This is a genomic window from Porphyromonas sp. COT-108 OH1349, from assembly GCF_000768755.1.
In the GTDB taxonomy this organism is placed as follows: domain Bacteria; phylum Bacteroidota; class Bacteroidia; order Bacteroidales; family Porphyromonadaceae; genus Porphyromonas_A; species Porphyromonas_A canoris.
The window spans coordinates 173,015-230,685 of record NZ_JRAH01000003.1; the positions used below are offsets into that span (position 1 = coordinate 173,015).

53 protein-coding genes and 1 pseudogene (2 of these 54 running past the window's edge) are annotated in these 57,671 nt (G+C 45.5%); 24 read left to right on the forward strand and 30 right to left on the reverse strand.

From position 1 onward, the window contains the following. The 9 genes from dnaG to nagB all read left to right on the forward strand — a co-directional run. On the forward strand, positions 1–764 hold the final stretch of the coding sequence (gene dnaG / locus JT26_RS00990; protein WP_036844818.1) for a DNA primase. 1,255 nt of this gene lie to the left of the window's left edge; 764 of the gene's 2,019 nt are visible here — the last part of the coding sequence; its start codon lies off the left edge, out of view; the stop codon is at positions 762–764. 23 nt (positions 765–787) lie between these two features. Beyond that, the gene (locus JT26_RS00995; RefSeq protein ID WP_036844821.1) at positions 788–1,729 is read left to right on the forward strand and encodes an ABC transporter ATP-binding protein; all 942 of its coding nucleotides are present in this window, start codon (positions 788–790) and stop codon (positions 1,727–1,729) included. After that, positions 1,726–3,039, forward strand: a complete 1,314-nt coding sequence (locus JT26_RS01000) for an ABC transporter permease (protein WP_036790036.1) — start codon at positions 1,726–1,728, stop codon at positions 3,037–3,039. Before JT26_RS00995 ends, JT26_RS01000 begins: the two co-directional genes overlap by 4 nt. A gap of 225 nt (positions 3,040–3,264) precedes the next feature. After that, positions 3,265–4,008 (forward strand): ThiF family adenylyltransferase, encoded by a 744-nt coding sequence (locus JT26_RS01005; protein ID WP_036844824.1) that lies wholly within the window; start codon positions 3,265–3,267, stop codon positions 4,006–4,008. After that, positions 4,005–4,667, forward strand: coding sequence for an ABC transporter ATP-binding protein (locus tag JT26_RS01010; RefSeq protein WP_036790042.1), 663 nt, complete (start codon positions 4,005–4,007; stop codon positions 4,665–4,667). The genes JT26_RS01005 and JT26_RS01010 overlap by 4 nt, the downstream gene beginning before the upstream one ends. Before the next feature lie 12 nt (positions 4,668–4,679). Next, positions 4,680–5,351: a helix-hairpin-helix domain-containing protein gene (locus JT26_RS01015; RefSeq protein ID WP_052110266.1), complete on the forward strand. Its 672-nt coding sequence runs from the start codon at positions 4,680–4,682 to the stop codon at positions 5,349–5,351. Between the two features lie 59 nt (positions 5,352–5,410). Continuing rightward, positions 5,411–6,244 (forward strand): prolipoprotein diacylglyceryl transferase, encoded by an 834-nt coding sequence (lgt, locus tag JT26_RS01020; RefSeq protein ID WP_036844827.1) that lies wholly within the window; start codon positions 5,411–5,413, stop codon positions 6,242–6,244. Positions 6,245–6,266: 22 nt separating this feature from the next. Continuing rightward, positions 6,267–7,463: an FprA family A-type flavoprotein gene (locus tag JT26_RS01025; protein ID WP_036844830.1), complete on the forward strand. Its 1,197-nt coding sequence runs from the start codon at positions 6,267–6,269 to the stop codon at positions 7,461–7,463. A gap of 36 nt (positions 7,464–7,499) precedes the next feature. After that, positions 7,500–8,291, forward strand: coding sequence for a glucosamine-6-phosphate deaminase (gene nagB / locus JT26_RS01030; RefSeq protein WP_036844832.1), 792 nt, complete (start codon positions 7,500–7,502; stop codon positions 8,289–8,291). Positions 8,292–8,514: 223 nt separating this feature from the next. Here the strand turns inward: nagB and JT26_RS01035 are convergent, their stop codons facing one another. Beyond that, entirely contained in the window at positions 8,515–9,033 is a 519-nt protein-coding gene (locus JT26_RS01035) for a hypothetical protein (RefSeq protein WP_036844835.1), read from the reverse strand. 617 nt (positions 9,034–9,650) lie between these two features. Here JT26_RS01035 and JT26_RS01040 point away from each other — a divergent pair. Then, positions 9,651–10,568 (forward strand): DUF5694 domain-containing protein, encoded by a 918-nt coding sequence (locus JT26_RS01040; RefSeq protein WP_036844838.1) that lies wholly within the window; start codon positions 9,651–9,653, stop codon positions 10,566–10,568. A 28-nt stretch (positions 10,569–10,596) separates the two neighbouring features. Here JT26_RS01040 and JT26_RS01045 read toward each other — a convergent pair whose 3' ends face one another. From JT26_RS01045 to JT26_RS01060, 4 genes are read right to left on the reverse strand one after another with little or no spacing between them, the layout of a single operon-like run. Continuing rightward, on the reverse strand, positions 10,597–13,305 hold the full coding sequence (locus JT26_RS01045) for a hypothetical protein (RefSeq protein WP_036844840.1): 2,709 nt from the start codon (positions 13,303–13,305) through the stop codon (positions 10,597–10,599). Beyond that, a complete protein-coding gene (locus tag JT26_RS10045; protein WP_052110267.1) occupies positions 13,302–14,135 on the reverse strand; it encodes a GLPGLI family protein in 834 nt (277 codons plus the stop codon). Before JT26_RS10045 ends, JT26_RS01045 begins: the two co-directional genes overlap by 4 nt. Then, positions 14,135–14,992, reverse strand: a complete 858-nt coding sequence (locus JT26_RS01055) for a GLPGLI family protein (RefSeq protein ID WP_235299993.1) — start codon at positions 14,990–14,992, stop codon at positions 14,135–14,137. Before JT26_RS01055 ends, JT26_RS10045 begins: the two co-directional genes overlap by 1 nt. A 4-nt stretch (positions 14,993–14,996) precedes the next feature. Further along, positions 14,997–15,851: a GLPGLI family protein gene (locus JT26_RS01060; RefSeq protein ID WP_036844846.1), complete on the reverse strand. Its 855-nt coding sequence runs from the start codon at positions 15,849–15,851 to the stop codon at positions 14,997–14,999. Between the two features lie 678 nt (positions 15,852–16,529). On the opposite strand from JT26_RS01060, the gene JT26_RS01065 reads away from it, so the two are divergent. After that, positions 16,530–17,564, forward strand: coding sequence for a YbjQ family protein (locus JT26_RS01065; protein WP_036844849.1), 1,035 nt, complete (start codon positions 16,530–16,532; stop codon positions 17,562–17,564). A 405-nt stretch (positions 17,565–17,969) separates the two neighbouring features. On the opposite strand, the gene JT26_RS01070 is transcribed toward JT26_RS01065, so the two are convergent. The 4 genes from JT26_RS01070 to lptB are packed head-to-tail and all read right to left on the reverse strand — an operon-like array spanning position 17,970 to position 20,957. After that, positions 17,970–18,176: an exodeoxyribonuclease VII small subunit gene (locus tag JT26_RS01070; protein ID WP_036790070.1), complete on the reverse strand. Its 207-nt coding sequence runs from the start codon at positions 18,174–18,176 to the stop codon at positions 17,970–17,972. Positions 18,177–18,188: 12 nt separating this feature from the next. Next, positions 18,189–19,568: an exodeoxyribonuclease VII large subunit gene (gene xseA / locus JT26_RS01075; protein WP_052110268.1), complete on the reverse strand. Its 1,380-nt coding sequence runs from the start codon at positions 19,566–19,568 to the stop codon at positions 18,189–18,191. Positions 19,569–19,587: 19 nt separating this feature from the next. Continuing rightward, positions 19,588–20,214 (reverse strand): recombination mediator RecR, encoded by a 627-nt coding sequence (gene recR, locus JT26_RS01080; protein WP_036844851.1) that lies wholly within the window; start codon positions 20,212–20,214, stop codon positions 19,588–19,590. Then, positions 20,211–20,957: an LPS export ABC transporter ATP-binding protein gene (gene lptB / locus JT26_RS01085; RefSeq protein WP_036844853.1), complete on the reverse strand. Its 747-nt coding sequence runs from the start codon at positions 20,955–20,957 to the stop codon at positions 20,211–20,213. The genes recR and lptB overlap by 4 nt, the downstream gene beginning before the upstream one ends. Before the next feature lie 219 nt (positions 20,958–21,176). Between lptB and JT26_RS01090 the strand changes: the two genes are divergently transcribed. Together JT26_RS01090 and JT26_RS01095 are read left to right on the forward strand one after the other, a co-directional pair. Continuing rightward, complete coding sequence (locus JT26_RS01090) at positions 21,177–22,154, forward strand: cation diffusion facilitator family transporter (RefSeq protein WP_052110269.1); 978 nt, start codon at positions 21,177–21,179, stop codon at positions 22,152–22,154. Between the two features lie 30 nt (positions 22,155–22,184). Then, positions 22,185–22,856, forward strand: coding sequence for a class I SAM-dependent methyltransferase (locus tag JT26_RS01095; RefSeq protein ID WP_036844855.1), 672 nt, complete (start codon positions 22,185–22,187; stop codon positions 22,854–22,856). A 71-nt stretch (positions 22,857–22,927) separates the two neighbouring features. Here JT26_RS01095 and JT26_RS01100 read toward each other — a convergent pair whose 3' ends face one another. From JT26_RS01100 to JT26_RS01175, 16 genes and pseudogenes are all read right to left on the reverse strand, one after another. Continuing rightward, positions 22,928–23,140: a hypothetical protein gene (locus tag JT26_RS01100; RefSeq protein WP_152566954.1), complete on the reverse strand. Its 213-nt coding sequence runs from the start codon at positions 23,138–23,140 to the stop codon at positions 22,928–22,930. 29 nt (positions 23,141–23,169) lie between these two features. Continuing rightward, positions 23,170–25,333, reverse strand: a pseudogene (feoB, locus tag JT26_RS01105) (ferrous iron transport protein B). Further along, positions 25,330–26,100, reverse strand: a complete 771-nt coding sequence (locus tag JT26_RS10050) for a metal-dependent transcriptional regulator (RefSeq protein WP_052110270.1) — start codon at positions 26,098–26,100, stop codon at positions 25,330–25,332. Before JT26_RS10050 ends, feoB begins: the two are co-directional and overlap by 4 nt. After that, the gene (locus tag JT26_RS01115) at positions 26,097–26,975 is read right to left on the reverse strand and encodes a hypothetical protein (RefSeq protein ID WP_036790092.1); all 879 of its coding nucleotides are present in this window, start codon (positions 26,973–26,975) and stop codon (positions 26,097–26,099) included. The genes JT26_RS10050 and JT26_RS01115 overlap by 4 nt, the downstream gene beginning before the upstream one ends. 2 nt (positions 26,976–26,977) lie before the next feature. Next, positions 26,978–27,739, reverse strand: coding sequence for a 16S rRNA (cytidine(1402)-2'-O)-methyltransferase (gene rsmI / locus JT26_RS01120; protein WP_052110271.1), 762 nt, complete (start codon positions 27,737–27,739; stop codon positions 26,978–26,980). A gap of 12 nt (positions 27,740–27,751) precedes the next feature. Beyond that, positions 27,752–28,210 (reverse strand): hypothetical protein, encoded by a 459-nt coding sequence (locus tag JT26_RS01125; RefSeq protein WP_036844859.1) that lies wholly within the window; start codon positions 28,208–28,210, stop codon positions 27,752–27,754. Continuing rightward, positions 28,211–29,149, reverse strand: coding sequence for a hypothetical protein (locus tag JT26_RS01130; protein ID WP_036844861.1), 939 nt, complete (start codon positions 29,147–29,149; stop codon positions 28,211–28,213). A gap of 43 nt (positions 29,150–29,192) precedes the next feature. After that, positions 29,193–29,657: a YkvA family protein gene (locus JT26_RS01135; RefSeq protein WP_052079515.1), complete on the reverse strand. Its 465-nt coding sequence runs from the start codon at positions 29,655–29,657 to the stop codon at positions 29,193–29,195. 43 nt (positions 29,658–29,700) lie between these two features. Beyond that, positions 29,701–30,495 carry a DNA repair protein RadC gene (gene radC, locus JT26_RS01140; protein ID WP_081966350.1) on the reverse strand — a complete coding sequence of 265 codons (795 nt, stop codon included), beginning with the start codon at positions 30,493–30,495 and terminating at the stop codon, positions 29,701–29,703. A 19-nt stretch (positions 30,496–30,514) separates the two neighbouring features. After that, positions 30,515–31,081 (reverse strand): elongation factor P, encoded by a 567-nt coding sequence (efp, locus tag JT26_RS01145; RefSeq protein WP_036790107.1) that lies wholly within the window; start codon positions 31,079–31,081, stop codon positions 30,515–30,517. A 33-nt stretch (positions 31,082–31,114) separates the two neighbouring features. Then, positions 31,115–33,199, reverse strand: coding sequence for an alpha-L-fucosidase (locus JT26_RS01150; protein WP_036844987.1), 2,085 nt, complete (start codon positions 33,197–33,199; stop codon positions 31,115–31,117). A gap of 46 nt (positions 33,200–33,245) precedes the next feature. Continuing rightward, a protein-coding gene (prfB, locus tag JT26_RS01155; protein ID WP_152565528.1) for a peptide chain release factor 2 occupies positions 33,246–34,362 on the reverse strand; the annotation gives its coding sequence in 2 pieces (ribosomal slippage) (positions 33,246–34,298 and positions 34,300–34,362; 1,116 coding nt in all). An 80-nt stretch (positions 34,363–34,442) separates the two neighbouring features. After that, a complete protein-coding gene (locus JT26_RS01160; protein ID WP_036844866.1) occupies positions 34,443–35,819 on the reverse strand; it encodes a zinc-dependent metalloproteinase lipoprotein in 1,377 nt (458 codons plus the stop codon). An 809-nt stretch (positions 35,820–36,628) separates the two neighbouring features. Beyond that, positions 36,629–38,173 (reverse strand): ribonuclease Y, encoded by a 1,545-nt coding sequence (gene rny / locus JT26_RS01165; protein ID WP_200879737.1) that lies wholly within the window; start codon positions 38,171–38,173, stop codon positions 36,629–36,631. 114 nt (positions 38,174–38,287) lie between these two features. Further along, positions 38,288–38,644 carry a cell division protein ZapA gene (locus tag JT26_RS01170; RefSeq protein ID WP_036790122.1) on the reverse strand — a complete coding sequence of 119 codons (357 nt, stop codon included), beginning with the start codon at positions 38,642–38,644 and terminating at the stop codon, positions 38,288–38,290. Positions 38,645–38,652: 8 nt separating this feature from the next. After that, a complete protein-coding gene (locus JT26_RS01175) occupies positions 38,653–38,961 on the reverse strand; it encodes a hypothetical protein (protein WP_036844869.1) in 309 nt (102 codons plus the stop codon). Between the two features lie 95 nt (positions 38,962–39,056). Between JT26_RS01175 and JT26_RS01180 the strand changes: the two genes are divergently transcribed. The 5 genes from JT26_RS01180 (at position 39,057) to JT26_RS01210 (ending at position 45,865) form a co-directional block, all read left to right on the forward strand. Continuing rightward, positions 39,057–39,272, forward strand: coding sequence for a hypothetical protein (locus tag JT26_RS01180; protein ID WP_152566955.1), 216 nt, complete (start codon positions 39,057–39,059; stop codon positions 39,270–39,272). A gap of 41 nt (positions 39,273–39,313) precedes the next feature. Continuing rightward, complete coding sequence (locus tag JT26_RS01185) at positions 39,314–40,960, forward strand: diphosphate--fructose-6-phosphate 1-phosphotransferase (RefSeq protein WP_036790212.1); 1,647 nt, start codon at positions 39,314–39,316, stop codon at positions 40,958–40,960. 960 nt (positions 40,961–41,920) lie between these two features. Then, complete coding sequence (locus JT26_RS01200; RefSeq protein WP_052110272.1) at positions 41,921–42,856, forward strand: DMT family transporter; 936 nt, start codon at positions 41,921–41,923, stop codon at positions 42,854–42,856. Positions 42,857–42,969: 113 nt separating this feature from the next. Then, positions 42,970–44,670 (forward strand): glycosyltransferase, encoded by a 1,701-nt coding sequence (locus tag JT26_RS01205; protein ID WP_036844884.1) that lies wholly within the window; start codon positions 42,970–42,972, stop codon positions 44,668–44,670. Positions 44,671–44,812: 142 nt separating this feature from the next. Next, positions 44,813–45,865, forward strand: a complete 1,053-nt coding sequence (locus JT26_RS01210; RefSeq protein WP_036844886.1) for an RHS repeat domain-containing protein — start codon at positions 44,813–44,815, stop codon at positions 45,863–45,865. A 296-nt stretch (positions 45,866–46,161) separates the two neighbouring features. Here JT26_RS01210 and nadA read toward each other — a convergent pair whose 3' ends face one another. Genes nadA through nadB form a run of 3 tightly spaced genes read right to left on the reverse strand, consistent with a single transcriptional unit; the run spans position 46,162 to position 49,583 of the window. Continuing rightward, the gene (nadA, locus tag JT26_RS01215; RefSeq protein ID WP_036844888.1) at positions 46,162–47,151 is read right to left on the reverse strand and encodes a quinolinate synthase NadA; all 990 of its coding nucleotides are present in this window, start codon (positions 47,149–47,151) and stop codon (positions 46,162–46,164) included. Positions 47,152–47,160: 9 nt separating this feature from the next. After that, the gene (gene nadC / locus JT26_RS01220; RefSeq protein WP_036844891.1) at positions 47,161–48,003 is read right to left on the reverse strand and encodes a carboxylating nicotinate-nucleotide diphosphorylase; all 843 of its coding nucleotides are present in this window, start codon (positions 48,001–48,003) and stop codon (positions 47,161–47,163) included. 2 nt (positions 48,004–48,005) lie between these two features. Continuing rightward, positions 48,006–49,583, reverse strand: coding sequence for an L-aspartate oxidase (gene nadB, locus JT26_RS01225; protein WP_036844894.1), 1,578 nt, complete (start codon positions 49,581–49,583; stop codon positions 48,006–48,008). 202 nt (positions 49,584–49,785) lie between these two features. On the opposite strand from nadB, the gene JT26_RS01230 reads away from it, so the two are divergent. After that, on the forward strand, positions 49,786–51,012 hold the full coding sequence (locus tag JT26_RS01230) for a hypothetical protein (protein WP_036844911.1): 1,227 nt from the start codon (positions 49,786–49,788) through the stop codon (positions 51,010–51,012). A gap of 470 nt (positions 51,013–51,482) precedes the next feature. On the opposite strand, the gene gcvT is transcribed toward JT26_RS01230, so the two are convergent. Both gcvT and pepT read right to left on the reverse strand, forming a co-directional pair. Continuing rightward, the gene (gene gcvT, locus JT26_RS01235; protein WP_036844914.1) at positions 51,483–52,571 is read right to left on the reverse strand and encodes a glycine cleavage system aminomethyltransferase GcvT; all 1,089 of its coding nucleotides are present in this window, start codon (positions 52,569–52,571) and stop codon (positions 51,483–51,485) included. Positions 52,572–52,610: 39 nt separating this feature from the next. After that, complete coding sequence (pepT, locus tag JT26_RS01240; protein WP_036790153.1) at positions 52,611–53,849, reverse strand: peptidase T; 1,239 nt, start codon at positions 53,847–53,849, stop codon at positions 52,611–52,613. A 126-nt stretch (positions 53,850–53,975) separates the two neighbouring features. Between pepT and JT26_RS01245 the strand changes: the two genes are divergently transcribed. The 5 genes from JT26_RS01245 to JT26_RS01265 form a co-directional block, all read left to right on the forward strand. Continuing rightward, positions 53,976–55,130 (forward strand): iron-containing alcohol dehydrogenase, encoded by a 1,155-nt coding sequence (locus JT26_RS01245; protein WP_036844918.1) that lies wholly within the window; start codon positions 53,976–53,978, stop codon positions 55,128–55,130. 335 nt (positions 55,131–55,465) lie between these two features. Beyond that, on the forward strand, positions 55,466–56,341 hold the full coding sequence (locus JT26_RS01250) for a helix-turn-helix transcriptional regulator (protein WP_052110273.1): 876 nt from the start codon (positions 55,466–55,468) through the stop codon (positions 56,339–56,341). A gap of 158 nt (positions 56,342–56,499) precedes the next feature. After that, the gene (gene rplU, locus JT26_RS01255) at positions 56,500–56,817 is read left to right on the forward strand and encodes a 50S ribosomal protein L21 (protein WP_036790157.1); all 318 of its coding nucleotides are present in this window, start codon (positions 56,500–56,502) and stop codon (positions 56,815–56,817) included. A gap of 43 nt (positions 56,818–56,860) precedes the next feature. Beyond that, entirely contained in the window at positions 56,861–57,112 is a 252-nt protein-coding gene (rpmA, locus tag JT26_RS01260) for a 50S ribosomal protein L27 (protein WP_036790158.1), read from the forward strand. Between the two features lie 185 nt (positions 57,113–57,297). Then, positions 57,298–57,671, forward strand: partial view of a C40 family peptidase gene (locus JT26_RS01265; RefSeq protein WP_052110274.1) — the 5' portion only. 205 nt of this gene lie beyond the right edge of the window; the window shows 374 of its 579 coding nt (coding positions 1–374); the start codon lies at positions 57,298–57,300; its stop codon lies beyond the right edge, outside the window.

The following is a 57,671-nucleotide window of genomic DNA, read 5'->3' on the forward strand; positions in this document are numbered from 1 at the left end:
AAGAAGCCGTTGCCCATACGGGAATATCGGAAGAAGTGGCATTCTCATCCATCAGCGAAAAGAGGAGCGAGAGGCAGAAACATTCCGAGCAATCTTTTTCACGGATAGAACAAGAGGCAGAGACTCCCTCGACGGAAGGGCAGACAGAGCGGCTTGTACAGACCCCGGCAAAAGATCACAATCTCAAGCCGGGAGAGTTTGCCTTGCTACACGCCCTGCTCAAAGATATTTTTACCGTCCTTGACCCCATAAAGTTTGAGACCGAGTCGGGCGAACTTTACTCTCCGGCAGTATTCGAGCTGGTGGAGGGAGAGCTGTCCGAACTGGAAGACACCGGCTTCTTCTCCGAAGCATTCACGCGTTTCTATCGCCTTCTCTACAAAGAGATGATCCCGAATATGGATAAGGAGCAGATTTACAAGCAGCTTCTCTCTCATCCGGAAGATGGTATCCGTCTGTTGGGTACTCGTATCATAACGGACGAGAGACCTTTGAGCGCCATTCATGGAGGAGAAAAAGATAAGACGGAAGAGGCTCACAAGCTGGTAACAGCTGTCTATAAGCTTATTCTGAACCTGAAGTTCAACTACGTCAGAGAGAAGATAGACCACCTTATGGAGAGCTTGAAGGAGCCAGATGAGGAGAATATCGAACGGCGTACAGAGATTCTGAAAGAGATACAACGCTGGACAGCCATTAGGAACAATATGGCAAACCGATTGGGAGAGCGTGTTCTCATCCCAAACAATATCATACTGAAATAATAATCCACACACATACGAACCAGATGATTTTTATAGAAACAAAAGAGATTGTAAAAGACTTTTCCGCTCATCGTGCATTGGATCATGTCAGCATAGAGGTGCAGCAAGGAAGAGTTTATGGTTTACTTGGTCCCAACGGAGCAGGTAAGACCACTCTTATACGCATACTTAACCGCATTGGTATATCCGATAGCGGAGAAGTGTTGTTTAAGGGAAGAAAAATGGTACAGGAGGATACGCAGAACATCGGATACCTTCCTGAAGAGAGAGGACTCTTCCGCAAGATGAAAGTAGGAGAGCAGGCCATCTATCTGGCAAGACTTAAAGGACTTTCCAGACAGGATGCCGTGAAGAAGCTGACAGAATGGTTCGAGAAGTTTGATATCATGCCTTGGTGGAATCGCAAGGTAGAAGAGCTCTCCAAAGGGATGCAGCAGAAGGTGCAATTTGTTGCCACTGTCCTTCATGAACCCGAACTGCTCATCTTTGACGAGCCTTTCAGCGGTTTCGACCCCGTCAATGCCAAGCTCCTAAAAGATGAAATCCTCGGTTTCAAAGATAAAGGACACACCATTATATTCTCCACACACAATATGCAGAGCGTGGAAGAGGTGTGCGATGATATGGGACTGATCAATAAGTCTCGCCTTGTACTTCAAGGTTCAGTAAGCGAAATCAAACAGCGTTTCAAGGGATCTAAATATGGTATCAGCTACTACGCCAACAACGGATTTGAGATACCGTCATCTCTTAAGGAGCGTTACGGTGTCAGTATGCATCATAACGAGAGAGCCGGATTTTGGGAAGTGGAGGTGCTGAACCCGAATCAGGCGAGCGTGAACGAGATTATCGCGGACTTTGTTCCACTTGGCGAGCTTGTGAAGTTTGAAGAGATCATTCCGTCCATACAGGACATATTCATAGACACTGTAACCAAAACAGAACCAGTAGTAGTAGAAGCATGAAAAAGTTAGGAGTAATAATATCTCGTGAGTATCGTGAGAAGGTACTCAAGAAGTCGTTCATTATTTTTACGATTCTCACCCCGATCTTCTTTATCGCCATCAGCTTTATCCCGGCGATATTGATGAACACCAAGAGTACAACGGACGAAGAGAAAGTGGTTCTTGTTGCAGACCAGCCCGGAAAGTACTTCTCCCACCTTAAGAACAAGGACGGTTTTCGTTTCATAACCACTTCCAAGAGCTTAGATGAGGAGCGAGCCGAAGGAACAGAGATGTATGCCTATGTGCTCATCTCGGAGGACTTGTTGGAGAATCCCAGAGGGATAAAAATCTTTACGGAAAAGCAGGTTACATCGGAGCTTTCGGATCTTGTTTATGATCAAATCATGCCGGTGCTTCAAGAGGAGAAGATCGCTTCTTTCGATATTCCGAACCTGAAAAACATTATTGATGATACCAAAGTGCGTCTGGATATACAGACTGCGAAGATCGTTGCGTCCGGAGAGGACAGCGTCTCTTCTTCCGCCGGTTTGGCATCTGCTTTGGGGATGATAACCAATTTCGTGATGTACTTCTTCATCTTCATGTACGGGATGATGGTATTTGCCTCCGTTCGGGAAGAGAAGAAGAATCGTGTCGTGGAGGTGATCATCTCCTCCGTGCAGCCTTTTGAGCTTCTTATGGGCAAGATTATCGCTGCACTTCTCATCGGTTTCACTCAGCTCTTTATTTGGGCTGTGGTGTTTGTCGGGGGAGTCTTCCTGCTTCAGCTCTTCATGTTCGACACCTTCACTACATCCGTTGCGGAGATGAAGCAGATCTCTGCCGCACAGGAAAGTGTCATGATGGAGGGCTTCATCGAAGAGATTCTTGTGCCGTTGCAGAGCATCAACTTCTCGCTCATCTTCGTGTCATTCATCCTCTACTTCCTTGGAGGTTATCTGATCTATGCCTCTCTTTATGCCGCAGTGGGCTCGGCGATAGACAACGATGAAGACGGACAACAACTGATGATGCCCGTAACGATCATTTCTTTGTTGGCATTTTACTTCGGCTTCTATGCTGCAAATAATCCGGATGCTCCGCTTACTATTTTTGCTTCCATGTTCCCGCTCTCTTCTCCGGTGGTGATGATGGTTCGTTTGCCTTTCGAGCCTCCGATGTGGCAGTTGGTACTATCCATTGTAATACTTATTGCTTCGGCTCTCGGTTCTATCTGGTTTGCTTCCAGAATATATCGTGTCGGTATATTGATGTATGGCAAGAAACCGTCCTACAAGACCTTGATGCAGTGGTTGCGCTATAAGTAGTGGGCGAAAAAGTCAAGATGAAACAGAGAGGAGCTTTGTTTGAATACAGATAAGACTTAGCCGATCTCTTTCGCAGACGAATCTGCAAGCCGGAAACGCTTTAGGACTTCCGGTTTGCAGATCTTTGTTTTTCACCTTAGAGAGTAAATATTCGTTTGTAAGTTTGACATACGAAAAAGGAGTCACGATAGCACTCTCTTCTTCGTTTTTCGTATTTTTGTGCCTATGATTGAGAACGTTTACGGATGGCAGGAGCGTACCGAACTCTTGATGGGTACCGAAGCCATGCAGAAGCTTAGAGAGGCTCACGTGCTGGTGGTGGGCGCAGGCGGTGTGGGAGGATACGCTTTGGAGATGTTGGCTCGTGTCGGAGTGGGACACCTCACTATCGTGGATGCCGATGAGGTTCAGGAGAGCAACCGCAACAGACAGATCATTGCCGCCTGCTCGACTGTTGGAAAGGCTAAAGTGGATTTATGGGAAGAGCGCATCAGAGATATTGCCCCGGAGTGTGTTGTTAGGACTCACCGGCTATTCCTGAAAGATGAATTCACCGAAGAGTTGCTGGACGCAGAACCCTACGCTTTCGTCATAGATGCAATAGATACATTGAGCCCAAAGGTCTTTCTGATCGCCTCGCTTCAACGCCGTTCTATGCCGTTCATATCCGCCATGGGCGCCGGCTCGAAGTTTGATCCCACAAAGCTTAGAGTGGGCGACATGAAGAAAGTAGGTGGATGTCCTCTCTCAAGAGTCGTCCGGAAAAGATTAAGAAAGCTCGGCGTCTCGGTCTCTTTCCCCGTTGTCTACTCTGAAGAGCTGCCTGATAAGGAGACGCTTGAAGTAACAGACGGAGAAAACAATAAGAAATCGGTGAACGGAACAGTGGCTTATCTGCCCGCCGTAGCCGGATGTTATGCGGCTTATTATGCCGTAAGTGTGATAACCCAAAAAGAAGAAAACGAATGAGCAAAGCTGTAATATCCGCCCAAGGAATAGAGAAGAGCTTCGGTCCGCTACATATACTGAAAGGTCTCTCGATAGAGGTGTACGAACGAGAGATAGTAGCCGTCGTGGGAGCAAGCGGCACCGGGAAGACAACCCTGCTGCAGATATTGGGGACACTGGACAGTCCGGACGGAGGATCTGTCCGGATCAACGGCACGGACGTAGTAACGCTTAAAGGAGACGAGCAGGCAAGATTTCGCAACAAACACATCGGCTTCGTGTTTCAGTTTCATCAGATCCTGCCGGAGCTTACCGCTCTTGAAAATGTCGCAATACCCGCTCTCATCGCAGGGGTGTCCAAGAAAGATGCCTACGCCAAAGCGGAAGAGCTGCTCCGTTATCTCAATATGGGAGAGAGGCTTCATCACAAACCGGCAGCACTAAGTGGCGGAGAAAAGCAACGCGTGGCCGTGGGTCGCGCTCTTATCAATAACCCTACGGTGATCCTTGCAGACGAGCCGTCGGGAGCATTGGATAAGGCACACAAAGAGGAGCTGCACAGTCTGTTCCTGAAGCTTAGAGAGGAAAAAGGTCTCACTTTCGTCATCGTAACTCATGACGATGCGCTGACCAAGATAGCCGATCGTACCGTCAGACTTGCGGACGGGATCTGTCAATAAAAGCCGCTTCCCATGGGTAAGAAAAGACCTGCTTGGTTTTATCTCAAACGTTCGGATGTAACCGCCATCATCATTCTTCTCCTTTTTGTTGCCCTCTTTGCCGGGTATCTGCTCTATTCCGATCCGTCCGAAAGATCTCACGGAGCTGTTGTGGCACAGGAAAGCTCGGAAACCTTGAAGGATACTGTCCCGAATATCCCCGCTGTTGTCGAAGATACGGTCTCTCGCACGAAGCATTATCCCGGACCTCCGAAACGTGAGCAGCTCCCGGAGAAGATGAAAAAAGGAGAGAAGATAGACCTCAACAGTGCCGACTCTGTCCTACTCGTCCGTGTGCCCGGCATCGGTCCCTCTTTTGCCAAAAGGATTGTGAAGTATAGGGAGCTGCTTTGGGGCTATTATTATTGTACGGAACAGCTTCAGGAGGTCTATGGAATGGATAGAGAGCGATACAGCCGGATAAAGCCCTACTTCTATGTAAAAGAGCTTCCGATGCCTGTCAGGATCTCATCTTTTGAAGGTGGAGAGCTGCGCAGACATCCTTATGTCTCATTCCGTCAGGCGTCCGCTCTCAAGCGTATTCTCACCAAAGGAGACCTCCCCACGTGGAAAGGATTGTACGAGACCTCGCTCTTCTCTGTGGATGATAGCCTTAGATTGTCGCCTTATATCATATTAGAGTAAGGGCGTCTCGTATATTATGACTAAATTTGCAATGTCTAAAATTATAATGAAGTAACTATATGTTGGCATACATAACATGGGAAGCAGATCCTATCATCCTCACTCTGGGAAGAGTTCGGTTAAGTTGGTATGGTCTGTTGTTCGCTGTCGGACTTTTGGTTTTCGGGTACTACATCCTCGATAAGATGTGGAAAAGAGAGCAGTTACCTGAGAAATGGTTTACCTATCTTGTTATTTATACCGTTCTCGGAACATTTATCGGTGCACGGTTGGGACACGTTCTCTTCTACAATCCATCCTACTATCTGGCAAATCCGATAGAGATTCTCAAGACATGGGAAGGAGGTTTGGCAAGTCACGGAGGCGTGCTCGGTATCATCATTGCCATCTATTTTTATAGTAAGAAAGTGAGTCATAAGAGTATGCTCTGGGTGTTCGACCGTCTTGCCGTACCGAGCGGATTGGTGGCGGCAATGATACGTACCGGAAACCTTATGAACCATGAGATATACGGCAGACCTACGGATCTTCCTTGGGGATTTCGCTTTATCACCAATCTTTACGGTGGTGAGATCCACGGTGGAGAGCCTGTATTCTCTCTTCCGTCCCACCCTACGCAGATCTATGAAGCTCTTGCTTATCTTATCATATTCGCAATATGTATGTATCTCTACTGGAAACGCGATGCGTATAAAAAGACCGGTCTCATCTTCGGAGTGTTTATGACCCTTCTCTTTACCGCTCGTTTCTTCATAGAGTTTTTGAAGAATCCTCAGGAAGATTTCGAGGTAGATATGCTCCTGAATATGGGGCAGCTGCTCAGTATTCCTTTTATCATTGTGGGGATTGCTTCCATAGTGTACAGCCAAAAGGCAAAACAGAATAATATTTAACACTAAAAACTACGATATAAAAATGTATTACATTCCAAAGGTAAACGACTCTACCTACTATCTTGGCGTAAACGACAGAACGAAACATCTTTTTGAAAACCTGTGGCCTCTGCCTGCCGGTGTGGCGTACAATTCCTATCTGATCAAAGACGAAAAGAATGTACTCATAGACACCGTTGATATTTGCTATGCAGACAGATTCCTTAACAATCTTGAGAGAATACTTGGTAACGAACCGCTTCACTATCTGATCGTGGATCACATGGAGCCGGATCACTCAGGTTCTATCCGTGTTCTTAAACACAAGTATCCCGATATTCAGTTTGTGGTGAATAAGAAAAGTGCCGATATGCTTAAGGGCTACTTCGACATCACGGACAATGTCGTGATCGTTGACGAAAGCACTAAGCTCAACATCGGATCCCGCGAACTCCAATTCATCTTTGCTCCCATGGTGCACTGGCCAGAAGTGATGTTCACTTACGATGCTAAGGAAAAGGTGCTCTTCTCTGCCGATGCGTTCGGATCTTTCGGTACGTTGGATGGTGGTATTTTCGATGAAGAGGTAGATCGTACAGCGTTCTACAACGAAGTGTATCGCTACTATTCCAACATTGTGGGCAAGTATGGCTCGTTTACACAAAAAGCGATAGCCAAGTGTGCCGGCCTTGAAATCGGAACCATTTGTGCCACTCACGGACCTGTTTGGAGAAAGTATGCCGGAGAGATCATTGCTCTTTACGACAAGCTCAGCAAGGATGAGTGGGAGGTGGGAGCCACCATTATCTATGGTTCTATGTACGGACACACCGAAGAGGTGGCAGAAGTGATCGGACGTTCATTGGCTCATCACGGCGTGAAGAACGTGGTACTCTGCAACGCATCCACGATGCACCCCTCTTATGTCCTCTCCAATGTCTTCCGTTATAAGGCTGTGGTACTTGGTTGCCCAACGTACAACAACGGACTTTATCCTGTGGTAGAGACAGCGATGAACATGATCGAGAGCCGTGGTGTCAAGGGTAAGCTTTTTGCCTGCTTCGGTTCTTACACATGGAATGGTGCTGCCGTGAAGAATCTCAAACCCTTTGCCGAAACCATGAAATGGGAGACACTCGAAGAGAACAGCGTGGAGATCCAGATGGAGATGAAGGATGCAGACATCGCTGCAGCATGGGATCTCGGAAAGCGTCTGGCAGAACAGCTGTTGAAAGACTAAGATACAGAAGTATATTCCATACAACACAAAAGATTTATGAGACTTATTATCCAACCCGACTATGATCGGATGTCGCTATGGGCAGCAGAGTACGTTGCAAAACGTATTGCCGATGCTGCTCCTACCGCAGACCGACCATTTGTATTGGGACTGCCTACCGGCTCTACGCCGATGGGATTGTACAAGAACCTTATCCGCCTTCACAAGGAGGGTAAGGTCTCTTTCCGCAACGTTGTAACGTTCAACATGGACGAGTACATCGGGCTGCCGCAAGACCATGAACAGAGCTACCACACCTTTATGTGGACCAACTTCTTCTCCCATATAGACATCCCGAAAGAGAATGTCAATATCCTCAACGGCAATGCCCCCGATATACAAGCCGAGTGTGAGGCATACGAGGCAAAGATGAAGCAGGTTGGCGGAGTAGATATATTCCTTGGCGGTATAGGTCCGGACGGACACATTGCATTCAACGAGCCGGGATCTTCGCTTGCCTCACGCACAAGAGTGAAGACGCTGACATCGGATACGATAGCAGCAAACTCCCGTTTCTTCGGCGGTGATATCTCCAAAGTGCCTACCACAGCGGTAACAGTGGGTGTGGGCACCGTGATGGATGCCAAAGAGGTTATCATTCTGGTCAATGGCTTAGGCAAGGCACGTGCGCTCTACCATGCGGTGGAGGGAAGCATCAATCAGATGTGGACCATCTCCGCACTGCAGATGCACCCGAAAGGCATCATTGTCTGCGATGAAGATGCTACGGCAGAGCTGAAAGTGGGAACCTATAAGTATTTCAAAGACATCGAGCGTGCAAACCTCTAAGAGGCTTTGAAGAGAGTTCGGTAATGAGATAAAGGAGGCTTGAGTAACATCGGTTCAGCGAGAAAAGATTAAGAGCATACCTTTATCCATAAAGCAAAAAAAATCACTACTAAAAGGGTTGTAACACCTGTTAGTAGTGATTTTTTTTGTTTTCAGACGGTAAACAGTCCCGTTTGAAAGTGTGCTTTCGCACTTACCTGTATGATTATAATATCAATTGGTTCTACTTCTCTTTTTGAGAGACCGGGTTCAAAGTCAATACCCTAAGTACCTCGGCATCCTTATTGATGTTTTCCAGATGTAGCTTGTTTTTTGTCCACTCTTTCTTTACAAATACAAACTCCTGCCATTTTTTGAGCCAAGGTTCTTTGTCAATATCGACATAAGTAACAATGCTCAAGGCATCATTTTGGAATCTATACGTTCCCTTTCTTTCCCAAGTAAGCCCTTTTTTGTAGGTAATATAAACAACACCTTCCTCTACATTGCCACCGGACTTTCCCTCATTTTCATTTTTTATCGTTGCCTTAGGGTTGAGCTTGGTCAAGTCTCCCGACATAAAAACAAGGGTAACATCTCCGGAACCATCTTCGTGTGTGGCTGTGCCTTGCCATACATGATTTCTTAGAAGAGGTTGTCCGCAATCGGGCATTTGGTTATTTATATCACACGAAACAAAAAGGAGCGGCAAGATAGCCGAAACAACCAAAGAAAAAAGTTTAATAAGTTTTGTTGCATTCATAGCTGTTGGCTTTTTAGAATTTAGTATTGAAAAATAAAAGTTTACAGGCGTAAATATAATAATTATTCTTAGAACAAACTCGCCTCGATCCATAAATCTTGCTCCGGACTTTTTGGCTGTGAACGTAGTGCTGTTGCGAAACAGAAGGGGGTTCAATGGAGTGTGTCGAGGTAAGAGTCTCAGCCTTACTTCCTTGTAATCAGATAGAACTGATATGCAAGCTGTAGCGGTACGGATGCTCTGCTTTTTGCCGGTAGAGCAAAATATGAACCTGTTTACAAGAGAGATTTAATGTGTTTATTTTTATCCCCGAACAGATTAAAAACTACAAATCGAGCTTTGTTCTCTGCACTTCAAGGCTTGTTCCCTGTAAATCGAGGCTTGGTTTGTAAGATTCAAGATTTGATTTCTGCCATTCGAGCCTTGAAGTCTCATTCTGTTCACTTTCAAAACAGTTTTTAATGCCTTATAAAAGAGATTTTGAAAGTGAATATAGAAAGATCTTTGCGCTATGCCTCACGCTTCGGTATCTGTTTTTTTGTAACTTTAGGCGCGTTAAACCTTGATGAACAGAGTATTTCTCTCTCGTCTTTGTAAGAATGATACAGGAATAAGATATGAAAAAATACATTGGGTTACTGCTCTTCTTTGCCCTTTCGATGAGCATGGCGAGTCAGGAGAAAGAGGTTCTGATCATGGGAACGATGCACTCCGTGCCTGCCATTGTAAAGAACAGCTACAAGCCTCTGCTACGCTATGCCATGAAGTATAAGCCGGAAGCGGTTTATGTGGAGTTTATCTGTCCGGACGATACAGTCAGTCTGCAGTTTTTTACACCCCGATTTCTCCATATATCAGACTCCATCAGAGCCGTAAAGAGCATGGACGAGAGCCGATTTGAAGAGCTTCGCTCTCTGCCATTGGCAGAGCTGACGGAGGAGGATTTCGGGTTCCTTTCCGAAGCATATCTTATCAAGAGAGACCGGGCAAACCATCTCTACTACAACTATCTGCGAAAGTATGGCGTGAAAGGAGCGGATAAAGCGTTTGGAAATGAGAATGAGGATCTCTCCTTCAAGCTCGCAACTGCAATGAATATCAGGGAACTCTACTGCATGGACGACCAGCAGACCACGGATAAGTACTACAAGGCATGGTCTCAAACCCGTAAGGCAGGGGAGAAGAATGGAGACAACAGAGAGGGGGATCGGTTGATAAAGAGAGACTACAACCGCTCTATCCTTCCGGCTCTATTGGGTCGTCTCGGCAAGTACACCAATAGTCCGGCTTCTCTGTATCGGAAACATCTTGTCAATTCGTTCCGATACGTGAAGTCTCCCACCCCGTACAGCGAAGAGGCTGCAAAGTATTGGGACGAAAGGAACAGCCGTATGGCAAAAAATATTGCTTCTCAAGTAAGAGACAATTCTCACCTGAGAAGCATTGTTATAGTAGGTGCAGGTCACGTTGTGGGGCTGAAAGAGGCTCTCGAAAAATGCTATCCGGATCTGAAAGTGAGGTTAATGTACCACTAACCTTTCCGCTCGTCCCTATCTGCCCATCCTATTTTTTAGTCAGATTCCACCTGAACGAGAGCAAAACTTCACTCGGTCGGAGGAAGAAGGTAGAGGAGTGAGCGTTCAGACCATTTCGGCTCTCCACGCGGTATATATCGTTCTGTCCCAAGTTCCGAACACTTAGTACCACCATAGCCCAAGGGAATACATACTGAGATTCTCCATCAAAGAACCATATCCCTCTGCGTTTGCCGCCTTCGATGTCCGAGTTTTTGCTGTCGTACATATTGGCACTCGCTTTCAGTGTCCACAGTGAGGTCGGGCGGGCATACATGGAGAACGAGTGGAACATATTGATCTGTTTAGCCTCCTTTCTGTCGCTATCCTTCAGTCCGAAAAGGGATAGAGAGTAGTTTCCACTGTATTTGAAGCTCAGTTTTCTCGAAGCCAGCCACTCTATTGTAGGGGATGCCATGACTCCTTGAGTGCGGTGATCGAACACTTTTTCCTGCTGTACGATCTTGCCTTTGGCTATGGAGTGGTTCACCTCTAAGTTGGTCGTGAGACCGATGGAGCGGAAAGACTTTTGCACGGAGAGCGATTGATAGAACGACTCACTATGGGTCTCCCTCCAGTCCGGTCTGGATATGATGTAAATGCCATCGAGGTAAGAGGATGAGCTGCGAGGGGATAGTGCGTTCGTGTATCGCAGATTGTAGGATGCGGAGAAGAAGTTGAGCACATCTTTATAAGCGGAGTAGAGCCATGCCGAAGAGGCTCTTGTCTTCCACCAGGCGGCTTCGCCCGTTCCTATTCTGCCTATCCCTCGGAAGATGTATGGCGTATAAAGAGAGAGCGGATAAGAGCCGTCGCCCTCGTTGTAGCTGCATCCCAGAGTGGAGTAGAAGCTTGAAGATGGCTCGTATCTCAGGTAAAGCGATGGAGTGAAGCGAATATCGTTTTGAGAGATTAGGATAGGCTTCTCTTTCGATCCCTTTTCATTCGAGGAGGCAAGCATCCATGTTACGGCAGGAGTAAGGGCGAGACGGATGTACTTATAGTTCCAAATCAAAGAGGGATTAAGGGTTGTCTTGGCTTCCTGATAGGTAATACTGCCCGAAGTGGGGTGAGTACCGGCAAACTTCAAACCCGTCAATGAGCTGGAAAGTTCCTCTCTGTTGAGATCCACATTCACGCCCAGATCAAGCTCCCATCCCTTTCCGGTGTAGTAGTAAGAGAGAGAAGCCGCATTGCCGAAGCTTTTGCTGTCGATCTTTTGAAGTATGTCCGTTGCTCCGTCAGAGAGTCCCTTGGGAGCATGAAGCGCAAGAGAGTTGGGGCGATAAGTACCGAAAAGATTATCCGAAAACCTTATCCGTCCCTTTCCGAACTTTTTGCTCCACTCTATATCATTGGAGAACGTACCTGATGGAGACTTTGTAAACTCCTCGTAAGGGTGTTTGTTGGCTATCTTTTCTCCTTGCAGCTCTTTGTGCAGAAGCGAAAACTCGGTCTTCACTCTGGTATATCTCGACTGTCCGTTGAACGTATAGCTGCTCTCCAAAGAGAGTTGATGGTGTTTGTGAGACAGGATCTGCTCCTCCTCTATCTTGGTCTGTTCGGTGGGAGAAGTCCTGAAAAGAGTGGTGTATAACGCACGTCTGTCTGCCTTGTCAAAGCCATAGTTCACGTTCATACGCCATTGGGCATCTTCCGAAAACTTCCTTATATGATTGGCAGAACCGCTTGCAGATTGGTTTATTCTGCCTTTGGCTCTCACGATATGATCGCCAAGATCGGCACTTGAAGAGAAAAAGTCGCTGCCTTTACTCTGTCCACGGCTTATGATGCTCCATGGTGAACCATCGTAACCAAAGCGATTCATTTCCGAAAGGATCTCTTTCCCCTCATTATTGCCCTTGGCTATCAGCATCGTTTGAAAGGTCTTTCCGAATGTGGAAGCCGATCCCTCCGCCAAGTATTGTGGCTTGGCATCTTTGTTAATGCCTGTTCCGGTCTCCAACGAATAGATCCAGTTCAACTTCGCTTTCTCGGTCAGACGGATGTTTAGAGCCGTTTCTTCACTTCTGGAAATATCTTTATCCATCTTTATTGCCTCGTGATTTTCCAGTAACTCAACGGATGCAACATCTTCCGTGGTGAGGTTTCTTGTTACCTGCGAATAGCGTCCGCCCATCAGATCCATACCTTCGACGTACAGCTTGCTCAGGTCTTTGCCTTGGTATCTTATCTTTCCCGATGTGTCTACACTCATTCCCGGTATCCGCTTTAAGACATCTTCGAGAGAGCGATCGCCTAATGCTTTGAGCTGATTGACCGAATAGCTCGTCGTGTCTCCACGTTGGCGCACGGGAGTGGAGTGTACAACAACCTCTTTCAACTTCTCTGTCCGAGGCTCCATAAAGAAACTCTGACCGTTCAGAACGGCTCCGAGATCCGTTTTGGTCAGCTTCTTATAAGAGAGGTGATTGAATAAGAGGATCACTTTAACCTTACCGATCTCCTGCTTGGTCGTTATTTTGAAGAAACCTTTTTCATCTGTAAATGTTCCGCCGAGTATTTTCCCGTTATCACCGGAAACGACAGACACCGAGACATGATGCACTCCGTTGTTGTTGCCTTTCTCTTTAACCCATCCGGAGATTGTGTTTTGGGCATGAAGCAGAGCGGTAGAGCCCACAAAGAAGAGGGCAAAAAGAGAGAGAATACGCAGGTTTATCTTAGACGTTATCATCTTTCAAGCGGTATATAGTTCATCTTTTCCCAAGTGGGTGTAAGCATTGGTTCTCCATTGGAAATGATCTTAACATCCGGCGAAGTCTGCATCAAGAAGCCGAAAGGATCTGCTATAAAGTTTCCGTAAAGCTCTTCTACCTTCTGCTTCGATGCCTTTTTGCTGCTGATATGAGGCATAAGAGAGCGTCTCGCTTTAGCGTAACTCTTCTCCTCTGTCTGCTCTTCAAAGCCGAGAAAAGAGAATTCAAAAATACCTTCCATATCTTTCGCTTCAAGTATCAGACCCGGCAATCCCCACAACTTCCAAGGTCCGGCGGAAGACGGGATCTCTTGTGTGTACCACACTTGCCACTCTCGTCCCATGTACGAAGCACGGGCAAGAGTACAGCTGTATGCTCCAATCCGTTTGGTGCTATCCGCTAAGATGCGCCATTCGGGGGCAGTAACCTTTTCGGTGTAGGAGTACTCCTCTTCGAGTATCCGGTATGAGACCTCACGCTGTTGCTTATCGAACGAGGAGCGTATATATATTGGCTCTCCCTCCTCTTCGATATTCGGATCTTCCCACATCGCCTCTTTTACGCCGCTTCCGGTACTGATTTTGGATAAAATGGTAGAGTCCATGAAAGCCAATACCTTGCTGTAATAGTGGCTCTCATCGGGCATAATCTCCAAAATCATCTCCTCCGGATCCGGCTTTTTATTCTTTGAGATTTCGTACTGTTTATGCAACAGATAGTGAACTTTATAGCCGTAGGTCTGCCCATAAACAGATAAAGTCGCCACGAAGAGCAGGGCAGAAAGGAGTGTTGCCTTTCTCATTTTCATCACTTTTCCAGATAAACAAAATCTCTGAGCAGATCTTCCTGAGACAGCTTATTGCCATTCTGATCCGTAACGGTAACCTTTGCTCCCGGATATATAGAGCGAAAGTAGCCGACAGGATCGGATATAAAGAAAGCGAAAGCCTCCAATACCTGTTTCTTTTTCCCCATGTGCTTATTTTCCCAAGCATCCTTGTACTTCGAGAAGTCTCCGTACAGCTTTTCCGGAGTAGTGGCAGAGAAAGAGGATAGAGCGAATGAGAAGAGACCTTCACTATCTTTAGCCTCGACGATGAGTCCGGGCAGACCCCACAGTTTCCATGGTCCCGCAGGAGACGGAATATCGGGCGTGTACCACGCTATCCACTCTCTTCCGAGATATTGAGCCTTAGCCATGATGCAGTTGTAACCGCTCTTTACCGCAGTGCTATCCTGCACCACTTCCCAAGCAGGGCGGGTAAGCTCCTCCGTGTAGTGGAATAAATCGACATTGACAGCATGAATAGTCTCTCTGCTGTTGCTTGAAAAATCATTCTTGACACCGATATTCAGACTAGGTCTTACACTCGATCTTTGCCTTGCCAGAACAGCCTTGGTGCGGTCTTTGTCCTTGTCAAAAGAGGCTTGATATATGGAATCTCCCACCTCGAACCAGCGGTCAAAGAAGAAGCTCTTATCCGATGAAATCTCCAAAACAGCCTCTGTATATGAAGATTTATTCTTTGCTTTCTTAGGCATATACGAGCCTTGTACTTTGTAGACAGCTCTATAAACCTCATTGTTTTCCGCCATGGCACTTCCTGCCATACAGAACAGCAGAGCAGCCAGCAAGGCTAAAGTAAGATTCTGTTTCGCTTTCATATCGTTATCTTTCCAAATAAACAAACTCGTTCCGTAGCTCTTCTCCGGTGATCTCTCTACCATCTTTATCCTCTATGCGCTTTATTCTTCCCGGCATTGTGGTATGCAGATACCCGACCGGATCGGATATAAAGAACGAAAGAGTTTCCACCACCTGTTTCTTCTTTCTTGTCTGTCGCTTCTTCCAGGCATCTTTATACTTCGAGAAGTCGCCGTACAGCCTTTCAGGAGTAGTGGCAGAGAACGAGGCGAGAGTAAATGAGAAAACTCCCTCACTATCTTTAGCTTCGACGATAAGCCCGGGCAGCCCCCACAGTTTCCATGGTCCAGTGGGAGAGGGAATATCGGATGTGTACCACGCTATCCACTCTCTTCCGAGATATTGAGCCTTAGCCATGACACAGTTGTAACCGCTCTTTACTGCCGTGCTATCCTGTATCACCTCCCAGGCAGGGCGGTTCAGCTCCTCTTCGTAACAGTACAAATCCACTCCGATGACATGGGATGTCTCTCTGTTGTTATCTGCAAAGAAGCTCTTCACACCTATTTTCAGACCGGGAGCCACACCCGTTCTCCGTTTTGCCTGAGCGGCTCTAAGCATATCTCCGTCCAAGTCCAATGATGCTTGGTAAACGGAGTCGCCGACCTGAAACCAGCGGTCGAAGAAGAAACTTCTATCCGGATAGATCTCCAGAACAGCCTCTGTATATGAACCCTTATCTACGGCTTCTTGAGGCGTGTACGAGCCTCTTACCTGATAGATGGCTCTATAAACTTCACTGCTTTGTGCGGTGGCACTTTCCGCTGTTCCGAGTAGCAGAGAGAGCAACAGGCATACAGTAAAAATGATTTGTCTCATAAGTGTATGGTGTATTCGTGGTTGTTTGCTTTGCAAGGTAAGTAAAATATTTCTATAAAAAGTCGGATATTTTCTCTTTTGCACTTTTTTAATGCTTCTTGAATAGATTTGTATTGAAACTCTCATCTTTCAGCTGTTGAAGCCGTTCTGTACGGAGGAAACTTTCTCCCTGTCGAACAACTCTTTTTAACCCGTATAGAAGTTTTGTTTATCATGTTCAGAAGTTCGGATAAACAGGAATAATTGTGTAAACCAAGCCCGGATTTCTGCAAATCAAGGCTTGATTTGTTGCAGTCAAGTTTCAATTTTTGGAAGTCAAGCCCCGATTTACGGTAGTGAAAGTATTCGGAGTGCGTTTTGAACCCGTTAAAAGAGACTTGTAAATAGGTTTGTGTAGATTTTTGAACCCTACTGCTCTCTAAACTTTACCGAAAGGGAATAAAAGTAAAGAGCTGATTTTCATAATGAAATCAGCTCTTTATCTTTTTTATTGGTAGGGTATGACATAGTCCGATAAAGTCTAATCTTTTTGTTATGTTTGTTAAAAAAACTTTATATTTGCATCGGATGACTTAATATAGAAGTGAATGTTGCAGCCCTTAATGGTGTTTTGCTGTCATTCATTTGCTATTGAATCTATAATATTTGCATTATGAGAAAACTCACAAAAATTTAATTATGAAGAATAGAGATTTTATCATTACAACAACAAACAATATAGAAGGTTATGCTGTTAAGCGTTATGTAGAAACCATCTGCGTAAATATGGTTCTCGGAACCAATTTCTTTTCTGATTTCTCAGCTTCAATAACAGATATATTTGGAGGGTATTCATATTCCTATCAAAAGAAAATGGACCTTATATATAAGGATGCAACTAATAAGCTAAAAGAGAAAGCAAAAAGAAAGGGAGCAAACTGTATTTTAGGTTTCAAGGTCGATTTTGATGAGATTTCCGGAAAGGGGAAATCTATGATAATGCTATCTGCTTCCGGGACAGCTTGTATCATAGAAGAAAAAGAAGATAATAAATTCAAAGTTTTGCGTGAATACTCAATAGATGGGGCTGAGTTGGAAAGGGAAATGCTAAGGCAATCCATCGTTTCCGGTATAAATGATGGAGAGGAGATAAAAGAAGAGTGGAGGACATTCCTTCTTGAAAACCCACAAGAAGAAATAATAGACAATCTATTGGACAGATTTATCCAAAACTCTGGAAGGACAACAGAAGAAATAAGCTTTATCACGCAATATTTGGGAGCGATACCCAAAGAGATGGTTACGAGAAGAGCATACGAAAAGAGAAAAGAGAACAAAGCAGTCATGGGTGATCTCATAGTTGCTTGCAATCTATTTGACTCGGAGAGAATACTCTTGGCAATAAAAGAAGACCTTACAAACTCTACTTATCTTTTAAGGACTCAATCCGATTCATACGATATTGAAGACCTCAAAAGGATGGAAGAGATGGAGCATATAATAGATAATCTCCCGGATGTTGGTAGTTTTATCTCTACTAAAGGGCTTTTCAGCAAAGGGGAGAAGAGGCAATACATTTGCCCTAATGGACACAAGAATGATGCGAGCAATGAGTTTTGTGAAGACTTGAATTGTGGACTAAACATTAAGGGTCTGTTTTCTTATCAAGTAGATTCAATAAACGAGTTCAAGAAAAAGTTATCAAGCCTTAGGACACTATTTAACAAAGCTTGAAACAGAATAAATGACAAATAGTAGTATTTAAGTCAGCGCCATTGTTGAGACAAAACTATGAATTATGTTGTAAACTAAAGACTTCAAAAATGTTCCCTAAAAACATTTCTCTCCAACAAAATAGGAATAAGTGATATAAAGGAGTGCTGCTTTTGCTCATCTCGATAGACTTTGAAAACAGCTTCGGTACGACTCTAAGGGTAATGCGGAACTTATATTCTATGGATTTGTTCTAAAATCGGTTGCTATCGTAGAAGAACGATTTTCAAACAGGGTAGAAGCGAGGCGAGAAGCCAAAAATCTTTTTCCTGAATCGGCTATCTTGAAAAGAGAAACGGTCTTCTCCATTCCAAAGAGTATGGAATGGGGAAGACCGTAATCCGTTTTGATGCAGAGGGAGAGAGGTTATCCGTTGCTCTCTATCTCTTCCACTATTTTGTCTATCTCCTCTTGCAGACTTTTCAGCTCGCCTTTGCACTCTTTTATCATCGAGGCTGTGGCTCTGCTTAGCTTCAAGATCTCTTCTATCGGAAGCTCGTTCCGCTCGATGAGGGATAGGTTCTCTTCTATCTCTTTCAGCGTTTGGGTGTAGTTGAATTTCTTTTTAGCCATATTTTTGTTTGTCTAATCGTTGTACTCTTCTTCTCTCTTTTCCACTCCGGTAACGGTGGCAGATACCGCTCCGTCGCCCAATAATATTTTCACATCTTCGCCCGGATGAGTCCGTGAAGCAGAGCGAATGCTCTTGCCATCCGATCCGACAAAAAGCGCATACCCGGAAGAGAGGATCCTGTCCGGGCTTAAAAGGCGCAGCCGTTCCTCCAAAGAGGAGAGCTTCTGCCGTTGCAGCGGTTCCCATGAGGCTATGGAGCGTTTCAGTCGAGCAGTGTCGGAGGCTATTCTGCTATCTGTCCGTGCCGTCAGCGATGCCCAAAAACGTTGCAAGCGGAGGTATTGCCCTCCCACTTTTTGCTCTATCTCCGATGTGCGCAAGTAGAGCAGCTGCCTCTTTCTGTGCACCAATGTCCGAAGTCTGCTTTCTAATATCTGCTTCTGTTCGCCCATCAATCTCACCAAACGTTCTTGAGCGGAGTAGACGGCAGAGATATAAGATAGATTTCTATCTATGAGAAAAGTGGCGACGGCAGTAGGTGTTTTCAGGGAGGTGTGTGCCACCATATCCAAGATAGAGAGGTCTCTGTCGTGCCCTATACCGGATATAACGGGGAAGGGATACTGGGCGACATGCTCGCACAGAGTAGCATTGTCGAATGCCAAAAGGTCTAATCTGCTTCCTCCTCCCCGGATGATCACAACGGCGTCATAGGGTTTGTCCGATTCGATTATCGCATCCAAAGCTTTGATGATACTTGCCGGCGCTTCGTTCCCCTGCATAATGGCAGGAAAGAGTGTTACAGCAAATCGGATGTTGTAGTCGTTACGAGTGAGTTGGTTATGAAAGTCTCCCCATCCGGCAGCCGTAGCCGAAGAGATTACCGCTATCTTTCGAGGAAGAGGAGAGAGCGGAAGCGATCTGTTCATATCCCATATACCGGATGCTTTCAGCGCTGCTATGGTTGCCTCTCTCTGCTTTCGCATGGCACCCAAAGAGTAGGTGGCATCTACTCCGACAATATTCAGAGAAAGCCCATATATCGGATTGTATCTTACATAAACCATAAGGAGCAACTCCAAACCTTCGCTTAGCTCTATCCCTGTCTCTTCATAAAACTTTTCGGATATGAGTCTGTACTGACTGCTCCATATCATCGCCCGCATGGATGCTACTATCTTTCCTTGATCGTTTTTCTCTATCAGATCCATGTAGCAGTGTCCGGAGCTTCTATTGACCTGCATGCCGGAAACTTCTGCCACTACCCACAGCGGACGAGTGAACGAAGAAGATATAACATCTTCCACTATGCCGGTAAGCTCGCTCAGGCGCAGACCGGATGTAACACTGCTATGCTCATCGGCGTAAAAGGTTCTGCTGGGAGAAGGCATATCTGATACTTTATGGGGGTTATCCTCTTAGGGTGGACTCGAAATCTATTCGGTGGTCTATGCTTCTGCCGAGAGTGAGCTGGTCTGCATACTCCAATTCGTCTCCAATGGCTATTCCACGAGAAATGACGGAGACTTTAACATCGAGATCTTTCAGGAGTCGGTAGATATAGAAGTTGGTCGTATCTCCCTCCATGGTCGTACTCAATGCAAGCAGCACCTCTTCTACACCTTCATTTCTTACTCTATCTGGAATATCATCTATGTGTAGCTCGGAAGGACCTACTCCATCTATCGGAGAGATCACTCCTCCTAAAACGTGATAAAGACCGTTGAAACGTCCTGTGTTTTCAACAGCCAAAACCTCCTTTACACTCTCTACCACGCAGAGGATGCGGGAGTCTCTGGCAGGATTGGAGCAGATCATACAGACATCGGTATCGGAAAGGTTGTGACAGCGGTCGCAGTAGTGAATACCCTCCACTAAGGCATCTATCTTGGAAGATATATTTTTGGTAAACTGTTTCTCCTGTCTCAGGAGATAGAGAGCCAGCTTCAATGCACTTTTACTGCCTACTCCGGGCAGAGTGCTTAGAGCATCTACCGCTTCTTGCAGCAGGCGAGACTGTTGGTCTAACCGTATCATCCTTCCCGGTTGAACGTGCGTTTGCGGAATACGAAGTCTTTACCCAGATACTTCTCTCTTACGATCTCGTTCTCGGCAAGCTCTTCGGCTGTTCCCTGGAAAAGCACTCGCCCCTCGAACAGAAGATAAGCACGGTCTGTGATGGATAGTGTCTCGTATACGTTGTGGTCGGTGATGAGAATGCCGATATTCTTTTCACGCAACTTGGCAACAATACTCTGAATATCCTGTACCGCTATGGGGTCTACTCCGGCAAAAGGTTCGTCGAGCATCACAAACTTGGGCTCTATGGCAAGACAACGGGCTATCTCCGCTCTTCTACGCTCACCACCCGAAAGGCGATCCCCCAGATTGTGTCTCACTTTATGGAGTCCAAACTCGGAGATGAGGCTTTCTAACTTCTCTTTCTGATACTCTTTAGGCTTACTGGTCATCTCCAATACGGAGCGGATGTTATCCTCTACGGTCATCTTTCTGAATACGGAAGCCTCCTGTGCAAGATAAGATATGCCTTTCCTCGCACGCTTGTAGATGGGCTCGTGAGTAATCTCTTCGTCATCGAGGAAAATCTTTCCCTCATTGGGGAGAACCAGACCAACGGTCATGTAAAATGTAGTGGTCTTACCTGCTCCATTGGGTCCCAAGAGTCCTACAATCTCGCCTTGAGATACTTCAATGGATACGTGGTTGACCACGGTTCTGTTCTTATATTTTTTTACTAAGTCTTCCGTCCGGAGTTTCATAGGATATATGCTTGCTTGTTATGCCTTTCAAAAATAGACATTTTGCCCCATACAGCCAAGTGCATACGTATGCCCTCTCTTGCGGAGAGTGGCAGACCGGAAGAAGGTAGAAGACAAGCGAGGGATACTTAGGTTTAGGTATTGCATGATAATGATAATTGACGGATATTTGTGTAAGTATATGCGATTAAACAGTTCTATTACAGATATTTTACCGATATGAAAACAGAACACCTCAATCACACTCACTCCCACTGTCATGAGCATTCGCACGGACATCACGGGCATGATCACTGCCACCATGGTAAGGATCTGAGGGGAAGAAAGCTGCTATGGGTTACGATCTTGAACTTTTCCATCACGATTTTTCAGATTGTAGGAGGAATACTTTCCAACAGTCTCTCCCTGATCTCCGATGCCATACATAATCTGGGAGACTCGTCTGCAATCTTTATTGCATTCCTTGCAGGAAAGCACGCAGAGAAGCAACCAGATACCAGAAAGACATTTGGCTATAAGCGGACAGAGATATTGGCTGCCCTGTTTAATGCCGTGGTACTTATAGGGATATGCGTCTACCTTTTCGTGGAGGCCTATCACCGCTTTTTGAATCCGGAGCCGATACGTGGGGCGATGATGCTTGCCGTGGCGATATTCGGACTTTTGGCAAATCTGATCTCTGTGGTCATACTCCATAAGGATCGTGAGCACAACCTGAACGTGAAGGCTGCATATCTTCATCTTCTTGGAGATACGCTCTCTTCGGTCGCTGTAATCATGGGAGGTATAGCAATATGGTTGTGGAATCTTTACTGGCTGGATCCTCTTGTAACGGTCTTGGTGGGCATCTATATCATTGTGCATACATGGGGTATAGTGAAGCAGACTGTGAGCATACTGATGCAGAGTGCTCCGGAAGAGATAGATCCTTCTCTGCTGAAAGAGGAGGTAGAGGCAATCAAAGGAATAAAGAATCTGCACCACCTGCATATCTGGAGACTGGATGACGAACACATGCTCTTGGAGGCGCATGTTAATCTGGAAGAGGATCTCAGACTGTCGGAAGCAGGAGCATTGAGAGAGCAGGTGGAGCATCTGCTCATGCAGAAGTTCGGTATAGGACACACGACTCTTCAGATAGAATATGACGGATGCAATGGCAGGCGTGATCTGATACAAAAGGATGAGTTGAGATAGCAGGGAAAGATATTTTTAAGCGTAATTCTTATGTGTAGCGAGCAATCTTCCAAGCCTAAAAATGCCTATAAAAAAGGTATCCGGTTTTACGATAACTTCATTACGGGAAGCACTTGGTGGTCTCATCTCTACATGAACTGCCTCTGGCAGGTGGACGATAATAAGATAGCAAGAGAGGTAATGGGGATGATTCCTTCCGGTTTTTCCGGTCGCCTGCTGGATGTCCCTGCCGGAACGCTAGTCTTTACTGCTTCTACCTATGCCGGTCTACCCAATGCTTCTATCGTGGGAGTGGACTACTCTCGCGAGATGCTTGCTGTGGCAGAACAGAGAAAACAGGATATGGGACTCTCTCAACTCTCGTTGGAATGGGGAGATGTGGGGCAACTGCCGTATGAAGATGAGAGTTTCGATATAGTCCTTTGCATGAACGGATTTCACGCTTTTCCCGATAAAGAGCGTGCTCTTGCCGAACTGTACAGAGTACTGAAGCCGGGAGGTTGCTTTCTTGGAAATTTCTACGTCAAGGGAGAAAGGAGGATCGGTGATGCTCTTGTACGTTTGGTACTGAACCGTAAGGGCGTTTTTGTCCCTCCTCATTTTACCAAGGAGGAGATGGCGGAGAAGTTTAAGTCTCTTTATAAAGGCGGAGTGGAGGTCAGCAACCACAACTCCATAATGGTATTTAGGTGTATCAAATAAGCAGATATGAGAAAAGGCATTCGAGAATTTCCGAATGCCTTTTTCTGCTGAATGAATCGGATAGATTTTGTTTAAGGTGCTACACTTATAGATGCTGTCTTTGATTCTCCATCTTCAAATATAATTTTTACCGTGAGTTCGTATTCCGGCAGATTCACGGGAGGGTTAATCCATCCCAAATAGGCTATCTCGCTTGAATGAAGACCGAACAGCTTGTATTTAGAATAGTCTATATCGGAAACCTTACCATATATCGGTTGTGAGGAGTTCTTTTCTATTCCCAAATCGTAAAGAAGGAACATTTAAGTTAAGTTCATGATAAAAAGAAACGGGTAATTCCTGCCACTATTCCACAGAGTATAAAGCCAAAAGCAATGGGTATTAAGGCAGAGATGGTTGTCCACTTGATGCTCTTGGTCTCCTTGTATATGGTATAGAGTGTGGTGCTACAAGGGTTGTGCAACAGACTGAAAAGCATAACGCAGATGGCTGTAAGCGGTGTCCATCCTCCGGCTCTTAATATGTTTTCGGTAATGCCTGCATTTTCGCCTTCAAAGAGTATTCCGGCACCATCTCCCAATCCGGAGAGTTCGGGTACCGTAAGTATAGTAAGCATAAGTATTGTCGGGATGACAACTTCATTCGCAGGGATGGCTACGATGTAGGCAAGAAGAATAACTCCATTCAGACCAAAGAAAAGCCCAAACTCGTCAAAGAGATCCACAACATGGGCTGCCAGACTGATGTTCCCGATTTCGATGTTGCAAATCAGCCAAATGAGTGCTCCTGCCGGAGCGGCAAAAACAACAGCTCGTCCCAGTACAACCAGTGTCCTGTCTACCAAAGAGGAGTAGAGTGTTTGCCAAAAACGTGGCGGACGATACGGCGGAAGTTCCAGGTTGAAAGTAGAGACTTCACCCTTAAGCAGTGTCTTGCTAAGCAGTAAGCTGCTACCAAACATAAATACGATTCCCAAAAGAGCAACAGCCAAAATCGACAAGATGGAGAGTGTGCCGGAGAGGTGGGCAGGAACTAAAGGGCCTATGAATATGGATGCCAAAAGTATTTGTGTCGGCCAACGCCCATTGCAGAGGGAAAAGTTGTTGGTGATTATTGCCAACAGCCTCTCTCTGGGGCTGTCTATAATACGAGTAGAGACTATTGCCGCAGCATTGCATCCGAATCCCATGGTCATTGTGAGTGCCTGTTTGCCGTGTGCTCCTGCTCTTTTGAAAAGTCCGTCCATGTTGAATGCCACTCTTGGGAGGTAGCCGAAATCTTCCAGAAGAGTAAACAGAGGAAAGAAGATAGCCATGGGAGGGAGCATCACAGAGACAACCCATGCGGTCGTGAGATAGACGCCATCTATAAGGAATCCGGATAAAAGAGCAGGCAGAAAACTTTCGGTCCAACCTTTTAGGAGAGGGTACAGTTTTCCCACAAGAAAAGAGGAGAGCAGCTGGGAGGGATAATTGCTCCCGACAATAGTAATCCAGAGGACTACGGCAAGAAGAGAAATCATAATGGGATAACCCCATCGCTTGCTTGCCAATATCTTATCCAGCTTGGCATCAAACTCTCTTCTTTTATTGTTCTCTTCGTACTTTATCGCTTCACTGCAGATATCCTCTGCATCGGCATATATAGCTTCGGAAACCTTATCGTGGAAGTCTTTCCCGACTTCCCACTTCCATTTGTTGGCTGTTTGTATAATATGCTCTCTCTCTTTCATATCATTGAAGTAGTATTTCTTCGTCTATCCATTTGCCGCTTCTTACAGCTTCTATAATCTTTGCGTCTCCCTCGATGAGTCTCATCGCAACCCATTTGGCATTGGGAAGATCGGGATAGACATTTTTTACTTCTTGCTCCACAGCCTCTATGGCTTCGGCTGCTTTTCCGCTAAGATTCTGTATTCGATGAGGCCGGCAGACAATATCTCCTTTAATAACCTGAGAAATGGTCTTGAGTAGAAGATCCAAGCCCTCTCCGCTTCTGGCTGAAACAAGTGCAACGGGTATGCCAAGCCTCCTTTCAAGTATTTTGGCATCTATCATAATCCCCATGGAGCGAGCTTCATCTATGAGATTGACAACCAAAATAGCATTCTCTGTTATTTCCAAGATTTGGAGAGTTAGGTTCAGATTACGCTCCAAACGGGTTGCGTCTGCAACGATAATCGTAGCGTCCGGCTGACCGAAGAGAATAAAGTTGCGTGCAATCTCTTCATCCTCGCTACGAGAAAAAAGGGAATAAGTACCGGGTAAGTCCACAATGCGATACTTCTCTCCTTCATAGGTATAACTCCCTTCGGCTCTTGCTACGGTCTTTCCGGGCCAATTGCCTGTATGCTGATGGAGTCCTGTAAGACCATTGAAGAGAGTACTCTTGCCTGTGTTGGGATTACCGGCAAGGGCTATTGTGTACTTGGTTCCACTGGTATTCGAGCCTCCTTGAAGTACATTTTGTCTTTTCATGACTGCTCAACTTTATCGACATAAATGTAGCCTGCTTGCTCTTTGCGCAGTGCAATGGTAGTATTTCGTACTAAAAAGGCTTTTGTCTCTCCGGTTGGGCTGCAGAGATATAGTCTCACAAGAGAGCCTTTTACAAATCCAAGATCCAACAGACGTTTTCTTCTGTCTCCTGCCAATTGGTAGCCAAGACCTTTTACTTTGGCAACCTCTCCAAATTCAAGATCCCATAATGAACTATTGCCTTTGGGAGTAATATCATACTTATAAGGAGGAGCTATTGGAATCTCTTCGTTTGGCTGAGGTATTGGGGAGCCATGTGGGTCGTACTTGGGGTGATGAAGACTTACAGAGAGCTCTTCCAACTTCTGAGGAGAGAGTTTGTGTTCCATTTTCTCTGCAAGCTTATGCCACTCCTCTGATGAGTATCCTGTCTTTTCGGCAAGATAGGTCTCGTATAGCCTGTGTGCTCTGGAGAGGTGTTGCCCCATATTTTTACCTGCATCGGTAAGAGTGAATGTCTTATAGTCGAGAGTTGTCAGCCATCCTCGCTTGGTTGCCTTCAATAAGAAAGATTGCGCTTCCTCCTCTCTGATATTCCAGAAAGAAGTAGCACAATCCAACGTGATGCACTCCATCTGTTTGGAGTACATTTTTTTCATAAGATCTTCAAGAGGAACGTCTTCCTTCTTGGAGATAAAGAGACTTCTCCTGAGCCAGACTATATATATCAGGCTCAGAAGAAGTAAGAGTATGAGTACTATTGTCATTTAACTTCGATCACGAGGTACTGGCTTAAACTCCAGAACTCTTTTGTGTTCTTAATGTTTAGAGTAAGATTACCGTCGGAACCCTTATCCAATGAGTATGAACTTGCAGGGTGTTTAGTGTGGAGTACAGCCTTTTTCTCAAATAGAGGAATGGTGTGAAGCTCTCTGCGGTCCATCTTGATGAAGTAATCTTTGTTGAAACCTTCTGCCAAAACTTTTGGAGAGGAGAAGATAGATCCTCCGGTAAGGATTTTGTGTTCCTTAAGTTCCGAAGATGTTCCGAAGCAATAGAACACTGCATTAAGAGCAGCATCTTGTTGTGCAATAGCTGCTTGTTGTGCTGCATTTTCTTGAGCAAGGACATCCACATTTTGAGCAGATCTCACAAGTGCACTATCAAGCTGTTCTATTTTGACGTCTCTCATTGCAAGTTCATTACGAAGAGCAACGAGTTCGCTCTCTTTTCTCTGAATTTCATCGGTCATTCTCTTGATCTTGCTGCCCAAAAGTTTTGCCGCTGCAGAGTTTTTCTTCAGCTGCTCATTGAGAAGTTCGATTTTTTCTCTATTCTCTTTAAGAGTGCTTGCAACCAACTGCATGTTATTCTTAATCTGTTCACGAGTAGAAGCAGTAAGCTCACCACTTTTGTGTTTGATCGCAACAAAGTTTTCTGCTGCACGAATCTCTTCAAAGCTTTGTTCTACCTCATTGATTACGGTTAGCATTTCTTCCAGATTGCTTTCAGTTGTTCTGGATACCATTTCCAAGGAATCATATTTCGCTTGCAGGTTCTTATATGCGGAAGAATGCTTTCCACAAGAAGAGACAAGAGTCATTGCGCAAATAGCGAGAGTAATAAATGCTGTTTTTTTCATATTCAAATCTGTTTTAAAGTGATCTTTTCACTTGTTAGACATGAAGGAGATAAAGACTCCTTATACTTATTCTTATGTACACGCTCAGGAGTGGGAGAGGGAGCAATGAGCACCACAATCTCACCACGAGGCGGTTGATTTCTAAAATATTCACACAATTCTGAGGATGTCCCTCTATGGTACTCCTCATGTATTTTTGATATTTCCCGTACTACTACGACTTCTCTTTCCGGGTCAAGAAGTATTGATAGCTGCTCTAATAGCTTTACCAATCTTGTTGGAGCCTCATATAAAATAGTTGTAGTTGTACGTTTGGAAATATCTTCCAAAAGAGTTTGCCTTCCTTTTTTCTGTGGTAGAAAACCCTCGAACGAGAATCTGTCACAAGGTAAGCCGGAGGCAACAAGAGCAGGAACAAAGGCCGTGGCACCGGGAAGACACTCTACCCTAAGATTTAGCTGCAAGCATTCCCGTACCAAAATAAATCCCGGATCTGAAATCCCCGGTGTTCCTGCATCAGAGACCAAAACTACTTTTTGCCCATCCGCGATGGCAGTAGCTATGGACTTTGCCGTAGTATGCTCATTGTGCATGTGATGGCTACGAAGTTCTCTCGGAGAGATCTCGAAATGGCGTAGAAGTTTAAGTGTTGTTCGAGTATCTTCCGCAAGCACGACGTCGGCTTCTCTAAGCAGCCTCAAGGCTCTCAGAGTAATATCTTCCAAATTCCCAATAGGGGTTGGTATGATAGTCAGCCATCCCATTTTGCAAAAGTTTTATGCGTAATATCTTTCCACTATTTCAAGAAACGCTTTTGCTGCCGGTTCATCCGTTTTTACCCAAGGATAGTTAGCTGCAAGATGTTTTGTTGCAGAAGAGAAGTCTACTAAATGAGTCAGTGTATCCAACTCACTTTCAATCAAACTCTCGCTATCCAAGAATAGCTCTCTTCGGAAGTAAAAATAGTCAAACATACTGATGTACTCCCTTAAAGGGTTTACGACCTCCTTTTTTATGCTGTTAGCCATGGTTGGTTTCTCAACCTGACTTGTCGTAGCTTTAGGAATGAACATAACATCAGAAGCCGAAGTTTCTTCTTCGATTTGTCTTTCTTCTTGTATCTCAGTATCTGCCGTCTTTAGCTCTGCCTTGAGAGCATCAAGCTTGTGAGACAAATCGGTAATAAGATCTTCTATCTGTTCAATATAACGTTCTATGTTTTTGTTAGATACCATTTATAAGACATTGAAATGTATAATAAACTTCCTGTTTCTGCTGTCGAAAGGTGCGGCTTCTTTCATGATTCGAGCAATATGCAGTTCGGTTGGAGAGAACCACGCATAGCTGAACTGGTACTCATTCGTCACACCTTCTGCTATCTCTGTCATTGATATAGGAAGATGCTTAGGCTCTTTCAGGGCTTCTGACAGCACATTATATGTATGAAGACCCAAAGATGGATTCAGCCCGAAAACAGGAGAAATTGCCCAGAAAACTCCCGATCTGATATTGCTCACACTTGCATCTAAGCTCTGAACTTCTTGATATTTCAGAACGATTTTTCTTGAAGAGATATGAGGGATATTTTTGTTTTCTGTCTTATTGGTTACCGTGTAAGAACTCAATTTCCCTTTGATGTCCCAATCCATAGCAATATCATGCAAGCTATTAGAGATAAGAGTCGGTTTAGAGTTATCCTGTCCTTCAATCTTGGAAGTTTCATGTCCAAGCATATGAGGAATTCTGGTTATGTTTTCTGCAAACTCAACCTCGTATCCCGAATAGACTCCATCTGCTCCTTTTTGCAGCGAAGCGGTGAGATATGGCTTTGTCTCATTGAGCTTTTTTATATTAGGAATGGTTCTTATCTCTACTTTATCCTCTCCTGATCTTACATAACTAAGGGTTGTATGATACTTGATGTCCGGACGAAACAGATCGAGAATATTTGTATTTTCCAATGATAGGTGTCCTTCTTTCCACAATTGTTCTTGCACAAATATCGGAGTATCATCTGAAAAAAGATATTCACGAATCACTACGGATGAGATGTTAAGAGTCTCGGGAGGTGGAACGGGATTTGGGGTCGGATCCGGACCTTTCCCCCCCAAACAACCGGATAAGAGGGAAGTGGCAAACAGCAATCCAACCAGTCTAATAAAGTTTGTGTTCATAGTGCTTTTATGGTTTTTAGATTGGTAATAGTGTAACCAAGTTTTACAAAGAAGACCCTTCGGTTGGGAGGGGATCTGTTATCGTGTCATTCTTAGACTCTCCGGATAAACTCCCTTTTCCTCTCTTACATATTACAAGAGAGTCATAGAATCTCCTGCTTTTCTCTTCTATTTCCGGTGTGAGGTTGTCATTAACCAACTTCAGAACTAAAGTTGCCACGGCAAGGTCATCCGTAAAGCCGAGAATCGGGATCAACATATCCGGAATAATATCTATCGGGAGAATGAAGTATCCTAAAGCTCCGGAGATGTAAATCTTCTTTGCTATGGGAGTAGAAGGTGCTTTCATGACATAGTAAAGCCGTATCATGGGAAGCAAAACACTCTCTCCAACAAGATGTTTCACCTGCAAAAGCTTCTTTCCCCAATCACCTTCCGAGAAGTGAGATGCATAGCTTTTGATATCGCGTAAGCCCTTTATAGCCATCTTTGCATGTGATAGTTTCATAGCTTTTTTGCGTTCTATACACCCCAAAGGTAAGAAAAATCTTCTATAGTAATCCCTCTTCTGCGTAGCTATAATATCCGTAATCAGAGTAGATGAGGTGGTCTAATAACTTAATTCCGATCGTTTGGCACGCTTTATTTAAGGATTCTGTGAGTTGGTCATCCGCAGAAGATGGTAGTAGAGATCCGCTGGGATGGTTGTGTACAAGTATGATGCCGGTCGCATTATGGTACAGAGCCTTTTTGAGGATAACCCTTATATCCGCCACCGATTCAGTCATTCCTCCGGTAGATATTTCCAAAGGTGGAATCGTAAGTTTTTGACTGATGTTAAAGCATAATAGCCAAACACTTTCCGTAGCTAAACCAAAGAGGTATCGTTTCATATAGTTATAGACCTTTTGGCTGTCGTTCAATATCTCTTCCTTTGCTCTGTAAAACTCTTTGTCTTTTTCCAGACGCACTCCAAGCTCTAATGCTGCCAATATCTTTGCTAATTTTGCAGGACCTATTCCTCTTATCTTACTGTCCGATACACGTTCGGCGTGGGTTTTATACATGGAATAGAGGTTGTTGTCATGACTCTTCAAGATATTTCGAGCCATCTCTATTACATTTTGCTCTTTTGTCCCCGTATTAAGGATGAGCGCAAGAAGCTCCGTTGTGTCCAGATTTTTTACTCCATATCTGAGGAGTTTTTCTCTTGGACGCTCCTCTTCCAACATCTCTTTTACTTTCAGATGAAGGTTGGTTTTCTCCTGATTAAACATAAGGAATACGCTAAGTGGTAAAAAGAAAATGACATCTGCCTTCGTATTTTGTGTAAAGGCAGATGTCATTTATACTATTGGAGCACTTTTATTCTTTAGCTCTACTTACATACGAGCCGTCACGAGTGTCTATCACAATCTTTTCTCCTTCTGTTATGAATAGAGGAACACGAACCGTAGCACCTGTTTCTACCGTTGCAGGCTTCAGAGCATTTGTTGCGGTATCTCCTTTAACACCGGGTTCTGTGTATGTTATTTCAAGGATAACATGGGGTGGAAGTTCACAGGTTAGTATTGTCTCATTACCTGCATGTACCATAGCTTCTACCATATCTCCTTCTTTCAGAAACTCCACACCGGAAATGGTCTCTCCCGGAATTTGAATCTGCTCAAATGTTTCAGGGTGCATGAAGTTGTATCCCATATCATCCTTATAAAGGTATTGGTATGGTCTGCGTTCGATACGCACTTCTTCCACTTTTACACCTGAGTTCCACGTCTTTTCCAATACTCTTCCGTTGGAAAGGTTTTTGAGCTTTGTACGTACAAAAGCAGGACCCTTGCCCGGTTTAACATGGAGAAATTCTACGATCGTAAAGTACACGCCATCAATGTCAAGGCACATACCATTGCGAAAATCTGCTGTTGTTGCCATTCTTCTAAAGTATTTAATGTTATTATTCTATTTCTATTCCTCAATGATGAGATCAAAGTCAGAGAGAATAATTCTCTCCACGTTGTCCACAATCTCCTTTGCCACAAGTTTTACCTTTTGTCCTTTGACCGGATGGAATTGTACTGTTTGCAGAACCGGATTGTTCTTGATATTGGAAAACTCTCCTTCCAACACTTTTGTGTCATCTATGTACAGAACATAAGAGTGGATATGTCCTCTTCCATCCCTTTGTTGATTTGGTAACAGTCTGAAACCCGAGATTTTATAAGGAGTATCAAGAAGAAGCTCCAAGCTCCTTTCTCCCTTTGGAAAGTGAAGTAGAGAATAGGGCTTGCCGTCGAGGAGTTTTTCTTTTGCCTCTTTCTCTTGTGGCGAAAGTAGTGTTATCCTGCTTGCAGAAAGGTAGAATGTCCGCTCTGCCATATCTCCGCTTGTATGGAAGTCGGAGTCATAGGCAATAGCTTTCACCACACCGTGATCTTGCAATCTGAATGGTTTACTGTACTTAATCCCATTCGAAACGGAGGGAGCGGAGCCGTCCGTTGTATAGTATATCTCCAATCCGGGAGAAGACAAAGAGATAGACACTTCATCATTAAGATCTCTGCGTATAACCGGAATATCCGAAACTATCGCCGGAGCCATATAGGCTTCCACCTTATTGATACAGATAGGACCTCGACTCTCTTCAAACAGAATCTTCAAGCCGTCTGTCTTTATGGAATTGAATCTTAACAGTCTTTTGTAGCCTATTGTAGTGGTCTCTTCTGCAAACGAAACAGGCAGCCAGTTCTCTCCATCTTTATAGAAGACCGAGAACTTACGTACTCTTTGTCCTAATGGGATGTACTCTTGAAGCATAAGTCGGTTAATGGCTTGCTTTGTTGGAAGGAAAAAGACTAGCTCTCCGGAAGAAACGCCATCCGCCGTTGCCCAATAGCTGTCATAGTTATCGTCTAGAACATTAGATGCAGACCATTGCTCTCCTCTTACGTTGCTTGCTTTCGCAGAAGCCTTGCCGAGAAGAAGAGGAGAGGCAAATTCACGGTCGAGTAGAGCTTTCCACTCCATGATGCTTGTACTATCCTTAGGATGAATAGTGCCATTCAGATCAACCGGGAAGTTAAGAAGCAGAGTGGCATTACGCCCGACACTGCCATAATATATATCCATCAGTTTGGCAGGAGACTTCACTTGATGATCCTCTCTTTGGTGATAGAACCATCCCGGACGGATAGAAACATCACACTCTCCGGGAAGCCAATCCTCACCATGTTCCTGTCCGACCATATTTTTACGTCCACCTTCTTCTCCAATGGTCATGGGGCTCCAGTTGGTTGTCCCTGCATAACCTATCTCGTTTCCTATCCAGCGAATATCCGGAACAGTCCCTCCGAATATCATTGCTGTAGGATGAAGCTCGCGGATGATCTTCTTGGCATCTTCGTAGCGGTAGTATGTCTTAGGGTCTATATTCCTGTGCGTATCTGCTCCTCCATACCAACCATCCCCTCCATTGGCTCCATCGAACCAGTACTCGAAGATCGGACCATATCCTGTCAGGAGCTCTCTCATTTGCTCATGGAATATATCCACGTACTCCGACATTCCATAGTGTTTGCTGTTTCGATCCCAAGGAGAGAGGTAGATGCCGAACTTTAGGTCGTATTTCCTGCACGCCTCGGAGAGATCTTTGACCAAGTCTCCTTTCCCATCTTTCCATGGGCTGCTCTTCACACTGTAATCCGTAGTCTTTGTAGGCCAGAGGCAGAAGCCGTCATGGTGTTTTGCCGTCAGCAGTATACCCTTAAAACCGGATGCTTTTATGATTCTTGCCCACTGATCACAGTCGAGACGCTTCGGATTGAACGTCGATGCCGGAGTGTTGCCATAGCCCCACTCCAGATCGTTGAACGTATTGAGTCCGAAGTGGACAAAGGCATAGGTCTCCAGTTTTTGCCACTCCACCTGTTCGGGTGTTGGTATAGGGAATATTGGAGCCGGGGCTTTAACTTTGGCTTGCGGCTGTAAGAGAGAGCATCCTCCTATGATAGAGGAGAGAGCAATAGCAGCCAGAGAGCCCCATAAAGCCTTCATCGGATGCGAACTATTCTTCTTTTTTATGTCGGATATTTTCATCTTCCTACTTTTCTGTTTGGGCAAACTCCATTAGGTAAGCCTTTATGAAGTCATCTATATCTCCATCCATGACACCACCCACATCCGATGTTTGGTATCCTGTTCTGTGATCCTTCACGCGGCGATCGTCGAATACATAGCTGCGTATCTGCGAACCCCACTCTATTTTCAGCTTAGAGTCTTCTATCTCATTCTGTGCACGACGACGGCGTGCAAGTTCAAGATCGTAGAGCTGACTCTTCAAGAGGCGGATGGCATTCTCTCTATTACCGAGCTGCGAACGGCTTTCGGTATTTTCGATGGCAATCTCCATCGTTTCTCCCGTATCGGGATCTTTGTAGGTATAATGCAGGCGAACGCCGGTTTCTACCTTATTAACATTCTGTCCTCCTGCACCTCCGCTTCGGAACGTATCCCACGTAATGTCGGAAGGATTGATGTTGATCTCTATACTGTCGTCCACCAACGGAACCACAAATACAGAGGCAAAAGAGGTCATCCGCTTCCCTTGAGCATTATAGGGAGATACGCGCACAAGGCGGTGTACACCGTTTTCGCTTTTGAGATAGCCGTATGCCATTTCGCCTTCTACCTGCAACGTACAGGTTTTTATGCCGGCTTCATCTCCGTCTTGCCAGTTGGTAATGGTAACGCTGTAACCTTTATCCTCACACCATCTCTGGTACATTCTGGCAAGCATGGAAGCCCAATCTTGTCCTTCCGTACCGCCTGCTCCGGAGTTTATCTTCAGTACTGCTCCAAGATGATCCTCCTCTTTTCGCAGCATGTTCTTCAGTTCCAGATCTTCTGTCAGCTTCAGAGCATTGGCGTATGCTTCGTCCACCTCCTCTTCGGAGATGATTCCCTCTTTCAAGTACTCTAAAGAGAGCGCGAGCTCTTCGGTTGCAGTGTCTACCGCATCGAATCCGTTGAGCCAGCCTTTCAGCTCTTTTACTCGTTTCATGACGCTTTCGGCACGTTTTGCATCCTGCCAAAAGACAGGGTCTTGCGTGCGAAGCTCCTCTTCTTCTAATTCGATACGCTTCGTATCGACGTCAAAGATACCCCCTCAGCGCATCTCGGCGCTCCAACAAGTTGCTTAGTTGGTCTGTTGTTATCATGTTTATGATAGGTGTTAATACTTAAATTTTCAATTATTTGAACAGCAAAAATAGTAAAAACTTGCCAATACGGGGGAGTTTTAGTGTATATGTTCCAAGATATGAACGTCATGTTCAGGACAATCCGATATTCTGGGAGACTCCATGTCTTGAGGAACGTCTCCTCTTCCCACTCTCACTCCGCCTCTATACTTGGCTCCCGGAATCAACAGACCATGATAGAGCACCTGCCTCACCCGGCTTCTCTGATCGGCGGTAAACCCAAGGTTTCGACAGTAGAAGTAGTCCATTATGTTGAAAGAGGTAAATATACCCTGAAAATCACACTTATCCCGTTCAAACAGACGCTTGATATGGTCCGGATTATTTTTATCAAAAGAGGGAGACGAGACATATTCCTGTACCTTCTTTACGTAGTGTTCTCTGTCGTACTGTTGGGTATCCGGGCAGTAATCACTGTCTGTGCAGGGAGGAGGTGGCGGGCTACTTTCTTTATCTTTTTCCGTGAAGGCATGATACAGACCTACATAGTGTCCGAGTTCGTGTGCAAGAGTGTTGCCCACATAGGTGGCTATGTGGTTGGAGTTGTATTTAAGAAAATCGCTGTTGATCACGACACTGCTGGCATAAATCCAGTTTTTGCTTGCTATGTAGTTCGTATTGACCTGCGGAAGACCCTTTACGGGATGAGATTCGGGCATATATGGAAGAGTTGCCACTCCCAATGTTACCGTATTGCTGTTCTTTTTTCTTGTGAATTTGAAGATGAATACATTGATGTACGCATTGAAATCCCAGCACATGTCTATCACATTCTGCGTTTTTGTGCCGACAATCTCATCGAATGGTGTCTCCGCTTTGTGCCACACATGTCTCTTGATACCCTTTTCCGGAAGAGGTTTTCCATCAGAATCCACAGATGCCAAAACAAACTCGACATTGTTATCAACGGTGTTTCCTCCCAGAGCTCCCCGATATCTTTCATTGACATGTTTGAGGTACTCTTCAAGTTTTTCTGTTTTTACGGCTGCAACCTCCGGAACATCTTTGTGCGTAAGGAGGTGGAAGATAACCGGAATTTTGTATCGTGCACTCGCTTTGTCAAGAGGCAGTCCGGACTGCTTTATCTGCAGGTTATCGGAATATATCCCTGAAGAGACCTTTATTGTTCCTTGGCGCTCTAATGAGGAGTCGAAGGAGTTTACGGATACCGTCAGCACGGTGTTGCCCTGTCCGCTTAGAGGATATAGCTTGATCCAATGAGGTGGCTCTTCTATTTTCCAAGCTCCTTGACTTTTTATGGTTACTCTTTTGGTGTTGCTGTTGAAGTCGAAGTCGATACTTTTTTCGGAGAACGACAAAACTTTATCATTTATTTCGTTTCTGTTTTTCGATCGACACCCTCCAAGCAGAAATATGGATGTCAGGAATAGGAGAGGGAAAAGATATTTTCTCATTATTGCTATGCTTTTGGGTTAGATTTTACAGCGGCAAAGAACGCAAAAAAAAGCCATAGTACAATCTTTGCGATCTGTACGGCAGAAAATATGTTCCGATTTCAGCCTTTTTCCTATTGGAGAGATGACCATTCGCAGGGAGCTTTTATATAAAAACGGATGGGTGCGAGATCATCCTCCGAAAACTCTTGGGAGAGCATTTTAGAGAATCGAGAAAGTTTTCCTTTATTTATATCGTTGGTTGTGAGAGGTATAGTGAAAATCGCGAATTTGGAAAAAATTTTTTCTCAGTCCGTTTGATGAGGCTTTTTCGCGTTAATAAGCATAAAATTTAACGCCTGTCTCTGTAAACGTTTACTAATAAGGAAATCTGCCTTTTCAAGGGCTTTTTAGGGTGAAAATACGTAGTTTGCTGATTATTAGCGTTTTGATGTTTTTGGCTAAACACGTTAATCGAATCCGGTAAACGTGTTTAATGAAATCGGTAAACGTGTTCACTGAAAAATTAAACACGTTAAGCCGAAAGAATATGCTCGTTTACTGTTTTTGCTTAACAGGTATCGGAATTTTTGTTAATAAAATGGCTATGATTTAACAATTCGGTCGTGCTCTGAAAATGACCCCTCCGAGCAAAATAGAGAGCGAGAAAAAAGCGGGCATTTTTCGGGATGGAATATATAAAAATGAGGGACGGGATGACTCGCTTGAATGGGGTAGAATAAAAAGAGATCCGGCACACTCGAACCTCCGAAAAGGAGAGTAGAGTGTGCCGGATCGGTATCATCGGTCGGGCATATAAGCCCGGATATTTACTTGGCGTAGCTTACGGCTCTGGTTTCGCGGATTACCGTAATCTTTACTTGTCCCGGATAGGTAAGCTCGTCCTGAATCCGTTTTGCGATGTCTGCGCTCAACATGTCTGTGTCGGCATCTGTAACCTTATCGGATCCAACGATCACACGAAGCTCTCTACCTGCTTGGATGGCATACGTTTTCACTACTCCCGGATAAGATAGAGCCAGCTCTTCGAGATCTTTGAGACGCTTGATGTACGCTTCGGCTATCTCTCTGCGTGCTCCCGGACGTGCTCCGGATATGGCGTCGCACACTTGTACGATAGGGGAGAGCAGGGATGTCATCTCTATCTCATCGTGGTGAGCCCCCACGGCATTGCAGATGTCCGATTTCTCTTTGTACTTCTCGCAGAGCTGCATACCGAGTAGAGCGTGTGGAAGTTCCGGTTCGTCATCGGGCACTTTGCCTATATCGTGTAGCAGACCTGCACGTTTTGCTTTCTTCGGATTCAGTCCCAGCTCGGCAGCCATAATGGCACAGAGGTTGGCTGTTTCGCGAGAGTGTTGCAGAAGATTCTGCCCATAAGAGGAGCGGTACTTCATTTTTCCCACAAGACGGATAAGTTCGGGGTGGAGACCATGTACACCCAAGTCTATCACCGTGCGCTTACCGGTGTCTACGATCTCGTCTTCTATCTGCTTGCGAACCTTGGCTACCACCTCTTCGATACGTGCAGGGTGGATGCGGCCATCCTGAACCAGCTGGTGAAGTACAAGGCGAGCGATTTCACGGCGAACGGGGTCGAAGCAGCTGAGGACTATCGCTTCCGGTGTGTCGTCGACGATGATTTCGACTCCGGTTGCTGCCTCCAATGCTCTGATGTTTCTACCTTCACGTCCTATTATTCTACCTTTAATCTCATCCGATTCTATGTGAAAGACGGTGATGGAATTTTCGATAGCCGTTTCTGTTGCAAGGCGTTGGATGGATTTTATTACCACTTTCTTCGCTTCCATGTTGGCGGTAAGCTTAGCCTCTTCCATGATATCGTTGATTGTCGCAGAGGCTTGAGTGCGTGCTTCGGCTATTTGAGACTCTACCAGTTTTTCCCTTGCCTGCTCTGTGGTAAGACCGGCAATGTGTTGGAGTTCCAGTAGCTGTTGTTCTTTGATTTGGGCAAGCTCGTCCTCCCTAGCAGTAAGCTCTTCCATACGTGATTCCAGATCTCTTCTCAACTGTTCGTTGGATTCGATCTTTCTGTTTAGCTCTTGTTGTCTCTCAGAGAGCTGTTCGTCTCTGTTCTTGAGCTTGCTCTCTATGCTTTGGATCTTGGATTGTCTCTGTGCCACTTCGCGTTCGAGAGCGGCTTTTTGCTTTATGAACTGCTCTTTTACCTCCAGCAGTTTGTTTTTCTTTATGACTTCAGCCTCTTCTTTGGCTTTTTGCAGAAAGTGCTGGCTGCGTGTACGAGCTGCATCGGAAAGGAACTTCCAAAGCAATACTCCTCCGATGACGAGGATGGCAACACAGATAAGTACAGGAATAACAATATTGTTCATTCTACTCAAATATAAGGGTGTAACACTGTCTCCCTCTGTGGGAAGACCTTTGTAAGTAAATGAACAGGATGAATAAAACAGTGATAAATAGTTGTGCCCCTTTTCCCAATAAATTCAGGCGGTAGTATGGCGGTCTTCAAAACTCTCTAAGGAGTGGCGACGAAGCCTGTCAATGATGCTCTCTATCCGTGTTGCCAATGCTGTCTGACTATCTTTCTCGGCTTTGTTCTCCTCTACCAACGTGGCAAAGTGAAGGGCGACAAACAGAAGAAGCTTGGTGTCTGAGATGGTCGGGAACTTCCTTTTGTAGGCATTGATAAAGTGATTGACTTCTGTCTCAGCCTTGCGAAAGAATATTTCTTCCTCTCTCTGAATGTTGAGCGAGATCCGTTCTCCCATTAAAGTGAGATGGATGGTAAACTTGTTTGCAGGTTTATCCACACTGTTTTCACTCTGTTTAGGGACAGACATAGGGAGGCTCAAGGGTTGTTATTATTTATTGTTTTTATGCATTCTGCCACTTTGCCGGACAACTCTCGAAGGTGATCCCTGTAATCCACAAGGTGTGCCACGGATGTGGGACTCTCTTCCAGGTAAGACTCGGCAATGCTGAGTTTTCGCTTGAGATCCTCTGTCTCTTCATCCTGTTTCCGGCACTTTAAGGAGAGAGCTTTATTCTCTATTTGCAACTGACGCATCCGGACAGACAAATCACTATTTTGTCTCAATAGCTGTCCTATCCTCTCCTCAAGTTCTTCAAGCAGTATGTTGTAGTCTTTCAGTACCATTACACGAAAACTCAAACAAAATTAGCAATTTAACCTTGAAGCACCAACTTTTCTCCTATTTTTCTATATCTTTGCTCCGTACAAAGTATTTAGGTATGAATCCGACAGTTCTGAAAAAAATAATGATAGCTGCCTCTGTTCTCGGATTGATGCTGTTGCTGGCAGCCGTTGTATGTTATTTCATTATGGAAGGATGGCGTCAGCTGTTCTTTTCTTTTGCCGGAGCGATTCTGGCGTTGAATATGTTTTTCATCTTTTTCATGGCAAGAACCAACTATCGGAAGCTTGCTCGAAAAGGAGATCGAACGTGATTCTATTTTCAAGACAATATATAAACACAAAGATTTAGATGATTAAGAAAAGTGCATTACAAGTGGCTCGTGCATCTTATATGCCAAAGATGCCTAAGGCACTTAGAGGACAGGTGATTGCCGTGGAGGGCAATGCCACTCAATCGGTAGCGGATCAGGATGCTATCAAAAACTTATTCCCCAACACTTACGGACTTCCTCTTATAGAGTTTCAACCGGCTAAGGAGACGAGAGAATATGCTCCCATCCACACCGGAGTGATTCTGTCGGGCGGACAAGCACCGGGCGGACACAACGTTATAGCCGGTCTCTTTGACGGACTTAAGGCTCTGCATCCGGACAGCAAGCTGTACGGTTTCCTGATGGGACCAAGCGGACTTGTGGAGCACAAGTACATGGAACTCACGGCAGATATCATAGAAGAGTATCGCAATACGGGCGGCTTCGACATTATCGGTTCCGGACGTACCAAGTTGGAGACTAAGGAGCAGTTCGATAAAGGTTTGGAAGTTCTCCAAGAGCTGAATATCGGAGCTTTGGTCATCATCGGAGGAGACGACTCCAATACCAACGCTTGTGTTCTGGCAGAATATTATGCCAAGATAGGAGCCGGTGTACAAGTGATAGGCTGCCCGAAAACGATAGACGGAGACCTTAAGAACGAGCAGATAGAGACTTCCTTCGGGTTCGATACTGCCTGCAAGGTGTACTCCGAAGTGATCGGCAACATCCAGAGAGACTGCAACTCTGCAAGGAAATACTGGCACTTTATCAAGCTGATGGGGCGTTCGGCATCTCACATCACTTTGGAGTGTGCTCTTCAGACGCAGCCCAACTATGTGATTATCTCGGAAGAGGTCGAGGCTAACAACCTTTCGCTCGATGACGTGATCACTCGCATCGCACAGATTGTGGCAGATAGAGCTGCGGCAGGGAACAACTTCGGTACGGTGCTTATCCCTGAAGGGCTTATCGAGTTCGTACCGGCAATGAAAGCACTTATAGCGGAGCTGAACGACTTCCTTGCCGAGAATGCCGTGGAGTATGCACGTATCAAACGTTCGGAGCAACGCAACTATATCATTTCCAAACTCTCTGCAAAGAACGCAGCTGTGTTTGCTTCCCTCCCTCATGATGTGGCACGACAGCTTACGCTCGACAGAGATCCGCACGGCAACGTACAGGTGTCTCTCATCGAAACCGAAAAGCTCGTTGCGGAGATGGTAGGCGCGAAGCTCAAGCAGTGGAAAGAGGACGGGCTTTATGTCGGAAAGTATCTTGCCCAGACGCACTTCTTCGGTTACGAAGGAAGATGTGCCGCTCCGTCCAACTTCGATGCCGATTACTGTTACAGCCTCGGCTACAATGCCGCCTGCCTTATAGGTGAAGGCAAGACCGGATACATGAGTTCGATCTCCAACACCACCGCCCCCGCATCCGAATGGAAGGCAGGAGGAGTGCCCATCACAATGATGATGAACATGGAGCGACGTCATGGCGAGATGAAGCCCGTTATACAGAAAGCTCTCGTGAAGCTCGACGGTGCGCCGTTCAAGACAATGGCTGCGGAGCGTGAGATATGGGCGAAGGAGACACTCTATATCTATCCCGGACCCATCCAGTATTTCGGTCCGACAGAAGTGTGCGACCAGCCTACGAAAACGCTTCAGCTGGAACAACAAAAATAATGCCCACCATCTGAGACCTTTGCATTTCGCTTAAACGTGTTGAGTGGAAGTGCAGAGATTTATACTATAAATATTAAACCAGAGCGGAGGTCGTGCGATGAATAGCCATCGGCGACCTCCTTTATTTATATATCCCTTTCCCATATTGTTCCCGAGAGATCTCTCCGGAGGGAAATCCCCTTGCGGAGGGAGAAATATTTTCATCCGAACGAAAAAATATCTGCTTGCGGAAGGAAAAATATTTCTGCATACACGAAAAAATATTTCTGCATATACGAAAAAATATTTCTGCATATACGAAAATTTATTTTTGCATATACGAAAAAATATTTCTGCATATACAGAAATTTATTTACGTGCGCACAGAAAAAAAGTTTCGTGGCATGGAGAAAAATTTCTATGGGCATGGAGAAAAATTTCTATGGGCATGGAGAAAAATTTCTATGAGCATGGAGAAAAATTTCTATGGGCATGGAGAAAAATTTCTATGAGCATGGAGAAAAATTTCTATGGGCATGGAGAAAAATTTCTATGGGCATGGAGAAAAATTTCTATGGGCATGGAGAAAAATTTCTATGGGCATGGANATTTCTATGGGCATGGAAAAAAATTTCTATGGGCATGGAAAAAAATTTCTATGGGCATGGAAAAAAATTTCTATGGGCATGAAAAAAAATTTCTATGGGCATGGAATTTTTACCCCCTGCCGAAGGCGTTTTTTCTGCATAAGTTTCCGCCAAAAGTTTCTACTCTTTTTGCGGAGACCTTCGAGGGCTCTTGATTCGCTTTGTTTGCAAAACATTGTGCCGGTTCGCTGCCCGGTTTCAGGCTGTCCGATGCCGGACTTGCTCTATTTTGTCGCCACAACCGTCCTCCTTTCTGAAATCTATTGTGTAATTTTGTGCCCGAACCGAATCGTACAAATGCCCGCCGGAACAGGCAAAACAACTCAAGACTCCAATGCTGAAAGAACGTAAAGACATAGCTCCCGCCTCGTTTGGCCCCGAACAGCTCAAAGGACACATGGCAATACTGGGGGCAAACATCATTTTCGGTGTCAATACGGCTGTAACAAAGATGATTCTCCATCCCGGAGCTTTGGACCCGCTCAGTATATCGTTCCTGCGGTTCGGCGGAGCCATGCTGTCGTTTTGGATCCTCTCTCTGTTCCTCCCGAAAGAAAGGGTCGCCCGGAGAGACTACATTTATATCGCGTTGGCATCTCTGTTCGGTGTACTGGGCAACCAGATCGCCTTCCTCGTCGGGCTGCAGCAGACCTCTCCCACGAATGCCGCGATGATCGTCTCTTTGGGCCCTGTCGTGGTACTGATCCTCGCCACGGTCGTGCAGAAAGAACCGCTTACTTTCAGGAAAGGGTTCGGCGTCCTGCTGGGAGCACTGGGGGCTATCCGGCTGGCTCTCACGGGCGGTACGGTGGATTTTTCGTTCGGAGGCGACTCTTTCGGCATACTCCTCCTGTTCGTCGGATCGCTCTTCTATGCCTTCTATCTCACTCTGTTCAAGCGGATCATCATGACCTACACACCCGTTACGCTGATGAAGTGGATGTTTCTTTTCGCCACGGTCGCTTCCGTACCCTTTTCGGGCGTGAGTCTGCTCCGCAGCGACCTCTTCGGACAGACCGCCTCCTACTACGGCATGCTTGCCTATCTCGTCTTCGGTGCCACGTTTGTGGCTTATCTGCTCATCCCCATAGCACAGCGGAAGATCCGCCCCACGGTCGTGAGCATGTACGGCTACATTCAGCCGATACTCACCATCGGCATCGCCATCTTACTCGGCTTGGACAGCTGGCAGTGGAGCAAGCTCCCCTCCATGGCTATGATCTTTCTGGGAGTCTATCTCGTAACGACAAGTAAAAAACGTATCGCCTGACAGACGGGAAAGAGTCCGCTCCGAGACCGCTCTCCTTCCCCTCTTTTATAGGAATATTCAACAATAAAACGTATCTTTGATAAAGGCAAAGTACCAACTAAATGGAAGAAATTATGAAGAATCTTAATAACAACAGCAAAAAGAACTCCCTGTCGGCAAGTTTCGTTTTTGAAACAAGTTGGGAAGTGTGTTACAAAGTCGGAGGCATACATACGGTCCTCTCCACACGTGCCCGTACAATGGTGGAAGAGCACGGAGCCGATAATATATTATTTGTAGGACCTCTGTTCGGAGACGGAGATCTTGCCAAGCGCGAATTTGTTCCTTTTTCTTCCAAAAGAGGTAAGCACGGCAAATGGTTTTCTTGGGCGGAAGAAGCATCCGAAAGGCTGAATCTCCCCATACGGGTCGGGCAGTGGAATGTTCCGGGACAGCCGTTCGTCGCTTTGGTGGATCACTCCGCGCTGTTCGAGCAGAAAGGAATCCTTTACTACGAAGCGTGGGAGAAATACGGCATAGACGGCAATGTCGGCTACGGTGATTATGACGAGAGCTGTCTCTTCTCCACCGCTGCGGCGATGGTGATGAAAGATGCGTACGACCATCTTTTGTCTCAAGAGCAGAAAGCAAACGCCCTGGCGATCTTCAACGAATGGATGACCGGCTTCGGGCTGCTGTATCTCAAGACACATGCTCCCGAAATCAGACGGATATTCATTACTCATGCCACCTCAACGGGACGTTCCATCTGCAGCAATGGCAAACCTTTGTACAGCGAACTGCCTGCATACAATGGCGATCAGATGGCTTGGGAACTCAACATACAGGGTAAACACAATATCGAAAAGGCAGCAGCACACCATGCCGATGGCTTTGGAACGGTGAGCGAAGTAACGGATAAAGAGTGCGCCCAACTGCTTCAGAAAAAGGCGGATGTGGTACTGCCCAACGGCTTTGAACCGGACTTTGTCCCTGCAACTTCCGCATCGAGAAGTCGCCTTAGAAAGCGTGCCAGAACGCGCTTGATAGAGATAGCATCCAAACTTTATGGCGAAGAAATTCCGGAAGATACCTTTATAGCCATCACCTCAGGGCGAGGAGAGTTTCGCAACAAGGGGCTGGATATGTTTCTGGACGTGATGGGACGGCTTAGCGAACAGCTGCCGGAGGGTGCATCGGTACTTGCAGTGATCCTTGTTCCCGGCTGGATAGAAAGTCCGAGAGCCGATTTGGAATATGCCCTTACCGAGAAAAAGACGCACACCGCCCCCATGCAGCACAGATACATAACACACTGGTTGCACAACCTGCATACGGATCCTATCGTGAACAAAATAGAGGAGATGAACGGCTACTGGGATAGAAAGGTCAAAGTACTCTATATCCCGTCCTATCTGAACGGACACGACGGTATTCTTAATCTCTCTTACTACGACACCTTGGTCGGAGCCGATCTTTCTCTCTTTCCCTCTTACTACGAACCTTGGGGCTATACACCGCTCGAGAGCCTTGCGTTCGGTGTTCCTTCCATAACCACAGATCTTGCCGGTTTCGGCTCTTGGGTCAATACTCTGTCGGAGGATCAGCCCAAGCTCGATACGGGAGGATGCTTTGTGGCACACAGGGAAGATTATAACTATAATGCCTCTGTGGATCAGATCGTAAGCGCAACGCTCTCTTATCTGAACTGCTTCTACGACAAGAAGACACAGAAGATAGCCAAGTCTGCTCGTACTATTGCCTCTCATGCCGAGTGGAGTAAGTTTTACAAGCACTACTTGGAGCTTTACAGCCGTGTACTAAGCAACGAATGATACAGCCTTATCGAGGCGAAGCGATTTTGTTTTTATTACTTCATGCTCCTGCTTCTATGCTTCATAGGAGTGGGAGCATCTCTGAAAAAAGATGCGCATACCCCGCAACCGGATATTCTTAACAACTAAATACAGATCTATTATGAAGTGGTACAATACGTTGATGGTGAGTCTGCTCTTATCGGCTTTTGGCTTCACTGCCTGCGGAAAAAAATCCTCTGCAACAGAAGAAAAAGCGCAGACAGACTGCGAAAAAGCCGGATATAAAGGTAAAGTGAAAGAGGTGCGAATGTCGAGATATTTCGCCCCGACAGAGGATGAAGAGGATTGGTACACCACTCTCGGTCCTGTGGTTACGATCTTCAACGAAGATGGCAGCCTTAAAGAGGAGAAGTCTTATAGCAATCTTGATGTCGTGATGTACGGCGATTCCCTTGAATATAAAGACGGTAAGCTGGTTCGGAAGGTCTCTCTTTCCGAGTCTTTAGACCCCGAAGAGACACTCTATGCCTATGATAATGCCGGCAACCTGATAGAGAAAAAGACCATAACAAGGGAGATGCCCGAAGAGGAAGGACGGGTTACGGAGCATATCCTCTACTCTTATGACGGAGAAAATCGTCTCATAAAGAAGAGCTCCATCGTATATGAGGGTTACGAAGATCCTTATGCCACCGAGATAAGATACACATACGACGCGGCAGGTCGTAAGATAGAGGAGCATATTCGCTATGCTCTATCGGAGAGTAAACCATTTACGGATGTTATAACATGGAAGTATGATGCAAAGGGGCAACTCTCGGAGAGGTTTTACAAAACCGAAAGATCGGAAGAGTTTGGAAACACTCTCGATCGCTATGAGTATGATGAGCATGGCAACATGACAAAGTCCGTCTGCTTCTCAGATGGAAAAGAGCTTTACTCGTACACCTACAGCTATGTCTACAAGAACGGACGCATCATTGAAAAGACGCAGCAAACCTCCGAAGGGAGTAAGATAGTTAGCTCTTATGATGAGAATGGAAATCCCGTTTGGGAGCAGACTTATGGTTTGGATGGAGTGCTCCTCTCAAGGATAGAGTATGTCTGCGATGCAAAGGGAAATATCATAAAGAGCTCCCTCTTCTCGTTGGATGATCGTGGCGTCCTTTGTGAGACAACGAGAGAAGAGTGGATTATTTCTTATTATGAATAGGTTCGTTAAATCTGTTTGACCTTTTTATATTTTATCGCAAACAGATTCAGAGTTCGTAATCGGGGCTTGGTTGGTAAAAATCAAGCCCCGATTTGTTTGGAGCAAAGTTTGGTTTCCATAAAACGAACCTTGATTTTCAAAGTTGAACGGATTCAGCCTATTTTCCGATGCCGTTAAGAAGAGCTTTCAAACAGCTTCAAAACAACTCTTTTGAAGCTTCAACACGAAAGAGAGCCCCGACCTTCATGTACAAGATCTGGGTTCTCTTTTATTTTTATATGCTAAGATCTGTATGATCAGAGACCTAAGCGATCCGATATTTCCAGCATTCTCTGTATCGGTTTTGCTGCTCGCTCTATGACATCGGCAGGGAGAGTTACTTCGGGACACTCGAACTTCAAAGTGTTGTAGAGCTTGTTGAGAGTGTTCAAGCGCATATAGTTGCACTCGTTGCAGGCAGAAAGATTTTCGTCCGACGGCACGGTGATGAACTCTTTACCCGGAGCCTCTTTCTTCATTTGGTGTAAGATGCCGCTCTCGGTAACTATTATGAATGCCTTTTTATCGCTTCGAGAGACAAACTTCAGCAGTGCTGCCGTTGAGCCGATGACATCTGCAAGATCCAGAATATCTTTTTTGCACTCCGGGTGTGCCAGTACGGGTGCATCAGGATAGCTCTCTTTCAGTCTCTTCAGTTCCGTTACGGAAAATCTCTCATGGACGTGGCAACCTCCGTCCCATAGCAGCATCTCTCTTCCGGTAATGCTGTTGATGTATCTGCCAAGGTTGTAGTCGGGTCCGAAGATCAGCTTTGCATCCTTTGGAAAACTCTCCACGATCTGGCGTGCATTGCCCGAAGTAACCACGACATCCGTAAGCGTCTTTATCGCGGCACTTGTATTGACGTAAGAGAGGACGATATGGTCCGGGTGTCTCTTGACGAATGCCTCGAACTCGTTTGCCGGACAGCTTTCAGCCAAAGAGCAGTCTGCATTGAGATCCGGCAGGAGTATCTTCTTGTTCGGACAGAGGATTTTGTTGGTTTCAGCCATGAAGTGGACACCGCACATCACTATGATGTCCGCATCCGTACCGGCTGCCACTCTTGCCAAACCGAGGCTGTCTCCCACATAGTTCGCAATGTCCTGAATCTCTCCCTCTGTATAGTAGTGCGCCAGAATGATGGCATTCTTCTGTCTGCACAGCTCTCGGATTTCGCTTTTAACATCTATATCGCCGGGGACAGGCTCATCGACAAAGCCTTTGTAGCTCCACTCTTGTTTCATTTTTACCGATTAAAAGTTCATACTGATGTCCAAAGCACGTACACTGTGCGTGAGGGATCCTACACTTATATAGTCCACGCCGGTCTCGGCAACGGCTGCAATGGTTCCTTCGTTGATATTGCCGGATGCTTCTGTCTTGGCTCTGCCATTGATTATAGCCACTGCCTCTTTCATGGAAGCGGTATCCATGTTGTCCAACATAATCACATCCGCTCCGGCTTCGACGGCTTCCAGCACCTGTTCCAACGTGGATGTTTCGACCTCTATGCGTATCGAAATGGGCGTAACTTTGCGTACCTGCTGCACGGCAGGAGTGATACCGCCTGCAGCCTTGATATGGTTATCTTTCAGCATTGCCATGTCATAAAGCCCCATCCGATGGTTTGTTCCTCCACCGTGTCTTACTGCCATCTTATCCGTTAAACGGTGTCCGGGAACGGTCTTTCTCGTATCCAGCAGTTTGGCGTTGGTGTGTCCGATCAGCTTGACCAACCTGTTTGTGGCTGTGGCGATACCCGACATTCGTTGAAGAAAGTTGAGCATAATGCGTTCGCTTTTTAGCAAGTGATCGTACCTTGCGCGTATTTTGAGTATATCCTCTCCTTTCTTAACCTCGTCTCCATCCTCTACAAGAGGAGTAAACTCTGCTTCTCCAAGATATGCGATGATACGTTCGGCAATTTTCAGACCTGAGATTATTCCGTCCGCTTTTGCCGTAAGAGTTGCTACCTTGTACTCTTCTTGCGCCATGATTGCTTCCGTTGCGATGTCTCCGGAAAAGAGGTCCTCCTCAAATGCGAGAGAGATAAGCTGTTCCAAGTGTTCGTCTTGAATAGAGTTGAAGATCTGCATGATTATACTGATTGATGTGTGATACTGTTTTCTTTGATAATGGTGTGATATGCCTTTTGAGGGGAAAGCGTTTCGGGATAGTCTTGTCTGTAATGTCCGCCACGGCTCTCTTCTCTCAAAAGAGCAGCTTTCGTGATGATGAGTGCTACCTGATGCCGTTTGTACAATAGCCTGCCATGGAATGAGGTGTCCTTGAACGGCTCAAGCTCTTTCAGGCTATCTTCTATCTTTCTGATACCCTCGTTGAGAGCTTCGCCCTTTCTTACAATGCCGACATTCTGCATCATGGTGTTGCCCAAGGCACGCATCATGGACTCTCCTTTGGTTTTAAGTTCAAGCTCCATCTGCATAGAATCGAGCGTGAATGGCTGCTGAAGAGCCGAGGTGTCCGGGGTAGGGAGGGGCTGATTGTGGATATGATCCGCAATGCGTTTACCGAAAACGAGACACTCTATAAGGGAGTTGGAGGCGAGTCTATTGGCTCCCATCACCCCCGTAGCGGCTACCTCTCCCACCGCATACAGCCTGCCGATGGAGGAGAGACCGTTCCGGTCTACCTTTATACCGCCTACCGTGTAGTGCGCAGCGGGAGCAACCGGAATTTCGCTACTTAAATCCAGACCGTTTCTTCGGCAATACTGCGTGATGGTAGGGAATCTTTCCGCAATGTGTACGGGGTCGAGATGTTTCAGCGATAGTGTTACGTAGGGCATCTTACTCTCTTGCATCGTGTAGAAGATCTCTCTTGCCACAACGTCTCTTGGGGCCAACTCCGCAAGCTTATGCCTTGTAAGCATGAACCTGTTGCCGGTATGATCCAGAAGATGAGCACCTTCTCCTCTCACGGCTTCACTTACCAGGAAAGAGGAGTTATTGGGTATATAGAGAGCGGTAGGGTGAAATTGTATAAACTCCAAGTCCATCAACTCCGCTCCTTGTTCGTATGCCAATGCCAGTCCGTCTCCTACACTTGTAGAGGGATTGGTGGTAGGATTATAGATTGCAGCCGCTCCTCCCGTGGCGAGAACCACTGCAGATGCAAAGAGAGGTGCGATGAGGTGGTTAGCTTCATCATAACACCACACGCCCCGACAACCACTATCTCCCAAGATAAGGTCTGTTGCCGTATGATGTTCCAAGATGGAGACCTTGCCCTCTTTGAGTATAAGCTCGGTGATAAATGAGGTAACAAGACGCCCCGTAGCATCTCCGCCTGCGTGCAGGATGCGTTTGTGGTTGTGTCCGCCCTCTAATCCCAAAGCAAGATGTCCATTCTCCAGATCGAATTTCATACCCAACTCTATCAGTTCGGCTATTCTATCTGGAGCTTCTTCCGTGAGCAGACGCACGGCTTCCTCGTTACAAAGGCCTCTTCCGGCCTCTAATGTGTCCAATAGATGAGCGTGCCGGCTATCGTTTATATCGGTTACGGCAGCCATTCCACCCTGAGCCATATATGAGTTGCTATCGATCAAAGATGTCTTGGCAAGCAGTCCTATACTTCCTTTATCAGATAAAAGGTAGGCGGTATATAGCCCTGCCAATCCTCCTCCAACTACAATATAGTCGAATGTGTGCATATCTACGTGGTTATTTTACAGGGAGCAAAAGTATGAATAAAAACTCAAGTTTCCCAGCCCGAAAGTGGAATGAGAGTTTCTTCGACTCTGTTTTATATAAAGATTGTTCTATTCTCTCTCCGTCGACAATCTTTTCAAAAGAATTTATTCGTAAATTGCCGCTCCATTCGGAATAAGGAAAACCAATTATTAAAATATCAATATGAAAAGAATCTATCTGCTCTTGGCTCTGCTTCTCTTCGTTCAAGCCACTCCTCCCGAAGTGAAAGAGCTTAACCCTACATCTGTGGAGATTTTGAACCTAAGCCCGCAAGCTGCCAAGGAGTACAGCCAAAAACGGGAAAAAGCACGTGAGATATCGAGCAAGCTGTCGGATAAAGTAACTTACGAAAGCCTCAGCAAGGCAGAAAAGGAGATCCTTGAGAGCTACGACGAAATGGCTTCAGATAACTACTGGGATATACTGGGAGATGGGTGTTCCTGGTACTGCGGAGGAGGTCCTAAAGCAGTAACCGCGTCCAGTACACTCAAACCGCAAGGGAAAGTAAACTATAAAGCTGAAAACGCACATGACCTCAACTATCTGAACGTATGGGCTGAAGGAGCAAAAGGATATGGAATAGGAGAGTATCTGCTATATACTTTTGGGGCAGAGAGTGCGAGAATAACCGAAATAATTGTAGTAAACGGATATGTCAAAAGCGAGGCTGCGTGGAAGGACAATTCGAGGGTAAGGAAACTCAAAGTCTATATCGACAACAAGCCGTATGCGATACTGAACCTGAAAGATGTACGGGGCAGCCAGACATTCACAGTGCCTCCGATAGGAAAGCTAACCGGTAAAGAGGACGAAGATCTGAGCGCTCAGCCGGACTGGACGATAAAGTTTGAGATCTTGGAAGTATATAAAGGCGATAAGTACGATGACGTTGTAATATCCGAGATTTTCTTTGACGGCATAGATGTTCACTGCCTGGCAAAAGGAACGCCGGTATTGATGTCCGACCGGTCGGAGATGCCTATCGAAGAGCTTAAAGTGGGAGACGATGTGGCTTATTGGGATTCAACCTCCGGACAGATCAAGAGTGCGAAGGTGGAAAAACTGGAAAAAGCCGTACACCATGCACTGGTAAAATACAGATTTGAAAGCGGCAGAGAGATCATCACAACGCAGGATCACCCTTTCATGCTCAAGGAAAAAGGCTGGGCTTCGCTCCGTCCGCAAAAGTCCGCACAGTATAAAGGCTTTGAAAATGTCGGCAAGATAAGAGTGGGCGACCTCTTCTCCATCATGGGCGGAACGGACAGACTCATTGCCATAGACAAGATCGAGGGAAGCCAAGAGACCTATACTATCTCCAAAATGAGTGCCGGAGATCATTTCATCGCAAATGGTCTGCTTGTGGGAGTAGAGAGTCTGAAAAATTAGGAAATTACTCTCCGTACAAAACCGGATATAGAAGATCTTCTACTTTTAAGAGGTTCTATTCGAGACAGAAACGCAGTCCTTCGGGCTGCGTTTTTTGTTTTGAGATTTCTTTTGCTCTGTTCTTAAACTCCGATTAACACTATCAAAATTAGGGCTAAGAGGGTATAAAAGTTTCTTCAAAGCCGTTCGGAGTTGAAAATCAACGCTTGATTCTTATGAACCAAGGTTTGATGGATAAAAAGCGAGACTTGATGTTTACACATCGGAGCTTGATTTTGAATTTTGAACAGGTTAAAGGGAAAAAATAAACGGGTTCGGGGGATTTTCTTAATACGTACAGGAAACATTACAATCCCATGAAGAGAAAGAGAGAGTCCGAAACCGGAACTCTCTCCTCCATATTAACCCAAATTTTTAGACAAGCAAAAAACGTAGCCGTCTAAGGGTCTTAGCAAGACCCTAATATCTTATTATTTGCGGAATGGCAGCTTTATCACCTTTGCTTCTATCTGCTTTCCACGAACCACAATGAATATCTTGGAGTCCGGAGCAGTGTAAGCTTTTTCCAAGTAGCCGAGTCCGATACCTTTTTTCAAGGCAGGAGACATGGTGCCGGAAGTAACATGACCTATGATTTTGCCCTCTTCGTTTGCAATCTCATAGCCGTGACGAGGAATACCTTTGCCCACCATTTCAAATCCTGTAAGCTTCTTTTCGGGGCCGTTGATCTTGGTTGCTTCCAAGATCTTACGTGATGGAAGGTTCTTCTTGTCGTCGGTCAGCTTGGTTACCCAACCGAGTCCGGCTTCGAGCGGATTGGTTGTTTCGTCGATGTCGTTGCCATACAGACAGTAGCCCATCTCCAAACGAAGTGTGTCTCTTGCACCAAGACCGGTAGGCTTGATGCCTGCATCTTTTCCTGCTTCAAAGAGTGCATTCCAGATGGTAACGCCGTTTTCAGGGTAGAAGTATAGTTCAAAACCGCCTGCTCCGGTATAGCCGGTGTTGGAGATGATGACATTCTTTACGCCCGCAAACTCCCCTACTTCAAACGCGTAGAAAGGTATATTGTCAAGGTTTACCGGAGTGAGGCTTTGCAACACAGCCTTTGCCTTTGGGCCCTGTACGGCAAGGATACCGATGTTATCGGATCCGTTTTCGAGGATTACACCGTCCGTAGAGTGCTTTTGCAACCAGGCAAAGTCTTTCTCGATGTTGGAAGCGTTTACGGCAAGCATATACTTGCTCTCTTCGTAATGGTAGAGGATAAAGTCGTCTACAATACCTCCCTTATCGTTTGGCATATAGTTGTACTGCGCTTTGCCTACTGCTACTTTGGAGATGTCATTGCTACAAACATTCTGAAGAAAAGGTAGAGCGTTTGGCCCGGATACCCATAATGCTCCCATGTGAGAGACATCGAACACGCCCATGTTCTCGATAACATTGAGGTGTTCATCGGTAATGCCGCTGTATTCTATGGGCATATTGAAACCCGCGAATGGTGCCATCTTGGCGCCCAACGACTCATGAATGGATGTAAATGGGGTTGTTTTCATTTTGTTGTTGTATGTATATAAGTAATTTGTATGTAGTATCTATTTGGTTTGTTCGGCTGCAAGCTTGGCTATTTCGCAAACAACCTCGTAGCTTTTGATAAGCGATGGAATGGGGATAAACTCGTATCTGCCGTGGAAGTTGTGTCCACCTGCAAAGATATTGGGGCAGGGCAATCCCATGAAAGAGAGACGAGAGCCGTCCGTACCGCCTCTGATGGGCTTGATGTTCGGCGTTACTCCCACTCGTTGCATCGCTTCGGAGGCAAGATTAACGATCTCCATGCGAGGTTCCACTATCTCACGCATATTATAATATTGGTCTTTCATCGAGAGCGTACACTTGGCAGTAGGGTATCTTTTATTGATTGTCTCCACGGCCTGAGTGAGTTGCTCCTTCATCTTTTCAAACTTCTCTCTGTCGTGATCCCGTATGATGTACTGCACGTTGGCATCTTCCACGCCTCCTTCTATCCCGATAAGGTGAAAGAATCCCTGGTATCCTTCCGTATTGGCAGGCGTGATGGGCGGAAGGAGCGAATTGAGTTCCATCGCCAAGAGGAGAGCGTTCACCATCTTGCCTTTGGCATATCCGGGATGCACATTGACGCCTCGTATGGCAATGGTTGCACCTGCCGCATTGAAGTTTTCATACTCCAACTCTCCTATCTCTCCGCCATCGATGGTATATGCAAAGTCTGCCTTGAACTTTTCTACATCGAAAAAGTCTGCTCCGCGACCGATCTCTTCGTCCGGCGTGAAGCCTACCCGGATGGTGCCGTGCTCTATCTCCGGATGCTCTTTGAAGTAGTGAAGCATCTGCATGATGGCTGCCACACCGGCTTTGTCATCGGCTCCCAAGAGAGTGTGTCCGTCCGTAACGATAAGCTCTTGCCCTTTATACCTGTTCATTTCGGGGAACATGGCAGGGGAGAGCAGGATCTGCTCTTTTTCGCAGAGTGTTATGGCTTCTCCCGTGAAGGGGACTATTCTTGGCTTGACATCCTTACCGCTCATGTCGGGAGCCGTATCCATGTGTGCCACAAAGCCTATGGTCGGAACTCCTTTCTTGCTTGTGTTGGCAGGAAGAGAAGCCATGAGGTAGCACTTGTCGTCTAATGAAATGTCTTCCAAACCGAGTGTCTCCAACTCCTCTTTGAGTAGCTTGGCAAGGTCGAACTGCTTCTTGGTGCTGGGGGTATCGTTTGAGGTAGGATCGCTCTTAGTATCTACAGATACATATCTTAAGAAACGCTCCACTATGGGATGATGAGTATTCATAATAATTTGTATTACGGTTTTACTGAACGGTCCAAGTATCTTTTATCGTACAAACATACTAAAAAAAGCATAGACCTATCATATCTTTTGGCTATATTTGCTAAACACGAAAACATATATTGAACAATGAAGAATTTTTCTTTTCACAATCCTACTCGAATCGTTTTTGGCAAAGACTGTGTAGCCAAATTGAATAAGTTTATACCAGAAAAAGAGCGTGTTTTGGTCTGCTTCGGAGGTGGCTCTGTCCGCTTCAACGGAGTCTATAATCAGGTGAAAGCGACTCTGTCGGGATATACGGTCCATGAGTTTTGGGGTATAGAGCCTAATCCATCAGTGGAAACTGTGCGTGCGGCTGTTGCGGAAGGAAAATCTTTTAATGCTACCTGCGTGTTGGCTGTGGGCGGAGGGAGCGTTCTCGATGCTTGTAAGCTGATAGCGGCAGCTCTTACAACGGATGTGGATCCATGGGAGATCACACGAGCCGGAGTATGTAAGACATATCTTCCTTTATATACGGTGCTTACGGTACCCGCAACAGGTTCGGAAATGAACAGTGGTGCGGTGATCTCGAATAAGGCGACGGGGGAGAAGTTTCCCGTCACTTGCGGTTTCCCCGTAGTATCATTCATGGATCCCTCTTTCTGCTTAACGCTGGGGCAGAGACAGCGTGCATGCGGTATTGCAGATGCTTATGTGCATGTCTTGGAACAGTATCTTACTTTTCCGCAAAGCGGTATCATGGACAGAATGGCAGAGGGTGTGCTGAAACAGTTGATAGATATTGCACCGAAATGCGTCAAGGAAGAGTTGGATTATGATACTGCTTCGGAATATATGCTGACGGCAACCATCGCTCTAAATGGATTCCTCGGCATGGGGGTGGTACCGGATTGGGCTACTCATTTTATCGGACATGAGATAACGGCTCTGACTTCTATCACTCATGCCGAAACGCTGACGATGATTTTGCCGCATCTGTGGTATGTTTTGCTTGACCATAAACAGGAAAAGCTGGCTCAGTATGCACGGCGAGTTTGGCATATTACAGATATAAAGGATGAAAGGAAGCTGGCTCTAAGGGCAATAGAGCGTACCGTAAAATTCTTCCGTGATTTAGGACTCGCAACATCCATGCTTGAGAAAAATGTCGATCCGGAGGTGGGAAATGAAATTATTGAGCGTTTTTATAAAAGAAATACATCTTTGGGAGAAGGCCAAATATGTACTCCTGAACTGATAGAAGCTGTAATAAGACGATCGCAACAGGTGAAATTTTGAGCAGAATCAAGCTGAATAAATATTAAATTACCACCAAAAGTTTTCTTATTCGTGCTTTTTGCGTAATTTTGCAAAGCAGAAATTCTAAAGAGAGACACTATATGTAATTTCAGGAGGGGATGTGGCTGGGAATAAGGATGGTAAAAGCACTGTCCTTCTATTATTACACTAAGTATTGTATAAGAATCAGTCAGTATTGTTCTGTATAATGGGACTTCCTCTCAGCTTGTTAGTTAAATGGAGGAGATCTCAATTAAAAATTTGATATAAAGTTATTACCCGTTTCCGGCTATCTCTATTGGTAATACAGATAACCGGAAAAACAGATGTTTAATATGGTACAAGAAAGATGTGTTCCGGATCTTCAACACCACTTTGAGTGTAAACACTATGAGCAAGAGTATTCTTGCTCTTTTGAGTGTGTGAGTGGAGAGGAAGGCTGTGTATTTTACGTGGATAGAAGCGACTTTTATGGTATCGTCTTCTTAAAGAGTGGTCGCCTGCGCTACTCGGATAGCGAAGAGAATAGTATTTTGTTGACAGAAAATACAATGGTCTTCATAGACAAGGTGGTCTCTTATGCTTTTACATTTGAATCCAATTGTGAATTGTATTATTTGCAATTTTATCGTCCGGCTCGCTTGTGCGAGAACTTTAATATAAGAGCTCTCAAATGTTATGCTCCGACTTCGTATGAAGTGTCTGTGCTGTCGATCGTAGAGCCTCTCAACGTTGCTCTCCAAAGTCTTAAGATGTACAGAGAAGATGGTTTGAAGTGTGGTGTCATAATGGATGCCAAACTTCGAGAAGTGTTCTTCGTTCTGAGATCTTATTATGAGAAAGAACCGTTGGCTTCTTTCCTTGCTCCTCTACTCAGAGAGGAGATCGACTTCAAGGAGTTTGTCTTGACAAACTATCTGCGAGTGAATACGGTACAAGAGCTGGCACAGAAGAAAGGGATCACATTGCGCCTGTTCAACAAGCTGTTTAAGGAAGCATTCAATGCAACTCCTTACCAGTGGATGTTGGAGCAAAAGGGCGAGGTGATAAAAGAACGCCTTTCAAGAAGAGAGGTGCCTTTTACAGATATAATAGAGGAGTTCGGCTTCTCTTCTCCTTCTCACTTCACGGTCTACTGCCGCAAGCAGTTCGGTGAAACGCCTTCAAGACTAAGAAAGAAGCTGATCCGGGAATCGAGAGAGGGGATTTGAGGTTTTCTGCCCCCAATTGTTTGTATGATACGTAAATAATACTTACCTTTGCAGCGAATTTCCCTTGTAGGGTCAGATAAGTAGAACTGTTCTCATGGTACTTATACCGACCGAATAAGCTCACCCTCAAGGCTGCTAACTATACAATATAATATATAATGTACGTAATTGTAGAGATGCAGGGCCAGCAGTTCAAAGTAGAACAAGGCCGCAGACTGTTTGTTCACCATATTGCAGATGTAGAAGCAGGTGCAACAGTAGAGTTTGATAAAGTCCTTTTGGTGGATGTCGATGGAGCTGTAAAAGTAGGTGCTCCGCACATAGAAGGCGCTAAGGTTGTATGCGAAGTAATCTCTCCATTGGTAAAGGGAGATAAAGTTCTTGTCTTTAAGAAGAAGAGAAGAAAAGGTTATCGCAGGCTTAAAGGTCATCGTCAGCAGTTTACAGAAGTTACTGTAAAGGAAGTGGTGGCGTAACGTTTGTCCTATTTTTATACACTTAAAAGAAAGCATTTGAATCATGGCACATAAAAAAGGTGTAGGTAGTTCTAAGAACGGACGTGAGTCGGAAAGTAAACGACTTGGCGTTAAGATTTATGGTGGTCAAACTGTAAAGGCAGGAAATATCATCGTTCGTCAACGTGGTACAAAACATCACCCGGGTAATAATGTGGGCATGGGTAAAGATCACACTCTTTACGCTCTTACTGATGGAGTGGTAGTATTTACTCGTAAGAAAGACGATCGTTCGTTTGTTTCTGTTGCTCAATAAGAGAGTATAGGCAAACTCACGAACTCAAGACCAAATCTCCGGAAACTCTTGTCGGAAATGTCAAAGAGAAATGGAGAAGAGGCAGATATAAATATCATAATAAGGTCGCTCCCGAAAGAGTGACCTTATTGTGTTTATAGCAAACAGTATTAGCGGTTTTGCTGATATCTTAAAGAGTATCTCCCATGAATCGTAAAGTCTGGCTTTTTATCGTATGTCTGTATATTGTTACCGTGAGCTCTTGTAGAACAACAAAGGCTCCCGTTCAACATGTTACGTTTCCCCCCGAAGTGAGATTGTCTCAGATAGAGGCACGAGAAATGGCAAATCTTGCTCAAGAAATATCTGTAGAGATAGGTATGCCGGTTACTCAAGAAGACAATCTGCTGCTTTATGCTTTTATAGCCGATTGGAGAAACGTTCCTTACAGATATGGCAGTGTCGGGAAAAGAGGAACAGACTGTTCCGGTTTCGTGATGAGTCTTTATGAAGCGGTTTATCAAATTCCTATTGGACGAATGTCTGCCGCATCACTCATGGATAAAACGGTTCCCATAGA

Excerpts from the sequence above, each read along its gene's own strand:
- JT26_RS01060 (WP_036844846.1), bottom strand. The coding sequence starts at position 15,851 with ATGAGACAAATCATTTTTACTGTATGCCTGTTGCTCTCTCTGCTACTC.
- JT26_RS01005 (WP_036844824.1), top strand. The coding sequence starts at position 3,265 with ATGATTGAGAACGTTTACGGATGGCAGGAGCGTACCGAACTCTTGATG.
- JT26_RS01230 (WP_036844911.1), top strand. The coding sequence starts at position 49,786 with ATGAAAAGAATCTATCTGCTCTTGGCTCTGCTTCTCTTCGTTCAAGCC.
- lgt (WP_036844827.1), top strand. The coding sequence starts at position 5,411 with ATGTTGGCATACATAACATGGGAAGCAGATCCTATCATCCTCACTCTG.
- JT26_RS10045 (WP_052110267.1), bottom strand. The coding sequence starts at position 14,135 with ATGAAAATGAGAAAGGCAACACTCCTTTCTGCCCTGCTCTTCGTGGCG.
- JT26_RS01210 (WP_036844886.1), top strand. The coding sequence starts at position 44,813 with ATGAAGTGGTACAATACGTTGATGGTGAGTCTGCTCTTATCGGCTTTT.
- JT26_RS01015 (WP_052110266.1), top strand. The coding sequence starts at position 4,680 with ATGGGTAAGAAAAGACCTGCTTGGTTTTATCTCAAACGTTCGGATGTA.
- JT26_RS10050 (WP_052110270.1), bottom strand. The coding sequence starts at position 26,100 with ATGACAATAGTACTCATACTCTTACTTCTTCTGAGCCTGATATATATA.
- JT26_RS01070 (WP_036790070.1), bottom strand. The coding sequence starts at position 18,176 with ATGGCTAAAAAGAAATTCAACTACACCCAAACGCTGAAAGAGATAGAA.
- efp (WP_036790107.1), bottom strand. The coding sequence starts at position 31,081 with ATGGCAACAACAGCAGATTTTCGCAATGGTATGTGCCTTGACATTGAT.
- JT26_RS01125 (WP_036844859.1), bottom strand. The coding sequence starts at position 28,210 with ATGGTATCTAACAAAAACATAGAACGTTATATTGAACAGATAGAAGAT.
- JT26_RS01160 (WP_036844866.1), bottom strand. The coding sequence starts at position 35,819 with ATGAGAAAATATCTTTTCCCTCTCCTATTCCTGACATCCATATTTCTG.
- gcvT (WP_036844914.1), bottom strand. The coding sequence starts at position 52,571 with ATGAAAACAACCCCATTTACATCCATTCATGAGTCGTTGGGCGCCAAG.
- pepT (WP_036790153.1), bottom strand. The coding sequence starts at position 53,849 with ATGAATACTCATCATCCCATAGTGGAGCGTTTCTTAAGATATGTATCT.
- rsmI (WP_052110271.1), bottom strand. The coding sequence starts at position 27,739 with ATGGGATGGCTGACTATCATACCAACCCCTATTGGGAATTTGGAAGAT.
- nadA (WP_036844888.1), bottom strand. The coding sequence starts at position 47,151 with ATGAAACAAGAGTGGAGCTACAAAGGCTTTGTCGATGAGCCTGTCCCC.
- radC (WP_081966350.1), bottom strand. The coding sequence starts at position 30,495 with ATGACATCTGCCTTTACACAAAATACGAAGGCAGATGTCATTTTCTTT.
- JT26_RS01175 (WP_036844869.1), bottom strand. The coding sequence starts at position 38,961 with ATGGTACTGAAAGACTACAACATACTGCTTGAAGAACTTGAGGAGAGG.
- JT26_RS01010 (WP_036790042.1), top strand. The coding sequence starts at position 4,005 with ATGAGCAAAGCTGTAATATCCGCCCAAGGAATAGAGAAGAGCTTCGGT.
- JT26_RS01115 (WP_036790092.1), bottom strand. The coding sequence starts at position 26,975 with ATGAAAAAAACAGCATTTATTACTCTCGCTATTTGCGCAATGACTCTT.
- rny (WP_200879737.1), bottom strand. The coding sequence starts at position 38,173 with ATGAACAATATTGTTATTCCTGTACTTATCTGTGTTGCCATCCTCGTC.
- JT26_RS01040 (WP_036844838.1), top strand. The coding sequence starts at position 9,651 with ATGAAAAAATACATTGGGTTACTGCTCTTCTTTGCCCTTTCGATGAGC.
- JT26_RS01180 (WP_152566955.1), top strand. The coding sequence starts at position 39,057 with ATGAATCCGACAGTTCTGAAAAAAATAATGATAGCTGCCTCTGTTCTC.
- lptB (WP_036844853.1), bottom strand. The coding sequence starts at position 20,957 with ATGAAACTCCGGACGGAAGACTTAGTAAAAAAATATAAGAACAGAACC.
- rpmA (WP_036790158.1), top strand. The coding sequence starts at position 56,861 with ATGGCACATAAAAAAGGTGTAGGTAGTTCTAAGAACGGACGTGAGTCG.
- JT26_RS00995 (WP_036844821.1), top strand. The coding sequence starts at position 788 with ATGATTTTTATAGAAACAAAAGAGATTGTAAAAGACTTTTCCGCTCAT.
- nadB (WP_036844894.1), bottom strand. The coding sequence starts at position 49,583 with ATGCACACATTCGACTATATTGTAGTTGGAGGAGGATTGGCAGGGCTA.
- nadC (WP_036844891.1), bottom strand. The coding sequence starts at position 48,003 with ATGCAGATCTTCAACTCTATTCAAGACGAACACTTGGAACAGCTTATC.
- JT26_RS01095 (WP_036844855.1), top strand. The coding sequence starts at position 22,185 with ATGTGTAGCGAGCAATCTTCCAAGCCTAAAAATGCCTATAAAAAAGGT.
- JT26_RS01045 (WP_036844840.1), bottom strand. The coding sequence starts at position 13,305 with ATGATAACGTCTAAGATAAACCTGCGTATTCTCTCTCTTTTTGCCCTC.
- JT26_RS01250 (WP_052110273.1), top strand. The coding sequence starts at position 55,466 with ATGGTACAAGAAAGATGTGTTCCGGATCTTCAACACCACTTTGAGTGT.
- JT26_RS01205 (WP_036844884.1), top strand. The coding sequence starts at position 42,970 with ATGAAGAATCTTAATAACAACAGCAAAAAGAACTCCCTGTCGGCAAGT.
- nagB (WP_036844832.1), top strand. The coding sequence starts at position 7,500 with ATGAGACTTATTATCCAACCCGACTATGATCGGATGTCGCTATGGGCA.
- JT26_RS01000 (WP_036790036.1), top strand. The coding sequence starts at position 1,726 with ATGAAAAAGTTAGGAGTAATAATATCTCGTGAGTATCGTGAGAAGGTA.
- JT26_RS01035 (WP_036844835.1), bottom strand. The coding sequence starts at position 9,033 with ATGAATGCAACAAAACTTATTAAACTTTTTTCTTTGGTTGTTTCGGCT.
- recR (WP_036844851.1), bottom strand. The coding sequence starts at position 20,214 with ATGATACGGTTAGACCAACAGTCTCGCCTGCTGCAAGAAGCGGTAGAT.
- JT26_RS01245 (WP_036844918.1), top strand. The coding sequence starts at position 53,976 with ATGAAGAATTTTTCTTTTCACAATCCTACTCGAATCGTTTTTGGCAAA.
- xseA (WP_052110268.1), bottom strand. The coding sequence starts at position 19,568 with ATGCCTTCTCCCAGCAGAACCTTTTACGCCGATGAGCATAGCAGTGTT.
- JT26_RS01150 (WP_036844987.1), bottom strand. The coding sequence starts at position 33,199 with ATGAAGGCTTTATGGGGCTCTCTGGCTGCTATTGCTCTCTCCTCTATC.
- JT26_RS01135 (WP_052079515.1), bottom strand. The coding sequence starts at position 29,657 with ATGAAACTATCACATGCAAAGATGGCTATAAAGGGCTTACGCGATATC.
- JT26_RS01170 (WP_036790122.1), bottom strand. The coding sequence starts at position 38,644 with ATGTCTGTCCCTAAACAGAGTGAAAACAGTGTGGATAAACCTGCAAAC.
- JT26_RS01130 (WP_036844861.1), bottom strand. The coding sequence starts at position 29,149 with ATGAACACAAACTTTATTAGACTGGTTGGATTGCTGTTTGCCACTTCC.
- JT26_RS01025 (WP_036844830.1), top strand. The coding sequence starts at position 6,267 with ATGTATTACATTCCAAAGGTAAACGACTCTACCTACTATCTTGGCGTA.
- JT26_RS01055 (WP_235299993.1), bottom strand. The coding sequence starts at position 14,992 with ATGAAAGCGAAACAGAATCTTACTTTAGCCTTGCTGGCTGCTCTGCTG.
- rplU (WP_036790157.1), top strand. The coding sequence starts at position 56,500 with ATGTACGTAATTGTAGAGATGCAGGGCCAGCAGTTCAAAGTAGAACAA.
- JT26_RS01200 (WP_052110272.1), top strand. The coding sequence starts at position 41,921 with ATGCTGAAAGAACGTAAAGACATAGCTCCCGCCTCGTTTGGCCCCGAA.
- JT26_RS01065 (WP_036844849.1), top strand. The coding sequence starts at position 16,530 with ATGAAGAATAGAGATTTTATCATTACAACAACAAACAATATAGAAGGT.
- JT26_RS01090 (WP_052110269.1), top strand. The coding sequence starts at position 21,177 with ATGAAAACAGAACACCTCAATCACACTCACTCCCACTGTCATGAGCAT.